The sequence below is a fragment of the Streptomyces sp. NPDC029169 genome, assembly GCF_055563935.1.
The window spans coordinates 172,664-230,194 of sequence record NZ_JBVHXA010000006.1 but is presented as its reverse complement, the minus strand read 5'-3'; the positions used below and the strand labels follow the sequence as shown (position 1 = coordinate 230,194).

Annotated in this window: 43 protein-coding genes (2 of these 43 only partly in view); 23 read left to right on the top strand and 20 right to left on the bottom strand. The window is 72.4% G+C overall.

Going from position 1 to position 57,531, the window contains the following annotated elements; all coding sequences use genetic code 11:
• The 3 genes from ACZ4VI_RS14260 to ACZ4VI_RS14250 all read left to right on the top strand — a co-directional run.
• Window positions 1-35, top strand: the end of a protein-coding gene (locus tag ACZ4VI_RS14260) for a PucR family transcriptional regulator (RefSeq protein WP_467999493.1). The gene continues 1,219 nt to the left of window position 1, outside the view; only the last 35 of its 1,254 coding nucleotides appear in the window; its start codon lies off the left edge, out of view; the stop codon is at window positions 33-35.
• A gap of 180 nt (window positions 36-215) precedes the next feature.
• Window positions 216-503 carry a hypothetical protein gene (locus ACZ4VI_RS14255; protein ID WP_467999492.1) on the top strand — a complete coding sequence of 96 codons (288 nt, stop codon included), beginning with the start codon at window positions 216-218 and terminating at the stop codon, window positions 501-503.
• Entirely contained in the window at window positions 503-2,128 is a 1,626-nt protein-coding gene (locus ACZ4VI_RS14250) for a sodium/solute symporter (RefSeq protein WP_467999491.1), read from the top strand. The genes ACZ4VI_RS14255 and ACZ4VI_RS14250 overlap by 1 nt, the downstream gene beginning before the upstream one ends.
• 127 nt (window positions 2,129-2,255) lie before the next feature.
• Here the strand turns inward: ACZ4VI_RS14250 and ACZ4VI_RS14245 are convergent, their stop codons facing one another.
• Window positions 2,256-6,626 (bottom strand): LamG-like jellyroll fold domain-containing protein, encoded by a 4,371-nt coding sequence (locus tag ACZ4VI_RS14245; RefSeq protein ID WP_467999490.1) that lies wholly within the window; start codon window positions 6,624-6,626, stop codon window positions 2,256-2,258.
• An 18-nt stretch (window positions 6,627-6,644) separates the two neighbouring features.
• The gene (locus tag ACZ4VI_RS14240) at window positions 6,645-15,212 is read right to left on the bottom strand and encodes a LamG-like jellyroll fold domain-containing protein (protein WP_467999489.1); all 8,568 of its coding nucleotides are present in this window, start codon (window positions 15,210-15,212) and stop codon (window positions 6,645-6,647) included.
• Between the two features lie 485 nt (window positions 15,213-15,697).
• On the opposite strand from ACZ4VI_RS14240, the gene ACZ4VI_RS14235 reads away from it, so the two are divergent.
• Window positions 15,698-18,439, top strand: a complete 2,742-nt coding sequence (locus ACZ4VI_RS14235) for an AfsR/SARP family transcriptional regulator (protein WP_467999488.1) — start codon at window positions 15,698-15,700, stop codon at window positions 18,437-18,439.
• 64 nt (window positions 18,440-18,503) lie between these two features.
• Complete coding sequence (locus ACZ4VI_RS14230) at window positions 18,504-19,874, top strand: MFS transporter (protein ID WP_467999487.1); 1,371 nt, start codon at window positions 18,504-18,506, stop codon at window positions 19,872-19,874.
• Window positions 19,875-19,934: 60 nt separating this feature from the next.
• On the opposite strand, the gene ACZ4VI_RS14225 is transcribed toward ACZ4VI_RS14230, so the two are convergent.
• From ACZ4VI_RS14225 to lnt, 4 genes are all read right to left on the bottom strand, one after another.
• Window positions 19,935-21,824, bottom strand: a complete 1,890-nt coding sequence (locus ACZ4VI_RS14225; protein ID WP_467999486.1) for a helix-turn-helix domain-containing protein — start codon at window positions 21,822-21,824, stop codon at window positions 19,935-19,937.
• 53 nt (window positions 21,825-21,877) lie between these two features.
• Window positions 21,878-22,780, bottom strand: a complete 903-nt coding sequence (locus ACZ4VI_RS14220; protein ID WP_467999485.1) for a 3-hydroxybutyrate dehydrogenase — start codon at window positions 22,778-22,780, stop codon at window positions 21,878-21,880.
• A gap of 55 nt (window positions 22,781-22,835) precedes the next feature.
• The gene (locus ACZ4VI_RS14215; RefSeq protein ID WP_467999484.1) at window positions 22,836-23,318 is read right to left on the bottom strand and encodes an NUDIX hydrolase; all 483 of its coding nucleotides are present in this window, start codon (window positions 23,316-23,318) and stop codon (window positions 22,836-22,838) included.
• Window positions 23,319-23,386: 68 nt separating this feature from the next.
• Window positions 23,387-24,988 carry an apolipoprotein N-acyltransferase gene (lnt, locus tag ACZ4VI_RS14210; protein ID WP_467999483.1) on the bottom strand — a complete coding sequence of 534 codons (1,602 nt, stop codon included), beginning with the start codon at window positions 24,986-24,988 and terminating at the stop codon, window positions 23,387-23,389.
• 221 nt (window positions 24,989-25,209) lie between these two features.
• On the opposite strand from lnt, the gene ACZ4VI_RS14205 reads away from it, so the two are divergent.
• Window positions 25,210-26,211, top strand: coding sequence for an O-antigen ligase family protein (locus ACZ4VI_RS14205; protein ID WP_467999482.1), 1,002 nt, complete (start codon window positions 25,210-25,212; stop codon window positions 26,209-26,211).
• 25 nt (window positions 26,212-26,236) lie between these two features.
• Here ACZ4VI_RS14205 and ACZ4VI_RS14200 read toward each other — a convergent pair whose 3' ends face one another.
• Window positions 26,237-26,812: a hypothetical protein gene (locus ACZ4VI_RS14200; RefSeq protein ID WP_467999481.1), complete on the bottom strand. Its 576-nt coding sequence runs from the start codon at window positions 26,810-26,812 to the stop codon at window positions 26,237-26,239.
• Window positions 26,813-26,872: 60 nt separating this feature from the next.
• Window positions 26,873-27,658, bottom strand: coding sequence for a glutamate racemase (locus ACZ4VI_RS14195; protein ID WP_467999480.1), 786 nt, complete (start codon window positions 27,656-27,658; stop codon window positions 26,873-26,875).
• A gap of 58 nt (window positions 27,659-27,716) precedes the next feature.
• Here ACZ4VI_RS14195 and ACZ4VI_RS14190 point away from each other — a divergent pair, with 58 nt between their 5' ends.
• A complete protein-coding gene (locus ACZ4VI_RS14190; protein WP_467999479.1) occupies window positions 27,717-28,916 on the top strand; it encodes a glycosyltransferase in 1,200 nt (399 codons plus the stop codon).
• A gap of 1 nt (window position 28,917) precedes the next feature.
• Here the strand turns inward: ACZ4VI_RS14190 and ACZ4VI_RS14185 are convergent, their stop codons facing one another.
• Window positions 28,918-30,183, bottom strand: a complete 1,266-nt coding sequence (locus ACZ4VI_RS14185; RefSeq protein WP_467999646.1) for a TerD family protein — start codon at window positions 30,181-30,183, stop codon at window positions 28,918-28,920.
• Window positions 30,184-30,447: 264 nt separating this feature from the next.
• On the opposite strand from ACZ4VI_RS14185, the gene ACZ4VI_RS14180 reads away from it, so the two are divergent.
• The 4 genes from ACZ4VI_RS14180 (at window position 30,448) to ACZ4VI_RS14165 (ending at window position 35,042) form a co-directional block, all read left to right on the top strand.
• On the top strand, window positions 30,448-30,918 hold the full coding sequence (locus tag ACZ4VI_RS14180) for a DUF6643 family protein (protein ID WP_467999478.1): 471 nt from the start codon (window positions 30,448-30,450) through the stop codon (window positions 30,916-30,918).
• 37 nt (window positions 30,919-30,955) lie between these two features.
• Complete coding sequence (locus ACZ4VI_RS14175) at window positions 30,956-31,780, top strand: MOSC domain-containing protein (protein WP_467999477.1); 825 nt, start codon at window positions 30,956-30,958, stop codon at window positions 31,778-31,780.
• Window positions 31,781-31,895: 115 nt separating this feature from the next.
• Complete coding sequence (locus ACZ4VI_RS14170) at window positions 31,896-32,504, top strand: Rv1733c family protein (protein WP_467999476.1); 609 nt, start codon at window positions 31,896-31,898, stop codon at window positions 32,502-32,504.
• A 120-nt stretch (window positions 32,505-32,624) separates the two neighbouring features.
• Window positions 32,625-35,042, top strand: coding sequence for a right-handed parallel beta-helix repeat-containing protein (locus tag ACZ4VI_RS14165; RefSeq protein WP_467999475.1), 2,418 nt, complete (start codon window positions 32,625-32,627; stop codon window positions 35,040-35,042).
• Here the strand turns inward: ACZ4VI_RS14165 and ACZ4VI_RS14160 are convergent.
• A complete protein-coding gene (locus ACZ4VI_RS14160) occupies window positions 35,012-37,495 on the bottom strand; it encodes a hypothetical protein (RefSeq protein WP_467999474.1) in 2,484 nt (827 codons plus the stop codon). The genes ACZ4VI_RS14165 and ACZ4VI_RS14160 overlap by 31 nt on opposite strands.
• A gap of 135 nt (window positions 37,496-37,630) precedes the next feature.
• Between ACZ4VI_RS14160 and ACZ4VI_RS14155 the strand changes: the two genes are divergently transcribed.
• From ACZ4VI_RS14155 to ACZ4VI_RS14145, 3 genes are read left to right on the top strand one after another with little or no spacing between them, the layout of a single operon-like run.
• On the top strand, window positions 37,631-38,506 hold the full coding sequence (locus ACZ4VI_RS14155) for a DeoR/GlpR family DNA-binding transcription regulator (RefSeq protein WP_467999473.1): 876 nt from the start codon (window positions 37,631-37,633) through the stop codon (window positions 38,504-38,506).
• Window positions 38,503-38,940, top strand: coding sequence for an SRPBCC family protein (locus ACZ4VI_RS14150; RefSeq protein WP_467999472.1), 438 nt, complete (start codon window positions 38,503-38,505; stop codon window positions 38,938-38,940). The genes ACZ4VI_RS14155 and ACZ4VI_RS14150 overlap by 4 nt, the downstream gene beginning before the upstream one ends.
• Window positions 38,941-38,996: 56 nt before the next feature.
• Window positions 38,997-39,497, top strand: a complete 501-nt coding sequence (locus ACZ4VI_RS14145) for an SRPBCC family protein (RefSeq protein ID WP_467999471.1) — start codon at window positions 38,997-38,999, stop codon at window positions 39,495-39,497.
• Here the strand turns inward: ACZ4VI_RS14145 and cds1 are convergent.
• Window positions 39,457-40,587, bottom strand: coding sequence for an L-cysteine desulfhydrase Cds1 (cds1, locus tag ACZ4VI_RS14140; RefSeq protein WP_467999470.1), 1,131 nt, complete (start codon window positions 40,585-40,587; stop codon window positions 39,457-39,459). The genes ACZ4VI_RS14145 and cds1 overlap by 41 nt on opposite strands.
• Before the next feature lie 196 nt (window positions 40,588-40,783).
• On the opposite strand from cds1, the gene ACZ4VI_RS14135 reads away from it, so the two are divergent.
• Together ACZ4VI_RS14135 and ACZ4VI_RS14130 are read left to right on the top strand one after the other, a co-directional pair.
• The gene (locus ACZ4VI_RS14135) at window positions 40,784-41,089 is read left to right on the top strand and encodes a hypothetical protein (RefSeq protein ID WP_467999469.1); all 306 of its coding nucleotides are present in this window, start codon (window positions 40,784-40,786) and stop codon (window positions 41,087-41,089) included.
• Window positions 41,090-41,284: 195 nt separating this feature from the next.
• Window positions 41,285-41,884 carry an ATP-binding protein gene (locus tag ACZ4VI_RS14130; protein ID WP_467999468.1) on the top strand — a complete coding sequence of 200 codons (600 nt, stop codon included), beginning with the start codon at window positions 41,285-41,287 and terminating at the stop codon, window positions 41,882-41,884.
• A 21-nt stretch (window positions 41,885-41,905) separates the two neighbouring features.
• On the opposite strand, the gene ACZ4VI_RS14125 is transcribed toward ACZ4VI_RS14130, so the two are convergent.
• From ACZ4VI_RS14125 to ACZ4VI_RS14115, 3 genes are read right to left on the bottom strand one after another with little or no spacing between them, the layout of a single operon-like run.
• A complete protein-coding gene (locus ACZ4VI_RS14125; RefSeq protein ID WP_467999467.1) occupies window positions 41,906-44,458 on the bottom strand; it encodes an ABC transporter permease in 2,553 nt (850 codons plus the stop codon).
• Window positions 44,455-45,243 carry an ABC transporter ATP-binding protein gene (locus ACZ4VI_RS14120; RefSeq protein WP_467999466.1) on the bottom strand — a complete coding sequence of 263 codons (789 nt, stop codon included), beginning with the start codon at window positions 45,241-45,243 and terminating at the stop codon, window positions 44,455-44,457. The genes ACZ4VI_RS14125 and ACZ4VI_RS14120 overlap by 4 nt, the downstream gene beginning before the upstream one ends.
• The gene (locus tag ACZ4VI_RS14115; RefSeq protein WP_467999465.1) at window positions 45,240-45,500 is read right to left on the bottom strand and encodes an SHOCT domain-containing protein; all 261 of its coding nucleotides are present in this window, start codon (window positions 45,498-45,500) and stop codon (window positions 45,240-45,242) included. The genes ACZ4VI_RS14120 and ACZ4VI_RS14115 overlap by 4 nt, the downstream gene beginning before the upstream one ends.
• Window positions 45,501-45,650: 150 nt before the next feature.
• Between ACZ4VI_RS14115 and ACZ4VI_RS14110 the strand changes: the two genes are divergently transcribed.
• Window positions 45,651-46,229, top strand: a complete 579-nt coding sequence (locus ACZ4VI_RS14110) for a TetR/AcrR family transcriptional regulator (RefSeq protein WP_467999464.1) — start codon at window positions 45,651-45,653, stop codon at window positions 46,227-46,229.
• Between the two features lie 29 nt (window positions 46,230-46,258).
• Complete coding sequence (locus tag ACZ4VI_RS14105) at window positions 46,259-46,855, top strand: DUF4865 family protein (RefSeq protein ID WP_467999463.1); 597 nt, start codon at window positions 46,259-46,261, stop codon at window positions 46,853-46,855.
• 41 nt (window positions 46,856-46,896) lie between these two features.
• On the opposite strand, the gene ACZ4VI_RS14100 is transcribed toward ACZ4VI_RS14105, so the two are convergent.
• Window positions 46,897-48,123: an ROK family protein gene (locus tag ACZ4VI_RS14100; protein WP_467999462.1), complete on the bottom strand. Its 1,227-nt coding sequence runs from the start codon at window positions 48,121-48,123 to the stop codon at window positions 46,897-46,899.
• Between the two features lie 121 nt (window positions 48,124-48,244).
• Complete coding sequence (locus tag ACZ4VI_RS14095) at window positions 48,245-48,388, bottom strand: hypothetical protein (protein ID WP_467999461.1); 144 nt, start codon at window positions 48,386-48,388, stop codon at window positions 48,245-48,247.
• Between the two features lie 72 nt (window positions 48,389-48,460).
• Between ACZ4VI_RS14095 and ACZ4VI_RS14090 the strand changes: the two genes are divergently transcribed.
• Both ACZ4VI_RS14090 and ACZ4VI_RS14085 read left to right on the top strand, forming a co-directional pair.
• Window positions 48,461-49,678: an MFS transporter gene (locus ACZ4VI_RS14090; RefSeq protein ID WP_467999460.1), complete on the top strand. Its 1,218-nt coding sequence runs from the start codon at window positions 48,461-48,463 to the stop codon at window positions 49,676-49,678.
• Between the two features lie 119 nt (window positions 49,679-49,797).
• A complete protein-coding gene (locus ACZ4VI_RS14085; RefSeq protein WP_467999645.1) occupies window positions 49,798-50,553 on the top strand; it encodes a maleylpyruvate isomerase family mycothiol-dependent enzyme in 756 nt (251 codons plus the stop codon).
• A 43-nt stretch (window positions 50,554-50,596) separates the two neighbouring features.
• On the opposite strand, the gene ACZ4VI_RS14080 is transcribed toward ACZ4VI_RS14085, so the two are convergent.
• From ACZ4VI_RS14080 to ACZ4VI_RS14070, 3 genes are all read right to left on the bottom strand, one after another.
• On the bottom strand, window positions 50,597-51,262 hold the full coding sequence (locus ACZ4VI_RS14080; RefSeq protein ID WP_467999459.1) for a response regulator: 666 nt from the start codon (window positions 51,260-51,262) through the stop codon (window positions 50,597-50,599).
• Complete coding sequence (locus ACZ4VI_RS14075) at window positions 51,259-52,497, bottom strand: sensor histidine kinase (RefSeq protein ID WP_467999458.1); 1,239 nt, start codon at window positions 52,495-52,497, stop codon at window positions 51,259-51,261. Before ACZ4VI_RS14075 ends, ACZ4VI_RS14080 begins: the two co-directional genes overlap by 4 nt.
• Before the next feature lie 137 nt (window positions 52,498-52,634).
• A complete protein-coding gene (locus tag ACZ4VI_RS14070; protein WP_467999457.1) occupies window positions 52,635-53,336 on the bottom strand; it encodes a TetR/AcrR family transcriptional regulator in 702 nt (233 codons plus the stop codon).
• Window positions 53,337-53,463: 127 nt separating this feature from the next.
• On the opposite strand from ACZ4VI_RS14070, the gene ACZ4VI_RS14065 reads away from it, so the two are divergent.
• A complete protein-coding gene (locus ACZ4VI_RS14065; RefSeq protein ID WP_467999456.1) occupies window positions 53,464-53,925 on the top strand; it encodes a nitroreductase family deazaflavin-dependent oxidoreductase in 462 nt (153 codons plus the stop codon).
• A 46-nt stretch (window positions 53,926-53,971) separates the two neighbouring features.
• On the opposite strand, the gene ACZ4VI_RS14060 is transcribed toward ACZ4VI_RS14065, so the two are convergent.
• Entirely contained in the window at window positions 53,972-55,348 is a 1,377-nt protein-coding gene (locus ACZ4VI_RS14060) for a geranylgeranyl reductase family protein (protein WP_467999455.1), read from the bottom strand.
• Window positions 55,349-55,522: 174 nt separating this feature from the next.
• On the opposite strand from ACZ4VI_RS14060, the gene ACZ4VI_RS14055 reads away from it, so the two are divergent.
• Together ACZ4VI_RS14055 and ACZ4VI_RS14050 are read left to right on the top strand one after the other, a co-directional pair.
• Window positions 55,523-56,890: a M20/M25/M40 family metallo-hydrolase gene (locus ACZ4VI_RS14055; RefSeq protein WP_467999454.1), complete on the top strand. Its 1,368-nt coding sequence runs from the start codon at window positions 55,523-55,525 to the stop codon at window positions 56,888-56,890.
• An 80-nt stretch (window positions 56,891-56,970) separates the two neighbouring features.
• Window positions 56,971-57,531, top strand: partial view of an MBL fold metallo-hydrolase gene (locus ACZ4VI_RS14050; RefSeq protein WP_467999453.1) — the 5' portion only. Its footprint extends 120 nt past the window's final position; only the first 561 of its 681 coding nucleotides appear in the window; its start codon is at window positions 56,971-56,973; its stop codon lies beyond the right edge, outside the window.

Sequence of the window (57,531 nt, the reverse complement as noted above, 5' to 3'; positions counted from 1 at the left end):
CCGACGATGAACCGCGGCGTCGCCCACCGGCCTGACCCTCCTCTGCCCTCCTCTCCCCTCTTCTCCCCTGGGCCGCGGCACAGTCACACCTGTCGGGCATTGGGAACGGGCACCGGTGCGGGCGTAGCGCATGGACGAGCCGAGGGGCCGGGTGCTCTGGTGACCCTCGTTCAGGGGCGATCAACCCGCACCCAGGCCCGCCAGGAGAGACCGCTATGACCTACCCGCACGTCCCTCGCTCCCCTCACCAACACTCCCGGCCTCGTCGTCCGGGCCTGTCCTTCGCCGTGGTCAACGGAGCGGCCTTCGCCGTGCATCTGCTGCTCGTCTGCTCCGCCGCCGACTTCCTGGCCGCCCCTGTCCCGGGCGAGATCGGCATCGGCGTGCCGGCACTCCTCCTCCAGGCCGTGCTGCTGGTGTGGACGGCGGCGCGCTACGACCGCCGTGCGGACGTGTCCCGGACGGGTGGCCACCTCACCGCGCACGAGCACGGGGAGTACTGATGAGACCCGAGATCCCGCTCGCCGCGCCCGGCACCCTGGACATGGACACCCAGGCACTGATCCTCGGCTGCTTCGTGGCGTTCATCGTCCCCATCCTGTTCCTGTGCGTCCTGAGCGGCCCCCCGAGGGACCGCGTCAACGACTTCTACACGGCGGGCCGCACACTGCGCCCCCTGCGAGGGGCCCTCGTCCTCTCCGGCGTCTACCTCTCCTCGGCCACGGTGCTCGGCACCACGGCAAGCGTCGCCGTCTTCGGGTATGACGGCCTGTTCATCGCACTCTGCACCGTGCTCTCCCTCGGTGTACTGCTTCTGCTCGCCGTGCCCCTGCGCGAGCGCGCCGGCTACACCCTGGGCGACACGTTCGGCCTGCGGACCCCGGGGCGTGCGGTGAGGATCGCGGTCGCCGTCGTGACCCTCTGCACCTGCGTCCCCTATCTGGTGGTGCAGCTCTCCGGTGCGGGAGTGACTACCGCGGCGCTGTTGGGGCTGTCAGGTCCGGGCATCGAGAAGACAGCCGTGGTCATGATCGGTGCTCTCGTCGTCTGCACCACGGCGTTCGGCGGTATGCGCGGTACGGTCGTGATCCAGGTCATCAAGACGGTGGTGCTGCTCTGCGTGGCCCTGGGCGTGTCCGCTGTACTGCTGCACCGTTTCGACTGGAGCACCGACTCCCTGATCGCTGCGGCCGGACAGGGAAGCGGTCGTCCCGCCGACTACCTGCGACCTGGCCTCCGCTTCGTCGGCAGCGGCGAGCCCGTGGCCACCCTGGACTTCATCGGTCTCATGATCACCATCGTCCTTGGCGTGGCCTGCCTGCCCCACGTCGCCCTGCAACTCGGCACGGCTCCCGACGCCGCCACCGCCCGCCGCACCGTACGCCACACCCTCACGATCGTCGGCGCGTTCTGCTTCACCACGGCTCTCATGGGCTTCGCTGCCTCCGCGTTGATCGGGGCACCGGCGATCCTGGCCGCCGATCCGGGCGGGAACAGTGCGCTGGTGATGCTCGCCTCCGAACTGGCGGGGGGTTCGGACGCGGATGCCGGCGGGGCGCTGCTCGTCGTCCTGGTCGCCTCCGGCGTCTTTCTCACCACGCTGGCCGTCGTCGCGAGCGTGACCCTGGCGGCAGCGGGGACGATCGCCCACGACCTGTACACCCACGTACTACGCCGTGGCCGCACCACCGAGGGCCGGGAGGTGGCCGCCGCACGCCTGGCGTCGGCCGGTGTCGGCGTATCGAGCATCGCCCTGGCGGTCTGGGTCCAGGGGTGGAACGTCCAGTTCCTGACGGCTCTCTCCCTGGCGGTGGCCGCCTCCTCCCTGCTGCCGGCACTGGTGTACTCCCTCTTCTGGAAGGGCTACACCAGGACCGGCCTGCTCTGGACGTTGTACGGAGGTCTGGGCTGCGCCGTCGGGCTGCAGTTGTCCGGCCCGGTCTTCTCCGGCAATCCCTTGGCGCTCTTCCCCGACTGGCACGTCGACTGGTTCCCCCTCCAGACGGTCGTCCTCGTGTCGATACCCGCCGCCTTCCTCCTGGGCCGGCTGGGCAGCACCGGCGCATGGCGACGCGCCACGCCCCCAAGTCAGCGCCCGGGTGAACGGACGCAGGCGGATGCGTTCTAGCGGATATCGGCTGCGCTCCGCGGCGTCGCCCGCCGAGGGCGGGTGTCGGCACGCGTTGCCGCGTGAGCAGGTCGATGCGGACCGCCGTTCAGGGAAGCGGAACGGCGGTCACCCGGTCTCCGGAGGTTCAGGCGATCAGCCTGGGTTGCGGCACCTCCTCGTTCGGAGCGAAGTACTCGTGCCACTTCCATCCCGACTGAGCGAAGCTGCCGCGTCCATCGGACAGCGAGACGTACACGTCGGCGACGGTTCCGCCGGTGAACGTGATGATGTCGTCGATGCCGTCGCCGTTGAAGTCGCCCACACCCGGCGTCTCACCCGCAGGCGCGAAGAACTCGTGCCACTTCGAACCGGCACCGAACCTCGCACCGTCCGACAGCGACACAATGGCGTCACTGGTATCCCCACGGGTGAACGTGACGACGTCGTCCCTCCCGTCACCGTTGAAGTCGCCCACACCCGGCGTCTCACCCGCAGGCGCAAAGAACTCATGCCACTTCGAACCGGCACCGAACCTCGCACCGTCCGACAGCGACACAATGGCGTCACTGGTATCCCCACGGGTGAACGTGACGATGTCGTCCCTCCCGTCACCGTCGAAATCACCCACACCCGGCGTCTCACCCGCAGGCGCGAAGAACTCGTGCCACTTCGAGCTGGGGCCGAACCGGGTGCCGGTCGACAGGGCCACCCACACGTCAGCGGTCGTGCCCTGCGTGAACACGGCGATGTCGTCCTTGCCGTCCCCGTTGAAGTCGCCGATCATCGGGGTCTCCTCGCCGACGGCGAAGAAGTCGTGCCACAGCTGTCCCGCGGTGAACTTCGTGCCGTCCGACAGGGCGACATGGACGTCGGCCTCGGAACCCCGGGTGAACGTGACGGCGTCCGCTTCGCCGTCGCCGTTGACGTCTCCCGAGAGCGGATATTCGCTTCCGGGCGCGAACCAGTCGTGCCAGAGCCGGTTGTCGGCGATCAGGGACCGCCCCGACGAGCGGGCCACGAAGACGTCGGCGGTGCTGCCGCGGACGAAGGTCGCGGCATCCGCCTTGCCGTCGCCGTCGAAGTCCGTGCGTCTGTTCACTTCCGGGGCGGGCGGCTGAGCACTGTAGGACTGGTAGAGGGCGCGAACCTGGTGTGCTGTCAGAGCGTGCGAGTGGATGCGCACATCGTCGATCGTGCCCGGGAAGAAGTCCGTCGGTTCGCCGTGCCACTGCCCCCGGCCGATCGTGATCGCCCCGGTCGACGCGGTGACCGACGAGTCCGGGCGTACGCCTGCGAGCGCGCCGTCGACATAGACCCGGAACTCCCGGGCGGGCGCGTTGTAGACAGCGGTCAGGTGCGTCCATCGTCCGGTCTGCACCGGTACCTCCGCGCCGACTGCATGGAAGTCGGCGTCGTCGGTGTCCGCCGTGGGGACGACGAACCTCCACTGGTCCGTGTCCGGAGAGTAGTCCAGCGCGAAGGCGCTGGACCTGGTCGCGTCCTGCGCGATCACGGAGGCGTACAACGCCTTGTGATCCAGGCGGGCCCACGCCGAGACGGTGAAACCGCCACTGGGCGCCTGGTAGTTCGGACTCGTCGCCGCGAACGCGTCGGTGCCGTTCAACGACAACGCCTTGGCGGCGCGGCCGTCGGTCCAGCCCGCGCCACCGGAGAGGGACGCGGGGACGGAACCAGCCGAGTCCGCGGCCGTCGTGCCGCTGCCCTCGTCGAAGGTCCAGTGGGCGGAGGCCGGGCCGGCTGTGGGCGCGGAGGTGAGGGAACCGCCAACGAAGTACCCGCTGAGGGCCGCCACCACGTCGGCGTCGCCGTACCGGTTACGGATTTTCACGGCGTCCGAGGTCAGCGGGACCACCGTGGTGTTGGTCGACGGTGAGCGCAGCGCGTCCGCGGTGCCGACGACGTCCGAGCTCAGTCCCGGTGTGTCGGTCCAGGAACCGTCGCCGGGTGAGACGTCCAGGTCGGTCGGCCGGCTCGCGGTCGGTGCGGTCATCGCCAGCACGGCGGTCGTCGCCTGGAAGGGCACCCGGTGGGTGCCCCGGACGGCGACGGGCCGGGTCTGGCCGGCGTGCACCGGGTCCACCCAGGAACCGGTGCCGGTCGTGGTGTCCAGCATCGGGTCGGCGTCGCGCATCGGGACGTAGGCCGCTCCTGCGCCCGTACCGAAGTAGCCTACGAGATCCACCGTCACCGCCGCCGAGCCGAGTTCCGCCTCGAGACGGATCGCTCCGTCGTCGCCGATCGGTACCAGAGAGGTGTAGGTGGTGCGCTCGCCCGGCCGGGGGTTGAGCGTCCATGCCCCCGGGCTGTCCTTCGGATAGGCGAGGAGGTGCATCGGGGCCGACGCCTCCTCGGCCGTGATCGTCAACAACGCCGCCGTGGCTGTGGTGGGTACGTTCGCGACTCCGCGGATCGGCAGTGTCCACCGCGCCGCCGGGGCAAGCGTGCGACCGGGTGCGTCGAGCCGGACGGGTCGGTTGAACGGGAAGTACGTCGACGCGCTCGTCGACGGGCTGAAGTAGCCCACCATGTCGATGATCAGGTGGGTCTTCGCGCTGGAGTTACGGATCCTGAGCTGCTTGTTGACCGGGTCGAGCGTGGCGAAGGTCAGCACCGAGTCCCACCGGCCCGGTCGCACTGCCAGGGTGGACACGCGATGCGGCCGGTCGGCGGCGATGTCGACGTGCGTCAGTCCCTCGGCGTCCAGGCCGGTCACGTTCAGGACGACGGCCGTGGTGTCCTCGGGCACGTCGGGGATGCTCAGCGTGACCTGCTCGCCCGCCTGCAGGGGTCCGGCGTGCGGCGCGTCGTACGTGTTGTAGACGCGGCGCAGTGGGAGCGGGGTGTATCCGCTGCCGGCCTGGGCCTGCGGCACCCGCGAGGCGCCGACGTTCAGTACGCCGTAGCCCAGGTCGTTGGAGCGGCCGAGCCTACGGGACGAGTCGAGCAGCAGGGCTTCCAGCTGTCCGGGGTCGAGGGCCGGGTTGGCCCCCTTGTAGAGCGCGGCGGCGCCCGCGACGTGCGCGGCGGCCGTCGAGGTGCCGACGATGCCCGGGGTGACCGAGGTGGTCACCTTGGTGAAGCCGACGAGGTCGGGCTTGATCCGGCCGTCGATGGTCGGCCCACGGCTGCTGTAGCTCTCCACGGAGCCGTCCACTGCGGCGCTCTGCGGGGTGATCGCCCCGGCGGCCAGCACGTAGGGAGAGGTCGCGGGCTCGGCGATGCTGCCCGGGCTGCTTCTGGCGAAGCCGGAGGCGTTGCCGTGGACGGTGAGGTCGTAACGCAGGTTCTGTCGTGCGCCGTTGCTCTTGAGGTAGACCCAGTACGAGCCGATGCCGCCGGACTGCTTGATCGTCACCGTCTCGACCGGTGTGAGCCCGCCGGGGGTGTCCTTCTGCTGGCGGTTGGATATCCGGCCCACGACGGCGGGGTCGTTGGGGCCGGTGGGCTTGGCCGGGCTGGTGGAGACGTAGAGGTCGAGGTCGTCGTTGGTCCTGGGCCAGGCGTCCCACCGGAGTTCGACGGTGACCTCACTGCCGTTGGGGAGCGAGAACCCGTGGTTCTCGGTGGTTCCCTGGATCTCCACCCAGGAGTTGCCGTTCTGGTCGGTGGTGGTGCCCGACCAGTGCTTCTCCGCCTCGTTGCCCGCGCCGGCGACGACCAGCGCGCCGCTCGCGCGCAGGTCCTGGACGACGAACTGCGGGTCGTCGGGGCTGTCGGTGGCGGGCACGCCCGAGCCGCGGCCGGTGCCCGGGAAGGACAGCGACAGGTTCACGACCTTGACGCCCTGCTGCTTGAGCCAGTTCGCGGCGTCGTCGAAACCCATCACGTCCTTGACGCAGGCCAGGTAGAGCTCGGCCTGCGGGGCCATGTCGTGCACGATCTCCGCCATCGCGGTGCCGTGTGAGCTGACGTGGTCGGGGCCGCACTGGCCGTCGAAGGTCTGGGCGCCGGGCAGTTCGCCCGCCGCCTGTGCCTCGTCGAGCCTGGCGAAGCCGACATCGATGACCCCGACCTTGACGCCGGCGCCTTTGCGGGCGTCGGCGTGCCAGGTCAGGGCGCCGGAGGGTTGCAGACCCTCGGTGGTGACGGCCAGGGGCACGGGCTCGTCGGGGCGGCGGACTTCCGTGACGGCGGACGACTTGGCCAGATCGTCCAGGGCGCCGACGGGCACGAGGGCGCGCACTCGGGTGGCCGACGTGTCGTTGACCTCCCCGCCTGCGGCGCGGACGGCTGCGGCGAGTGCGGAGCGGTTGCGGCCTTCGACGTAGACGGTGACGCGGTCTTTCGTGTCGCGGTCGAGCGGGTCGATTCTGCCAAGGCCTTTGCCGGGTACGGCGTTGGCTGCCGGCTCCAGGCCTGCGGCCTGGCGCACCGAGGCGTCCATCCTGGACTGCGGGGCGGGCCCCTTGCCCTGCGCGGTCGCCGCTGGCGCCACCAGCAGCCCCGCCCCCGCGATACCTGCCGCCAGGGCGGCAACGAGTCTGTGCCTTTTCATCGGTTCCTCCGCTGATTCCTAAGAGCACTTCTTGTCGTCGGTGTATGTGTGCTTGACGCCGACCTGGTTCGGAATGAATCGCCCGCGGTGGTATCCCTGGTTTCCCACCGCCGTCATGGCGACGCCCAGAACCTGGTTGTCCGCGCCGTAGACCGGTACGGACAGATACGCGATCCGCTCTTGCTGGTTGTCCTTCATCTCCCGGGAGACGCAGTACTCGAAGTCCCAGTACATGCCCCGGCGGTTGGCCGACGGTGTGGTCGGCACCAGGTTCGCTACGATGGTCCCGTCTCCGCCGAACGAACACGCGATGAGGTGTGCTCGGTCGAGGCCGCAGCCCTTCGACCAGTCCTTCGGAATCGCACGGGCGTGGCTTCCCTCCAGGTCGTCGGCGTGGTTGAGGCAGGCGTTCGCACCAGTGGCCCGGTCGTCCCTGACCGGCCAGTAGTTGTGCGGGATGTCGCTCTTGCCGAATCCGCTCAGACACTTCTTGGAATCGCGTGTGCGCGTCTCCAACGCGGCACGCAGCTTGGCGAGTTCTTCCTCGCTCAGACCTATGCGCTTCCTCGTGTCCTTGATCACCTCGTTGTTCGCACTGGCGATCTCCTCGGAGTAGTCGAGGAACGGGGTGTTACCGTCCACGGCGTCCTGCTGCTCAGGACGGGGAACGGTCGTCCGCCCCGCGGGATCCCGGGCGACTGCCTTGATCAGGTTCTCCGCCCACCGCGGCAGCCGTGGTGGCGTGGGCCGCGGGTCGTCCGGCTTACCCGGCTTCGGCGGCTGAGGGCACGCAGTCGGTGGGCAGTTCGGGCGGCACTCGGTCGGCGGGCAGGAGGACGTCCCACCGCCGCCCGGCTTGGTGCGCCCCTCCCACTTCCACCGGGCCAGCTCGTCCATCTCGGACACGGCGTCCCAGCCGACCGTCACCGTCGTGACGGCTATCGCCGTCCCCTGCACGGTCCTTGTGGTGAGGCGATCCCACATCTCGCCCAGCATCCGGCCACAGTTGTGAGCGCAGTGGTCCAGCGCCGCGCCCACACCGGCGGCGGCCGCCCCGGCCCCGGCGATCGCCCCCGGTACCAGCAGCACGAGTGGAATCGCGAAGTGCCCTGACGGGTCCGTGCTGCCCAGTGGATCGGCCGCCCCATAGCCGTACCGGTTCGCCGCCCCCGACGGCGACGGGGCGACATCCCACGAGTCGCGAGCCGAGAAACCCCCCGTGCCCGGCGTGTACCAGCGGGCCGCCATGTTGACCGAGCCCGTCGACGAGTCCGTCCACTCCCCCTGGTAGCCCAGGTTCGACAGGTCGCTCCCCGAGGTCGACGTGACGTTGCCGAACGGGTCGAACGTGCGCTTGCCGTAGGTGCTCAGGCCGCGGTAGCGGCCGACGACGTCCCCGTGCTGGTCCGCGTACAGCAGCTTCGCCGTGGTCGTGCCGCCGGTCGGCTTGTCCGAGAAGGGTTCGCCGTTCGGGCCGCGGCCCACGACGCGCGTGCCGTCGGAGACGACGTCGTTCTCCAGGCTGCCGTAGGTGAACGGCGTGCCGTTGCGGCTGCCGACGCGGTCGAGGCTGTCGTAGGCGTAGGTGACCGGGCCGTCGGCGACCATGCGGTCGAAGGCGTCGAACGCGAGGGTCTTCGCCTCGGTGCCGGTGACCGACGACAGCGTGCCGCGGGCGGTGTACGCGTAGCCGCGGGTGCCGTCCGAGAGCAGGCGGTGGCGTTCGTCGTAGGTGTACTCCGCCGTGCCGGCCTTCGTTCGGTTGCCCGCGTCGTCCCAGCCGTACCCGGTGACAGCGCCGCCGGGGGCCGTCCAGGACGTCAGTCGGCCCGCGCCGTCGTACCCGTAGGAGTTGTCCTTGCGTGCGTTGTTCTCGATCGTCGTCTTGCGGACGATCTTGTCGTCACCGTCGTAGCCGTACTCGGTGCCCAGCAGGACGTTGGCCTCGGCGACGCCGGTGGGGTCGGCCTCGGTCAGGGTGTCGGTGGTCACCCGGCCCAGCGGGTCATAGGCGTAGAGGCGCTTGACGTATTGCTGGTAGCCCGCGTCGGCGGTGGAGGCCAGCCGCCCGGCGCCGTCGTAGGTGTGAGTCACGGTCCGGCCGGACAGTCCGTCCACGGTCGACAGCAGGCGGCCGGCTCCGTCGTAGGCGAAGGTCGTGCTTCCGGACGCGTCGGTGCGGCTGGTGATGCGGCCGTTCGCGTCGTATCCGAAGGTCGCGTCTCCGCTGGCGCCCCGCAGTTCGAGCAGGTTGCCGCGGTCGTCGTACCTCAGCGTCGTCCGGCCCCCGGGGGCGTCGAAGGACGTGACGCGGCCGGTGGGGTCGTACTCGAACGCCCGGTCTGTGGTGGGCGCTTCGGCTCCGGTGCCGGTCTGGCGTACGGGTCGGCCCTGCTCGTTGTAGGACGTGGTGGTCGTCACCCCGCCCGGTGCGATCTGCCGCACCGGCCGGCCCGCGGCGTCGTACACCGTGGTGTACGTGCGGTCGGCGGCCGCGGAGGTCGTGGCCGTCGCGGGCTCGACGGTCGACTCCGGCAGCCCCCACGGCGTGAACGTGTACGTGGTGGCGTTGCCCTTGCCGTCCACGAACCGCGTGCGGTTGCCCGCCGCGTCGTAGCCGAGCGAGGTGCGGACGGCCTTCGTGGGCGATATCTGCTCGGTCTGGCTGACCACGCGGTTCGCGCCGTCGTAGCCGAAGGACCGGACCCGGCCCTCGGCGGACGTCAGGGTGGCGACGTTGCCGGTCGGGTCGAACGTCTGACGGATGGTCCGTTGCGCGGTGCCGCCGGCGAGTTGGGCGGTCGCGGTGGGTCGGCCCAGGGTGTCGTACTCGGTGCGGGTCTCGAGGCCTGCGGGGTCGGTGACCGACAGCGGCCGTCCCGCCCGGTCGTAGGTCATCCGGGTGACCCGGCCGGTGGGGTCGGTGACCGATGTCGGCTCGCCCGCGGCGTTGTACGCGGTCGCCGTCACGTCACCGACCGGCGAGGTCACCGAGGTCGCGTTGCCCGCGTCGTCGTAGCCGTATCGGGTGACGAACCAGGCTTCGGAGGGCACCCGTTCACGGGCCGCTTCGGTGATCTTGCGGCCGAGCTCGTCGTAGGTCGAGGCGACGACGGCTCCCGTCGGGTCGGTCACCGAGGCGACCTCGCCCGCGCGGTTGTGCCGGATCGTCGTGGTGTTCGGCTGGGTGCCGACCTTGGGCGCGGTCGTGGTCGAGAGGCTGCCGTACGGGTCGTAGGTCATGGTGGTGACCCGCCCCAGCCCGTCGGTGACCTTGACCGGGTTGCCCGCGGGGTCGTACTCCACGGCTGTGGTGGCACGGATGGCCGTGCCACCGGGTGGGGTGTAGTCCGGCAGGTGCGTGATCGTGGTGCGACCCATCGGGTCGACGTCGAGCGTGGTGACGTTGCCGTTGGGGTCCCGCCGCCGGGTCACGTCACCGAACGCGTTGCGGCCGAACGTCGTCGTCGGCCGGACGCCCTCCTGGGCCTCGCCGCCGGCCCAGGTCGTCGTCTCCGGACCCGCTTCCGACACCAGCGCACCCGTCGCGTCATAGGTGTAGGTGGTGGGCAGCCGGCGCCGGTCCGCGCGCTCGGTGACGAGGCCCCGTGCGTCGCGCACATAGGTGACGCTGAGGGTGTCGCCCGGCGTCGGCTCGACGTCCTCGCGGATCAGCAGACCCGCCGCGTCGTAGGCGTAGGAGGTGTGCTCGACGGGCTCCGTGTCGCCGGTGCCGCTGAGGCCGGCTCGCCGGATCAGACCGTCGGCGTCACGGAGGTACGAGGTCGAGCGCCGCAGTCCTTCCGGGTCGAAGGTGACGGTCGCCGGGAATCCGGCCGGGTCGTACGACGTCTCCGTGACCCTGCCGCCGGCCTGGGTCCGGCGGACGACATGGCCGGCCGCGTCGTACTCGATCCGGTCGAGGACGATGTCGGTCCTGGAGCCGTCGGGACGCAGCACGCCGGCCCGGGTCGACGTGGCGAGCCGGTCGTCGTCGAAGTAGGTGTTCCTGGTCTCGCGGCCGATCGCGTCCCGGCTGACCGCCAGCCTGCCCGCCGGGTCGTAGGAGTGGGTGCGCAGGGTCAGGATCGTCGACTCCGGGTCGTCGGGGTCGACGCCCGGCCCGCTGACGGTCTCCCTCAGCACGCGGTCGTGCGAGTCGGTGAACGTCGTCCAGGCGAAGCCGCGGCTGTCGGTCCGCGTACGCTCCTGGCCCGCGTTGCGGTAGGTCCACGACTCCCGGCTGCCGTCCGGGAAGGTGGTCTCGACGAGTGCGTCGTGTGCGTCGTACCGGTAGGAGGTGGTCCGTTCGGCATCGCCGCCGGTCGCGTCGGACTCGCTCACCTTCGTGGTGTTGTCGTTGCCGTCGTAGTCGTAGCGGACCACCCGTGTGTGCCGCACGCCGGTGAGGGGGTCCGTCACCGCCGGGGCGGTGACCGTCGCCAGTCGTGAGCGCTCGTCGTAGGTGTGGGTCGTGGTGGCGAACACACCGCCGTCCGGCGCCTGCGTGGTCGTGGTGAGCAGCCGCCCGATCGCGTCGTAGGTGAATCGGTTGTGCAGTCCCGACGGGTCGGTCCGGACGGCGAGGTCACCGTTGGCCCGGTAGGCGTAGGCGGTGGTCTGGCCGGCCCGTTTGCCGGTCGTCTGCAGCAGCAGGCCCGCGGGCACCGTGCCGCCGCCCTCGGCGGGCTCGCTTCCGGTGCTGTAGGTCCAGGTCTCGACGGGCGCTGTCGGCGAGCCGTTGGGTTTCGGGTACGTGGCCGATATCAGCCTGCCGCGGGTGTCGTAGGCGTAGCCGGTGCGGAACGCCGGGTCGTCGGGGCCGCTCGACCGGGCGTCGCTGTCACTGACCTTGCGGTCGGTGCGAGGATCGAGCGGGTTCGATCCGACGGGGTGGTACGCGGCGTACGAGGTCTGGCACGAGGTCGCCGTCCGGCACGTGGTGCTGGACAGGACGTTGCCCCTGGCATCGGTCGTGAACGTCGCCTTGTGGCCGTTCTCGTCCGTCTCCGAGGCCACGAAGCCGGCCGCGTTGTACTCCGTCGTGCGGGTGCCGTCCTCGGTGGTGACCGAGACGGGCCGCCCGCCGTGGTCGGCGTCGTACCTGTAGGTCCGGTCCGGGTAGGGGCCGTGCAGCGACACCGTGCGGACGGCCTCGTCGCGCAGCGGCGTGTCCAGCCGCCACGCGCGACCGTCGTGGTCGGTGAGGGTGGACACCCGGTCGTTGACGTCGTCGTACCCGATGACGGCGTGCACCCGGTCGTCCTGCGGCAGCGTCACCTTGGTGAGCTGGTCGATCGGGCTGCCCGCCGCGAAGTGCTCGCCCACGGCGGTGGCGCCCAGAGCGTGCCGGTACACGGCGAGTTCGTCGATGCCGCCGCCGAAGTGGAAGTCGGCGTCGTTGCCCGACGGCCAGTTCTTCGAGTCGCCCGCGCCCACCGTCAGGTACGGCGTCGTGTCGTGGTGGATCGGTCCGGCCACCGTTCCGGGCTGGGCCAGACCGTCGACGTACAGCGTCTGCCGGTCGACGAGGCCGGAGAGTACGACGTGGTGCCATGCGCCGTCGTCCACTGCCCGCTCGGAGGTGATCTGCTTCGCCGCAGTGGTCGTCGCGGCGAAACCGCCGCGCAGGTGGCCGTCCTGTCCGACGTAGAGGATCGGCAGATGCGTGCCGGCGGCCACGCCCCATGGCGTGTCGGCGGCGCTGACCAGTACACCGCCCGATGTCGTACGGAACCACAGCTCGACCGATGCCGACATCGACTGGCTGATCAGCTTCTCGGGCAGGGCCACGAAGCTGCCGCTCCCGTCGAAGGCGGCCGACGTGTCGGCCGTGCCCGCCACCGCGCCCTGGGCTCCGAGCACCACGCCGTGGTACGTACCGCGGTCGGCGACGGGCTTGCGGGCGGTCGCGCTGGTCGCACCGCCGGCCTGTGTCGCCTCGCCGAACCGCCAGTACCCGTGCGGGTCGTCGTCGATCACCACGGAGCGGTAGCGGGAGCCGGTCTGGTAGTCGTACCTGGTGCAGTTGGGGGCCGCCCCGGGCGCGCAGGCGGACACGAGCTTCGCGCCGTCGTAGGTGTACCGCCACGTCGGTGCGGCCGCCCCTGCCGTGGGCTCGTCCGTGCGGACCTCGGTGACCCGCGGGCCGGTCCACGTCAGGTGGAGCCTGCGCCTGGAGACCGTGTTGTAGAGGCTCTTGGGTTTGCCGGTCGGCCCCGCGGTGTCGTACTCGAGCTGCTCGGTGAGACCGTCCGGGTCGGTGATCGACTGCAGTCGGCCATGGATGTTGAACACCCACATCGCGCTCGACGCGTCGCGCAAGGTGAAGCGGCCCTCGGCGACGTCGTACAGCAGCGTCAGGTTCTGGCCCTGCGGCGGCGCATAGGAACCGTCAGGATTCCGCCCGAAGCGGACCTGCCGCCCGTTCGGCAGGGTCACCACCACACTGCCCGCGAGTTCCGGGTCGGTGGTCCGGTCGTCGGACTTGAGCGCTGTGTCCAGGCGCGACGCCCAGCCCGAGCCGAAGGCGGTGTCACGGCGCGGGTCGAGGCTGTTGTAGGTGCGTGCGACGGTGAGGTCGGGGCCGACCGTGGCGACCGCGGCGTCGGTGGTGGCCATCGTGAAGTTGCCGACCTGCGGGTCCAGGCCCGGCGCGTCGGTGCCCTCGGCCACACCGCCGAGGTGGCTGGTGATCTGCGGCTGCGGCACCGTCGGCGTCAGCGCCAACGGTCCTGCCCACGGCCCGGCAGCGACGTTGTCGTGGGCCTGCGCCCACCACCAGTACGTCGTGCTCCAGCGCAGTGTTCCCGCGGGCGGCGTCCAGGTCGGTCCCGTCCAGCCGGACTCCACGCAGCCGGTCGGCGCCTCCGGTGTTCCCTCGCACAGCTTGAAGTTGTACTTCAGGCCGGTATTGGGCCAGTTGTCGCTGTCCTTGCCTTCCACGTACAGCGCCGGTGACAGCGAACCGACCGCGGCGCCGCTGCCCGGCTGCTCGTACACCACGCTCGGCGGGACGTTCCTGACCGTGAGCGGGAACATTCCGTAAGGGACGCCGAACGCGGTGTGGAACTGCGTGCCGTCCTCGTACATGGTCAGGTAGACCTGGTAGTCCCCCGGCGTGAGCGGCTGCATGGGGATGTCGAACTGCCGTGAGGCGCCCGGCCCGACATCGCCCGACGGCGCGTGCGTCGGCGAGGTCTGGATGACAGTGTCGCCCTGCTTCACGACGTAGCCGAGCCTGTACCTCCCGCTCGGCGTCCATACGGCGGAGCCGAGGTTGCGCACCGTGGCCTTCAGCCGGCCGTCCTGGTTCGCGGTCGGCAGTACGACCTCGTCCACCCGGTACGACGCTCCTTGCGGCGCGTAGGTGACGTCCAGGTACGGCTTGTTGGCCGACTCCGTCGCGCCGAACCGCTTGAACGCCGAGGTGTCGGACTCGTTGGCCGCGCGCACCGAGAGGCCGTGGAACGGGGTCCCGTGGGTCCACTCGGTGGCCAGGGCCGGGTCGAGCGGGAACGCCTCCCATGCGGCCGCGGGGCAGGCAGTGCCGCCGTGCGCGAAGCTCCGCTGCGACAGGTGCTTCCCCAGCGCGGGGCCGGGCCAGCGGACCGACGCCGCCGACCACGGGGCACCGACCGCGAACACGTCCACCGGTCGAGGCTGGCAGGTGGCGCTGCCCGCGTTGTTCAGGACCAGCGACAGGCCCCTGATGTACTGATTCGACAGTTGGGCGGTGTAGGCGCCGAAGTGAAGGAACGACGCCGAGGGCCTGCCCGCGGTCTCGCTGCCGGCCTTCAGCTGGATCTCGCCGGGATGGCTGACCGACTCGCCTTTGGTGACGTACACGTCGTCGGTGTCGGCGTTGATCTGTACGGACGGGTCGACCCTGACCGGCCATGCACGCTTCTCGTCGGCCAGCCACGCCTTGTCGACGGCGACCCGCAACCGCCAGTCGCGACCGGCGGGGCGCAGTTCGTACCGGACACCGTCCGACACCGCACCGTGCGCGTCCCTCATCCAGCCCGCGGGAATCGTCGCGCGCACCCGGCCGGACTCACCGGCCAGTGTCACGTCGCCGGTCGCCGGGTCGATCCGCGGTGTGAGGCCGCGCAGTGCGAGCCGGAAATCGTAGGTGGCAGCGGCGCGGGCCGAGCGCAGGACGATGTCCTCCTTGACACCGGAACTCGTCACGTTGAGCACCAGGTCGGCGTCCGGCCCGATCTCACGGTAGGTGACCTGCGCGTCCGTGGCCTCACCCTTGGCCGACGGCTCCGCCTTGGCCGCGGCCGGCGCGAACCGCACGTCGTGCTCGGCGTCCAGCCGTACCACCGCGTCGGCCGAGTCCCGCCCGAAGCTGACGTCGAACGGCGCGGCGCGCGGCACCAGCCTGGATCCCTCCGCGCGCAGAGCGAGATCGACCGGGGCCCACGTCCCGTCAGCCCGGCGGACGTTCGTCACTCCCGAGTACAGACGCAGCGTCCGGCTGCCGTCGGCATTGCGGAACACCACCGTCGACGCCCCACGCCCGATCTCCCGGCTCGTCAGCCGGTCGTACCCATGGCTGTCGGCAGCGACCGACGTCATCGGAGGCTTGGTCAACACACCGGGCCCGACCTCGCCGGGCCGCACCGGCGGAACGTCGACCCGGTCGGGCACGGCACCCCGCGGCCGCACGGGCCGCCGTGCGACATCTGGCCCCGCACCGGTCTTCGTGTCCACGGAAGAAGAGCGCGGATCGAGCCCCTCGGCCGATCCCCCACGCTGCCGAGGGAGCTCCGCCGACGCGGAGGTGCCCGGCGTCGACGGCACTCCCCGCCAGTCGATGGTCTGCGGTAACAACGCGAGACCCACCACGAGCACGGCCGCACGCCACCTGGCCCTCATCCGACCTCCCCGAAACCATGGCCGCAGTGCCGACGGCCGACCCCGACAGCGGATTATGCAGAGGAGGCCTTACAGACGGCTTACAAGAAGGCCGCTCCGGGAGAGAGCCTGTCGTGGACACGCCAGCGTCAGCCATGCCGCGTCCGGGCAGGCACGCGGATATGCTCCCGGCGGGGGAGGTCAGGGTGCTGGAGATCCGCTTACTGGGGCCGCTGGAGATACGCCGAGCGGGGAGCGCCGTGGCGCTGCCGGGTCGGCTGCTGCCCGCGCTGCTGTCGATCCTCGCCCTGTCTGCCGGCCGTCCCGTCTCCTTCGAGCTGCTGATCGAGCGGCTGTGGGCGGACAAGCGCCCCCGTGAGCCGCGCCAGGCTCTTCACACGTACGTCTCGCGGTTGCGCGCGACGTTGGGGACCGATCTGATCGGCACCGCGCCGGGCGGTTACGTCCTGCGGCTGCCCACGGCTCGGGTCGACGCACTGCTCCTGAGGGACCTGGTGGAGCGGGCGGACACGCCCGACGCGCTCACGGAGGCCCTTGCTCTCTGGCGCGACACGCCGTTCACCGATTCGGTGTCCGACTGGCTGCGTGAGGTGGAAGCCGAGCGGCTCGTCGGCCTCTACCTCAGAGCCGTGGAACGCCGAGTCGAACGGGACCTCGCGCACGGCGGCCGCCCTGGTCTGGCCGAGGAACTGCACGCCCTCACCGACCGCTTTCCGCTCCGTGAATCGCTGTGGGCGCTGCGGATGCGGACTCTGCACCATGTCGGCCGCACCGCTGAGGCCATCGAACTGTACGGCGCGGTCAGGGCGTTGATCGCCGACAGGCTCGGGGTCGAGCCGGGTGCGGCCGTGCAGCAGGTGTTCACCGACCTGCTCGCCCAGGACGAAGCCGCCGCGGACGGGACCGCCGTGGTCCCCCGGCAGCTGCCGTTGCCGCGTCGTGGCCATGTGGTCCGGCCGCAGTTGCTGACGGCATTGGACGGCGGCGATCTCGTCGCCGTCCATGGGCCCGGCGGTGTGGGTAAGACCAGTCTGGTGGTGCAGTGGGCGTACCGGGCCCGGGAGCGGTTCCCGGACGGCCAGCTGTTCATCGATCTGCGGGGGCACGGGGACGCGGAGCCGGTGCCGGCCCGCGCGGCCCTCGGGGAGATGCTTCGTGCCCTGGCGATTCCGCCGCGGCAGGTGCCCGAGGGGCTCTCCGAACGCGGCGCTCTGCTGCGCAGCGTGACGGCGGGCCGTCGGTTGCTCATCGTGCTCGACAACGCGCGTGACAGTGCGCACGTGCGGCCCCTGCTGCCTGGCGCCGGACCCACGGTGATCGTGACGAGCCGCACCAGCCTCGGTGGACTGGCCGCCAGGGAAGGTGCGCACCGGGTCGCGCTCAACCGGCTGAGCATCGCCGAGTCCGCCGAACTCCTCGCGATCGAGCTCGACTACCAGGGCGTCGCCCACGACCGCGACACGCTCAGCGAGATCGCCAGGCTGTGCGACGGCCTGCCGCTCGCTCTGACCCTTACCGCCGAACGTGCTGCCGGGACGGGGCATCGTCGTCTGACGCAGGTGGCCGCCGACCTGCGTGCCGAGCAGACCCGCCTGGACCTGCTGCACAGCGAGGAGGACCCGCTGACCAGCGTGCGCGCCGCGCTGTCCACGTCGTACGAGGTACTCGATTCCGGTTCGGCACGGTTGTTCCGCACCCTCGGGCTGTACCCCGGCGCGGACATCTCCGTCGCCGCGGCCACCGCACTGTCCGGGGCAGAGGCACCGCTGGCCGCGTTGTGCGAGGCGAACCTGGTCGAGGAGCACCAGCGAGGCCGGTTCCGCCTGCACGACCTGGTCCGCCTCTACGCCGCCGAGCTGTCGACGCAGGCGGGCCCCCCGCCGGACCACGAGGCCGCGCTCGACCGATTGTTCTCCTGGTACCTGCACTCCACCGCCTCCGCCCGGCGCGCCATCGGCCACCAGGAGAGCCACGTCCCCTACGACGACGCCGCTGACGCACTCGCCTTCGCCGACAGCCGTTCGGCGCTGGCGTGGTTCACCGGCGAGCGCCACAACCTCGCGGCGGTCGTCCGCGACGCCGCACGGCGCGGTCGGCACGGTGTCGCGTACACGATCACCCTGGATCTGTGGCCGTTCCTCGACCATCAGCACTACGTCGACGACGCCTTCGCCCTCCTGCCCGTCGCCTTGCGCTCGGCCGAGGCCGCAGGCGAACGGGTCGTGGTGGCGGCGTTGAAGGGACTGCTCGCCACCACCTACTGCAAGGTCGGAGCCCACGATCGCGCGATCGAAGAACTGGAGCGGGCCGCCGGGCAGTGGGCACTTGTCGGTGACGACAACGGCCTCGCCTCCACGCTCTGCTCGATCGGCCGCGAGTATCTGTTCCTGATGCGGTACGCCGACGCGCTGGTCCCGCTGCGCAGGGGGCTGGACCTGGTCCGCGGAACCGGCTCTCACGACCTGCGAGCGCGGCTGATGAACAACATCGCCATGTCTCATGTCCTCTTGGGACAGTTCGACGAAGCCGTCGACATGGCGGGCCGGGCACTCGCCCTGAGCGCCTCACTGTGGCTCGAGCCGTATCTGCTCGACACTCTCGGCCAGGCCCACACCGGTCTGGGCGCGTACGACGAGGCCGTCAAGGCCCATCGCGCAGCGCTCGACCTGATCCACGAGCACGGTGACCGATGGGTGGAGCCGTACGTGCTGCACCACCTCGGCCTCGCCGAACGTGGACGAGGCAATGCGGCCGAGGCGAACGTGGCCTGGCAGACCGCGCTGCGCATCATGGACGAGTTCCGCGACACGGACTGGCCCAACCGCCCCGAACTGCTCGGGCTCATCGCCGAACTCGGCACCGCCCCCATGGTGGACGCGCGCACTCCCACACCTGGAACTATGGTGTCCCACCACATACGCTCCTGACCTGCATGTTTCTACGGTGTGGCGACACGAAACGTCCCCGTCGAAACGCCAGGAAGTGGTGCCGATGTCCTCCCCCGCGACCGCTCCACCCGCCCCGTCCAACCTCCGTCGCATCGTCGCCGCCAGCCTCATCGGCACCACCATCGAGTGGTACGACTTCTTTCTCTACGGATCGGCCGCCGCGCTGGTCTTCAACAAGCTCTTCTTCCCCGAGTCCGACCCGCTCGTCGGCACGCTCCTCTCCTTCCTCACCTACGCGGTCGGGTTCGCCGCCCGGCCGCTCGGTGCGCTGGTGTTCGGGCATTACGGTGACCGGCTCGGGCGCAAGAAGCTGCTGGTGCTGAGTCTGCTGCTGATGGGCGGGGCCACCTTCGCGATCGGGCTGCTGCCGACCCACGCGGCCGTCGGGTCCCTCGCTCCGGTGCTGCTCACCGCGCTGCGGCTGGTGCAGGGCTTCGCGCTCGGTGGTGAGTGGGGTGGGGCCGTGCTCCTCGTCTCGGAGCACGGGGACGCCAAGCGGCGCGGGTTCTGGGCCTCGTGGCCGCAGACCGGGGCGCCGGCCGGGCAGTTGCTCGCGACCGGGGTGCTGTCCGCGCTGACCGCGCTGCTCTCCGACTCCGCCTTCCTGTCATGGGGTTGGCGCATACCGTTCCTGCTCTCCGGTGTGCTGGTGATCGTGGGCCTGTGGATCCGGCTCTCCGTCGACGAGTCGCCCGTGTTCAAGGCCGCGCTCGCCGCCGCCGAGGAGCGCAAGGCCGCGGCCGAGCAGGTCGAGAAGATGCCGCTGGTCGCCGTACTGAAGCACCACTGGCGGGACGTGCTGATCGCGATGGGCGCCCGCATGGCGGAGAACATCTCGTACTACGTGATCACGGCGTTCATCCTCGTCTACGCGACGACCCAGGTGGGCCTCTCCAAGCAGACCGCGCTCAACGCCGTCCTCATCGCCTCCGCCGTCCACTTCGCCGTCATCCCGGCCTGGGGCGCGCTGTCGGACCGGATCGGCCGCCGGCCGGTCTATCTGATCGGCGCGATCGGCGTCGGCGCCTGGATGTTCCCGTTCTTCCTGCTGATCGACGCGGGAACCTTCGGTTCGCTGCTGCTCGCCGTCACCGTCGGCCTGATCCTGCACGGAGCGATGTACGCGCCGCAGGCCGCGTTCTTCTCCGAGATGTTCGCGACCCGGATGCGCTACTCGGGCGCCTCCATCGGCGCGCAGTTCTCCTCGGTCGCCGCCGGCGCCCCCGCGCCGCTGATCGCGACCGCGCTGCTCCAGGACTACGGTTCCTCGACGCCGATCGCCCTGTACGTGATCGCCGCCGCGCTGCTCACGATCGTCGCCATCGCCTGCGCCCGGGAGACCCGCGACCGCGACCTGTCGGAGGTCGCCGAGGACGCCCCGCAGGCCAAGGCCGCTGTCCGCGCGGACGCCTGAGTACACGTGAGTACACGCTGAAGGCGCCGGTCCCGAAAGGGGCCGGCGCCTTCGGCGTGTTCAGCGGGCAACCGCCGCGGACATCGCGTGCAGCCGCAGGGCCAGCTGGATCTCCAACGCGCGGGACGGCGACTGCCAGTCGGGACCGAGGAGGCGTCCGATGCGCTCGATGCGCTGGGCCACGGTGTTCACATGGACATGGAGGTCGTCCTTCGTACGGGCGGGGCTCATCCCGCTCGCGAAGTACGCGTCCATCGTGCGCACCAGGTCCGTGCCGCGACGCCGGTCGTACGCGACGACCTGACCGATCGTGCGGTCGACGAAGCCTTCGATGTCCCGGGTGTCGGCGAGCAGCAGCCCGAGGAAACCCAGGTCCTCGGCTGCCGCGCCCTCGCCGGAGCGGTGCAGCAGACGCAGGGCGTCCAGGCAGCGGCGGGCCTCCTCGTACGCGGTGGCCACCTGGCCGGGCGCGGCGAGCGGTGAGGAGACGGGCGCGGAGGCGCCCACCGTGACGGGTTCGCGGAGTGCGCCGCCGAGGTGCTTGGCGGTCTGCCGGGCCAGCTCGGCGGCGTCCTCGTCGGGGCCGAGCGGGAGCAGCAGTACCGTCCCGCCGTCGCGTGCGGAGGCCAGGCCCCGCCGGGTGGCGGCCAGGTGAGAGGCCGCCGACCAGAGGCGCTGCCGGTCCGCGCTCTCCCGGCCGCCGGTGTCCGCCTCTCCCCCGTCGCCGGCGCGGTCGATCCGGGCGGCAAGGACCACGTGCGGTGCGTCGACGTCGGTACGGAGCCGGGCGGCGCGCTCGCGCAGCAGGCGGCGGTCGCGGTCGGGGGCGTCGAGGAGGTCGTCGAGCAGTTCGCCCCGTACCCGCTGTTCCGCCTCACCGGCCGAACGGCGGGCGAGCAGCAGGAGCGAGGTCACCAGACCGGCGCGCTCCAGGGTGCGCTGGTCGACGGGGTCGAGGTCCGGCTGGCCGTGCAGGACGAGGGCGCCGAAGGACTCGCCGCCGGCCGAGACGGCGGCCACCCAGCGGTCGCCCTCGCGCAGTGCGTGGCCGTCGGCGGGCCGGGTGGAGGCGTGGCCGTCCTCGATGAACTCGACTCTTCCGCCGAGGACTTCGGAGACGGCCTCGGCCACGTCGTGCACGCCACCGCCGTGCAGCACCAGTTCGGTGAGGCGGTCGTGGACCTCGGAGGCCCGTTCGATGACGCCGCTGTGCTCGCGGATAATGTCGTTGGCCCGCTCCAGCTCGGCCAGGGCCGAGCGGGTCTCGGCGAGCAGGTTGGCGGTGTCGATGGCCACGGCGGCGTGCGCGGCGAAGGAGCCGAGCAGCGCGACCTGCTCCCGCTCGAAGACCCGGGCGCGCCGGTCCGCGGCGAAGAGCACGCCGATGACCTGGCTGCCGAGGGTCAGCGGGACGCCGAGGATGGCGACGAGGCCCTCGTCGCCGACGGCCGAGTCGATGGTGCGGGTGTGCTGGAAGCGGGCGTCGTCGAAGTAGTTCTCGGTGACGTACGGGCGGGCCGTCTGGGCGACGAGTCCGCCGAGGCCCTCCCCCATGCCGAGTCTGAGCTGCTGGAAGCGCGCCGAGACCGAGCCCTCGGTGACGCGCATGTACGTGTCTCCGGCGGCGGGGTCGTTGAGGCTGAGGTAGGCCACCTCGGTACCGAGCAGGGAGCGGGCGCGCTGGACGATGGCGCGGAGCACCGCGTCGAGGTCGCGCAGTCCCGCGAGGTCGTGGGCGGTCTCGAAGAGGGCGGAGAGCTCCGCCTCGCGGCGCCTTCTCCCCTCCAGCTCGGCCCGGACGCGCAGGGCGAGCTGCTTGGCCTCTTCGAGTGCGGCCAACGCCTCGGGGCCCGCGCCGCTCGCACGGGCGAGCAGCGCGGGCCGGTCGTACGCCTCCGCCGCGGCGCCTCGTGCGAGGAGCTCCAGGTAGGAGACCTGTTCTTGGGACATGGACACAGGGATACCTGCCGTACGGGTGGGAGCACCACCCCTGTGGAAAACCGTCAGTGCGCGGTCCAGCCGCCGTCAAGGGTCAGGGAGGTGCCGGTGATGAAGGACGCCTGCGGGGTGCACAGGTAGAGGACGGCCTCGGCGACCTCCTCCGGCTCGATGAGCCGCTTGAGCGCCGAGTCCTTGAGCAGCACGTCGGTCAGGACCCGCTCCGCGGGGATGCCGTGTGCCGTGGCCTGGTCGGCGATCTGCCGCTCGACCAGGGGCGTCCGCACATAGCCGGGGTTGACGCAGTTGGAGGTGACTCCGTGCGGAGCGCCTTCGAGGGCGGCGGTCTTGGAGAGCCCCTCAAGGCCGTGTTTGGCTGCCACATAGGCGGATTTGAAGGCCGAGGCCCGCAGTCCATGGACGGAGGAGAGGTTGACGATCCGGCCCCAGCCCTGGGCGTACATGTGCGGCAGGGCGCCCCTGATCAGCCGGAAGGGTGCCTCCAGCATCACGGTGAGGACCGTGTGGAAGACGTCCGGCGGGAACTCCTCGATGGGGCGGACGAGCTGCAGTCCGGCGTTGTTGACGAGGATGTCGGCGCCGGCTGCCGCGCGCTCGGCGGCGTCGAGGTCGGTGAGGTCCAGGGTCTGCGGTTCCACCGCGCCCGGCAGGCCGTCGGCCTCTTCGGCGAGCGCCGCCAGTCCCTCGGCGGCCCGGTCGACGGCTCTGACCCGGGCCCCCGCCGCGGCGAGCCGGAGCGCGCACGCCCGGCCGATGCCTCCGGCCGCACCGGTGACGAGCGCGGTACGGCCGGCAAGGTCGAGCAGGACGGCACCGGGCGCGGGGACCGCTGCGGGGCGCTGGGTCGGAGCCTGGGCGGGAGCCTGTCCGGGATCCTGGACAGGAGCCTGGAGGGGTGGTGCCGGTACCTGCGCCGGTACGGGACCTGATGTGGTGGGGGCGCTCATGCTCCGCACTGTATGAAGCGCCCCACCCTCAACCGATGTGTTCCCAACCCACAGTTCAGCTCATAGTCATGGGGTCGAACCATGTGGGTTCGTCGGCGAGCGCCTGTTCGATCCGGAAGTGCGAGAACCGTTTCATCTCCGGCAGGTCGTCCACGTCGAACCAGCCGACGTCCGTCGACTCCTCGTCGTTGACCCGGGCCTCGCCGCCGACGGCGCGGCAGCGGAAGGAGACGTCCATGAACTGGCACTGGTCGCCGTTGGGGTAGACGACGGGCTTGCGCAGGGTCTGGACGAGCACGACGCGCTCGACCTCGCAGCGCACGGCGGTCTCCTCGTACACCTCGCGGACGGCGCAGGCGGCCGGCTGCTCGCCGGGTTCGACGATGCCGCCGATGATCGACCAGAGGCCGTTGTCGGCGCGCCGGCCGAGCAGGACCCGGCCCCGGTCGTCGAAGACGACGGCGCTCACGCCCGGCAGGAAGAGCAGCTGGTGACCGGCGCTGGCCCGGAGCTCGCGGATGAAGTCAGGAGTACCCATGCCTCGACCCTATGCCCCGGTGGATCAAGCCCCTCGAGCCCCTCGAGCTGTGGGGCCTGCGCACGTGATCAGGCCTCGCGGCTCCGGCGGGCGCGGACGGACCGCAGCACCGACCAGCCGAGCCCGGCCCCCGCCACCGCCACCAGAAGCGCCTCGGGCAGGGTGCCCATGCGCGTCGCGGGGGTCAGCGAGGAGCGCAGCGGCACCTTCTCGACCAGGACGTCCGGGGTGAACATCTGCGACCGCTCCACGATCCGGCCGTCCGGCGCGATGATCGCGCTGACCCCGCTGGTGACCGGTACGACGACGGCGCGGCTGTGCTCGACCGCCCGCACCCGCGACATGGCGAGCTGCTGGTAGGTCATCTCGCTGCGGCCGAAGGTGGCGTTGTTGCTCGGTACGGAGATCAGCTGGGCGCCGTGGGTGATGGTGTCGCGCACGGCCCAGTCGAACGCCGCCTCGTAGCAGGTCGCGAGGCCGACCTTGGTGCCGGCGAGGTCGAAGACGCCGATCTTGTTCCCCGGGCCGAAGTCGCGGCTGACGCGGTCCACGTTGCTGTTGAAGATCCGTACGAAGGACCGCATCGGGATGTACTCGCCGAAGGGCTGGACGTGCCGCTTGTCGTAGTCGGCGACGGGCCCCTTGACCGGGTCCCACTCGATGAGGGTGTTGCGCAGCTTGCCCGTCTCCGGGGCGACGACGGCGCCGATCACGGTCGGCACGCCGATCTTCTTCACGGCCCGGTCGATGGCGTCCGCCGCGTCGGGGTTGGCGTACGGGTCGATGTCGGAGGAGTTCTCCGGCCAGAGGACGAAGTCCGGCTGAGGCTCCTTCTTCTGCTCGACGGCCTCGGCCAGCTCCTCGGTGCGCGCGACGTGGTTGTCGAGGACGGCCCGCCGCTGGGCGTTGAAGTCGAGCCCGAGGCGCGGAACGTTTCCCTGGACGGCGGCGACGGTCGCCGTGCCGTCCTCGGCGGTGTTGTCGACGAGCGGCAGCGCGGCGAGGGCGCCGGTGACCGGGACGAGGACGGTGAGGGCGGCCGCGGCGAGCGGGCCGCGCGGGACGGTGCCCGTCGCGCGGTACGCCCGGACCTGGCGGATCACCTCGTACAGACCGAAGCCGCAGAGGGCGACGGCGAAGCCGAGCACCGGGGTGCCGCCGACCGCCGCCAGGGGCAGGAAGACGCCGTCGGACTGGCCGAAGGCGATCTTGCCCCAGGGGAAGCCGCCGAACGGGACACGCGCGCGTGCCGCCTCGGCGAGGATCCACACCCCCGCGGCGAACACCGGCCAGCCGGAGAGCCGGGACACGGCCGCGATCCCGAGTCCGGCGGCGGCGATGAACAGCGCCTCGACGGCCGACAGCGCGATCCACGGGAAGCGGCCGACCTCTTCTCCGGTCCAGATCAGCAGCGGCAGCAGGAAGCCGAGCCCGGCGAGATAGCCGAGGCCGAACCCGGCGCGCAGCCGTCGGCCGCGCAGGGTCCAGCCGAGCAGCGCGAAGCCCGGCAGCGCGAGCCACCACAGGGGTCGGGGCGGGAAGCTCAGGAAGAGCAGGGCCCCGGACAGCACGGCCGCGCCGGGCCGCACCAGGCGTCGCAGGCCGGTCGGGCCGGGCTCGGGGGCCGCGGCGGGGCCGGGGGCGTCGACGGGGGTGATGGTGGCGCTCACGTTGCGGAGTCTACGGCGCCGGCCTACGGCCTGAGCAGCCCGGCCCTGGCGCGCCCGGACAACTCCCGCACCGGAGATCCCGGCGACCGTCACCCTTCCTTCACTCCTGCTGCAACGTTCCTGCGCATGTGCTCCCCAAATCCCGGCCGCGCCGTTACGGTGGCGGCCGGACGGAGCGGGGGTCGAGGGGGATGGCTGCATCTGCCGCTGAAGATGCCGTCGTGCGCGAGCGCGGCCGGGCCACGGACGGTGCGGGGGTGCTGGTCCTCGGCGCCTGTGTGCTCTGGTCGCTCGTCAGCGCCGCCGGGCGGGAGGCGCGCCCCGAGGGGGTGCTCCTCGCCGTCCTCGCGCTCACCGCCGGGTACGCCTGCGGCCGTATCGCCGGCACCCTGCTTCCGGTGGCCGCCGCCGTCGTGGCCTCCCTCGCCGCCCTGGGCCTGGCGCTGGCCTCCGGACCGGGTGTTCCGGGCGCCACTCCCGCCGGCTCCGTACCGCCCGGTCATACGGGAGCGGCCGCGGCGCTGCTCGTGCTCGCCGTCGGGGCGGCCTGCTGTGCGGCCTCGGCGGCCGGGTCGGGGTCCCGCCGGATTCTGCTGCGACTGCTCGCCCTGGCCATGGCGGGGGCGGCACTGGCGCTGGGCTCGGTCGCGGGTTTCATCGCCTCGACCGGCGTTCTTCTCTGTTCCCTGGCGGCGGTACGGATGCGCCGCCGGCTCCTCGGGCTGCTCGGGCTCGCCCTGGCGACGGGGCTGGTCGTGGGGGCCTCGTGGGCCGTGGCGGAGGAGCGGCTGCCCGAGGGGCTCGCGGTCTCCCTGGAGGGGCAGCTGACCCGGCACCGCGTGCTGCTGTGGCAGGACGCGGTCGCCCTCGCGAAGGAGAACCCGGTGCTCGGGGTGGGTCCGGACCGGTTCGGCGCACTGAGCCCGACGGCCCGGGAGACCTTCTCCGCGGACGGCAAGCCCCATTCGGCCGTGCTCCAGCAGGCGGCGGAGCAAGGGGTGCCGGGGGTGGTCCTGCTGGGTGCGGCCTACGGCTGGCTGCTGTGCGGCCTGTGGTCCTCGCCCCGCACGACGGCGGTCGTTCTCACGACGGGGGCCACGCTCACGGCGCTGGCCGGCCTGGCGACGGTCGGCAACGCGCTGAGCTTCACTCCCGTGACGGCGGGCGCCGGCCTGCTCGCCGGTCTGGCGACGGCCCGCGCCGCCCCGAGACCGGCGGACTGATCCACGCCGGGCCGGACCGGAAACCTCAGGCGCCCGTCGGCTCGGTCGGCTTCGCGGGACGGAGCCGCTCGCGGATGACCCGTACACCGAACTCGGCGTCGTCGACGGTGACCGTGAACGTCCCGCCGTCGTCAAGGCGCAGGGCCATGGCCTCGCCCCGGCGGACGATGACGCCCTTGCCCTTCTCGGGGCGCCAGCGGTATCCCCAGCCACCCCACTCGTGCGGAGTGACCCTCGGGATGTAGTCGGCGCCGACCACCTCGGAGAGCAGGATGCGGCAGCGCGGCACGCCGATGTGGCCGCAGCGGACCTCCATCGCCCGCTCGTCCACCTTCACCTCGACACGGACGAAGGCGAGCGTGCCGAACAGCACCAGCAGACCCGCCGCCACACAGCCGATCGCGGCCATCAGGAGCGCCGCGAGGCCGGAGGTCCACGGGGAGTCGACCGCAAGCGTGATGCCGAGGGCCATGCAGCCCGCACCGGCGGCCGCCGCAACCCACTGCATACGGTTGGTGGCACGCCCCCGCCAGACCCTGGGCACCGGTGCATCCGTGTCCAGGGGGCGGGGATGCCGGGGATGTCGGGGATGGTCCCTCATGCCAGGCAGCCTACTCACGTTCGGCTCCTACGGCGCCTGATCGACGCCACCCGCCGTCCGTCAGCGGGCGACGGCCGCGGACCCGAGGAGCCGGCCCTCGGCGTACCCCAGGGCTGCGGGCGGAAGCTCTCCGGTCCGGCCGCTGAGCAGGACCGTCAGTCCGCCGGACGGGGATGCGTCGAGCGCGGGCTCGGCACCGATACGGCGAAGCGCCTGTGCTGCGACTGCCCCGGCGGAGCCGTGGAAAACCACGGGCGGCAGGTCGGCGGACTCCACGGCCGCACGGATCTGCTCGGCGACCAGTTCGTAGTGTGTGCAGCCGAGGACCAGGGCCCGCACGTCACGCGGGGTGAGTTCCGCGGCGGCGGCGACGGCCCGCTTCACCGCGTCGGCGTCCGCGTGCTCCACCGCGTCGGCGAGGCCGGGGCAAGGCACCTCGGTGACCTCGGCGCCGTCGGCGAAGTCGCGGATGAGTCCGCGCTGGTACGGGCTTCCGGTGGTGGCCGGGGTCGCCCAGATGGCGACCTTGCCGCCGTCCGAGGCGGCGGGCTTGATCGCCGGGACGGTGCCGATGACCGGGATACGGGGTTCCAGCGCGGCGCGCAGCGCGGGCAGGGCGTGCACGGTGGCGGTGTTGCAGCCGACGATCAGCGCGTCGGGCTCCAGGGCGGCGGCGGCCCGGGCGACGGCCAGGGCCCGCTCGGTGAGGTCCTCGGGCGTACGCGGGCCCCACGGCATGCCGTCGGGGTCGCTGGAGAGGACCAGATCCGCGTCCGGCCGCAGTCGGCGTACCGCGGCCGCCGCCGGGAGCAGGCCGATTCCGGAGTCCATGAGCGCGATCTTCACCCGGTCACCCTAGCCGACCGCCCTTGCGTCGCCGCCGATCTGGGGCAGACTGCGGCGAATGAGCGCCATTGCCTGGATCGCTGTGGGTTCGCTGGCCGCCTGGGGGTGGCTGCTGCTGGGTCAGGGGTTCTTCTGGCGTACCGATCAGCGCCTGCCGGCCGGCCACGCGCGCGTGGAGCCGGAGGTCTGGCCGCGGGTCGCCGTCGTCGTACCGGCGCGGGACGAGGCGGAGGTCCTGCCGCTGAGTCTGCCGTCGCTCCTCACGCAGGACTATCCGGGCGAGGCGGAGATCGTGCTCGTCGACGACGGCAGTGCGGACGGCACGGGGAAGCTGGCCGGTGAGCTGGCCCTGCGGTACGGCGGGCTTCCGCTGACGGTCACGTCGCCGGGCGAGCCCGAGCCGGGCTGGACGGGCAAACTGTGGGCGCTGCGCCACGGAATCGCCCTGGCACGCGCGCGTGGCCCCGAGACCCGCGCCCCCGAGTACCTGCTCCTCACGGACGCCGACATCGCACACGAGCCGGACAGCCTGCGTCGGCTCGTCGCCGCCGCACGGGCGGACGATCTGGATCTGGTGTCCCAGATGGCCCGGCTGCGGGTCGCGAGTGTCTGGGAGCGCCTGGTCGTGCCGGCTTTCGTCTACTTCTTCGCCCAGCTGTATCCCTTCCGCTGGATCAACCGCCGCTCTCGTCCGCGGGCGACGGCGGCGGCCGGGGGCTGTGTGCTGCTGCGGACGGAGACGGCGGTGCGGGCGCGGGTGCCGGAGTCGATCCGGCAGGCCGTGATCGACGACGTGGCGCTGGCCCGGGCGGTGCGGCGGGCCGGCGGGCGGATCTGGCTGGGGCTCGCCGAGCGGGTGGACTCCGTCCGCCCCTATCCGCACCTCTCGGACCTGTGGCGGATGGTCTCGCGCAGCGCGTACGCCCAGCTCCGGCACAATCCGCTCGTGCTCGCCGGGACGGTCGCCGGGCTCGCCGTCGTCTATCTGGCTCCCCCGGCGGCCCTGGCGGCCGGCCTGTTCGGCGGGGACGCGGTCGCCGGCTGGGCGGGCGGGCTCGCGTGGGCGGTGATGGCGGGGACGTACCTCCCGATGCTCCGTTACTACGGGCAGCCCCTATGGCTCGCGCCCACGCTCCCTTTCACCGCGCTGCTCTACCTCCTCATGACGGTGGATTCGGCGGTGCAGCACTACCGGGGCCGGGGCGCCGCCTGGAAGGGGCGGACCTACGCCCGTCCCGAGGCGGCGCCCGACCGGTGACTCACTTGACGGCGGGGGTCCAGGTGAGGCCCCAGCCGTAGGCCTCGTCGGCGGTCTGCTGCATGGAGATCCCCGGCTGGTGCACCAGGAACCGGGCCTCGCGCCGCACGACCAGGTCGCCGTCCTCCTGGGTGAGGAGCGCGAGTGCGCACGTCCGGGCGGGCACGGTGCACTCGTCGAGGGAGAACTCGACGGGGGCGCCGTCCTGCGGCTGGAGGGTCACGGTCGCGTGCAGGCCGGCGAAGTCGCTCGCGCCCTCGTAGATGACGACGAAGACGAGGATCCGGCGGAACTCGTCCTTGTGGTCGAGGTTGATGGTGAGGTTCTCCCCCTCGGCCCGGGCGCCGGTGCGGTCGTCCGCGTCGAGCTGGATGTACGGGGGCTCGTCCATCGAGCCGAAGCCCTGGAGCGCCTGGACCACGCCCTTCGAGCCGTCGGCGAGTTCGTAGAGGACGCACAGGTCGAGATCGAGGCCGGCGGAGGCGGGCGGCCCGGCGGCGCGGCGGCGGCCGAGGCCCCAGAGTCTGGTGCGGGTTTCGCGGGATTCGCCCGTCTTCTCCGTACGCGTGGCCCAGTTGAGGTTCACCCGCATCACGCCGCCGGTCGTTCCGATGTCCTTGGTAAGGGAGACCGTCGGGGATTCCTTCGTGAGGGTGACCTTGGTGAGCCGTACGGGCCGTGCGGCGGTGACGGGTGCGGGCGCCGCCACCGGTTCCTCCGGCTCCACGGCCTCCGGTACCTCGGCCTCCGCCTCCTCGACCGAGATGCCGTAGTCCGTCGCGAGGCCCGCGAGGCCGGAGTCGTACCCCTGCCCCACCGCCCGGAACTTCCAGGCACCGTCCCGCCGGTAGAGGTCTCCGAGGACGAACGCCGTCTCGACGGTCGCGTCCGCGCTGTCGTAGCGGGCCAGCTCCGCGCCGCCGTCCGCGTCCGTCACCCGTACGAACAGGCCCGGCACGCGCCCGAAGTCGCCGCCGTCCGCCGAGGCCGCGAGGACGATCCGCTCGACCTCCGGCTCCACGCCGTCCAGGTCCACGACGAGGACATCGGTGACGAGGCCGTCGGAGCCGGACTTCCCCTCGTGCCGTACCGCGCCCGAGGCGTGCGTGGGCTGGTTGTAGAAAACGAAGTCCGCGTCGGAGCGCACTTTTCCGGATACGAGGAGTAGCGCCGAGGCGTCCACGTCCGGCACGCCACTGCCTGAACGCCAGCCCAATTCCACGCGCACACTGCGCGCCGCCACCGGAACATTGGCCCCTTTAAGCATGGACATGCTCGCCCCCCACCCTGGCTTCCGCGTATCAAGATTTCTTTACGTCAAGCTAATGCCGGACACGCACACGCGCCGGGCGGACCCGTGGGTAACCCCTCCTCAGCTCGCCTTTTCAAGATCGACGGCACTTCGGGGGTTCTGAGCGCGACCGTTTTTGTCACGTTCGCTCGCATTGTGGATCGACGGTCACTCAGAACCCGTCAAACAACCCTCTTATCGGGCTCCCCAACCAGCACATCGTGGGCTTAACTTATGGCCATGACCTCCCCCCGCTCCACCTACGGAGGCGGTTACTACACCGCGCCGTCGTTCCCCGACACCCCGATCTACGACTCCCTGGTCGCGGAGCGGGGCACGCCTCAGATCGCCCCGATCCGAGTGCCAGCCATGTACGACACCGGCAGCAGCTACCTGCCGGCGTTGCCCTCGGCGCTGCCCGCCCTCCCGGCGGCACCCAGCCCCGCCCCCTCCTACGGCGGTGGGGGTTCGTACGGCTACCCGCAGCCCACGCAGCAGATGGCCCCCGTGCCGCTGCAGCACGCGCCGGCGCCGTACATCCCGCAGCAGCCCGCGGGACCGCGCGGCTACCCGGGTGTCCAGCACCCGCAGCAGCCGCGTCCGGCGGCCACGGGGTACGAGGCGATGCGCCCGGCGGCCGCACGGCCCGTCCCGGCGCCCGCTCCGTACCAGGACCCCTACAACCGCCCGTACCAGGGCCAGGGGTACTGACCGACTCCGTGAGCGGAGCGGCTGGCAGGATGTCGGTATGCCGAATCCTCGTCTGCGCTCCGTCCATGTCCACCCGGTCAAGGCACTGCGCGGGTACGCGCCCGCCGAGGCGGAGGTCCAGCCATGGGGACTGGCTGGTGACCGCCGCTGGACCGTCGTGGACGCGTCGGGCAAGGTCGTGACCCAACGCCGCCATCCACGGATGGCGTTGGCCTCGGCCGAACCGCTGCCGGGCGGTGGCATCAGCGTGTCCGCCGCCGGCCTGCCCGCGCTTGCAGTCGACGTGCCGCGGCCGGCGGCCACGATCCGGGTGGAGGTCTTCGAGACTCCGGTGGAGGCGGTCCCGGCCGGCCCGGACGCCGACGCGTGGTTCAGCGCGTATCTGGAGACGGAGGTCCGGCTCGTCCACATGGACGACCCGGCGCGCCGGCGTCCGATCGATCCGGAGTACGCACGGCCGGGGGAGACCGTGAGCTTCGCGGACGGCTATCCGCTCCTGGTCACCACTGCCTCCTCCCTCGACGCCCTCAATTCGCTGATCGCCCAGGGGGATCACGCCGACGAGGGCCCGCTGCCCATGAACCGTTTCCGGCCGAACGTGGTCCTCGACGGGACCGCGCCCTGGGCCGAGGACGGCTGGACCCGGCTCGCCATCGGCGAGGTCACGTTCCGGGTCGCCAAGTCCTGCGGCCGCTGCGTCGTGACCACGACCGACCAGCACACGGCCGAGCGCGGCAAGGAGCCGCTGCGGACTCTCGCCCGGCACCGCAAGGAGGGCAACCGGCTGATCTTCGGCCAGAACCTGGTCCCGGAGCACCCGGGCACCATCCGGGTCGGCGACGAGGTCAAGATCCTCGGCTGACAACACACAGCACACCCGTACACGCGATCGCGTCACACTTCGCGTCCCGACGGGCGGGGAACCCGCCCCCGGGGCAGACTCGTTGGGAGAACCAGGACGACGAGGGGGTGTGGGCGTGCGCACAGCCACCGGAGTCTGGCGCTGGCGGCACAATCCCCTGCGCCGGACCACGGACCTGATCGAGGCGTGGGTCGCGCTCACGGCGTTCGTGCTGCTCGCGCTCGCCGTCCCCACCGCCGGCTGGATCTCAGGCACCCGGACCGATGCCTCCCTCCAGCGCGCCGTCCAGCTCCAGAGCCGGCAGCGGCTGGCCACGACGGCCGAGGTGATCCGGCTCGCCGACACGCCTGCTCCGGGCCTGCAGAGCCCCGAGGCCGTGGGCGAGCAGCCGGCCCGCCGCGCCGTCGTGGCGCGCTGGACGGCCCCGGACGGCACGTCCCGTACGGGCACGGTGGCCACTCGCAGGGAGCTCTCCGATCCGGGCGACACCTTCCGGCTGTGGACCGACCGTGCCGGGCGCCCGGTGTCCCCGCCGATGAGGCCCGAGACCGCCCACGCGCACGCGCTCGTCGTCGGGCTGCTCGCGGCGGCTCTGGCGGGGGTCTTCGTGGAGGCGGTGAGGAGACTGGTCGTACGTCGGCTCGTACACCGGCGGTACGAGCAGCTCGACCGCGCGTGGGCCAAGGCCGGTCCGGACTGGGGCCGTACGGGCGCGGGCAGCTAGGGGCGCTCCACGGCTCAGGGCCGCCGGACAGCTCCGAACCCGTCAACCGGGCGCCCCCGCGCGCGCTACGGTGGGGCATCGGATCACCGGCGACGCATGAGGCGGGGGCAGAGCACACCCATGGCACAGGGCACGGTCCAGGTGACGCACACCGGCACATCGCGGTGGCGGCGCCGCACGGGTGAGTACGCCTCCCTCGCCGCAGCCCTGGAGGCGGCCGGGGACGGCGACGTCCTCACCGTCGCGCCCGGCACGTACCGGGAGAACCTCGTCATCCAACGGGCCGTCACCCTGCGCGGCCCCGAAGGCGGGACGGGCTCGGTCCGGATCGCCCCGGTGGACGGCGTACCGCTGACCGTACGGGCGTCGGCGACCGTCCAGGATCTGCATGTGGAGGGTCAGGACTCCGCCGCGCCGGCGCTGCTCGTCGAGGACGGCACCCCCGAGCTGCTCGATCTGCGGATCGTGACCCGTTCGGCCGCCGGTCTCGAGGTGCGCGGCGCGGCCCGTCCCACGGTCCGTCGCATCACCGTCGACAATCCGGCGGGCGTCGGTATCGCCGTACTCGACGGCGCGGGCGGGGTGTTCGAGGAGTGCGAGATCGTCGCGGCAGGGCAGTCCGGGGTCTCGGTGCGCGGCGGCGCCCATCCGCGGCTCGAGCGCTGCCGGGTCCACCACGCCTCCGGCGCCGGGATCACCGTCACCGGCGAGGGCAGCGGCCTGGAGGGCATCGGCTGCGAGGTGTACGAGATCAAGGGCGCCGGTCTTCAGATCGCGGCGCGCGCCACCGCGCATCTGACCGACTCCTCGGTGCACCGCACGTCGGCCGACGGCATCACGCTCGACACGGACGCGGTCCTGACCCTCTCCGACTGCGACATCCACGACATCCCCGAGAACGCGGTCGACCTGCGGTCCCGCTCGGTGCTGACGCTGACCCGCTCGACCGTGCGCCGCTTCGGCCGCAACGGGCTCTCGGTGTGGGACCCGGGCACGCGGGTGGACGCCAACCAGTGCGAGATCCACGACAGTACGGGCGACTATCCGGCGGTGTGGGTCAGCGACGGCGCGACCGCCGTCCTCGACGCGTGCCGGGTGCACGATGTGCCGGACGCGCTCTTCGTGCTCGACCGGGGCTCGCGCGTGGACGTCGTCGACAGCGATCTGTCGCAGGTGCGGAACACGGCGGTGTCGGTGAGCGACGGGGCGACCGCGCAGCTCGACGACTGCCGGATCCGGGAGGCGTCCACCGGCGCCTGGTTCCGGGACCACGGCAGCGGGGGCACGCTCGGCGGGTGCACGATCGACGCCGTGCAGACGGGGGTGATCGTCACCAAGGGCGCGGACCCGACGATCGAGCGGTGCACGGTCACCTCGCCCGCCGAGGCCGGGTTCTACGTGTCGGCGGAGGGGCGGGGCTCCTTCCACGGCTGCCGGGTGACGGGGAGCGGCGGCTACGGCTTCCATGTGATGGACGGCTGCCGCACGAGCCTGCGCAAGTGCCGTACGGAGCGGTGCGCGCGAGGCGGGTACGAGTTCCCGGAGGAGGGCGCGGTCGCCGAGGACTGCACGAGCGACGAGAGCGGGGTGCGCGGCGCACCGGCCTCCGATCCGGGGACCGTCCTGACGGCGACGGCACAGTCGGCGGGTCTGCTCGGTACGGTTCCCTCGCCGCGCTCCCCCGTCGTTCCCCCGCCCGCGCCGGCCCCCGAACCCGTGTCCGCCGCCCGGTCCTCGCAGGACGTGCTCGGCGAACTGGACGCGCTGGTGGGCCTGGAGAGCGTGAAGCACGAGGTGCGGACGCTCACCAACATGATCGAGGTCGGCCGCCGGCGGCAGGAGGCGGGCCTCAAGGCGGCCTCGGTCCGCCGCCATCTGGTCTTCACCGGCAACCCGGGCACCGGCAAGACGACGGTGGCCCGGCTGTACGGCGAGATCCTCGCCTCGCTCGGCGTCCTGGAACGCGGCCATCTGGTCGAGGTCTCCCGGGTCGACCTGGTCGGCGAGCACATCGGCTCGACCGCGATCCGCACGCAGGAGGCCTTCGACCGGGCGCGCGGCGGGGTGCTGTTCGTCGACGAGGCGTACGCGCTGTCGCCGGAGGACTCCGGGCGCGACTTCGGGCGTGAGGCGATCGACACGCTGGTGAAGCTGATGGAGGACCACCGGGACGCGGTGGTGGTGATCGTCGCCGGGTACACGGCCGAGATGGAACGCTTCCTGACCGTCAACCCCGGTGTGGCCTCACGTTTCTCACGGACCATCACCTTCAGCGACTACATGCCGGACGAGCTGCTGCGGATCGTGGAGCAGCAGGCGGACGACCACGAGTACCGGCTCGCCCCGGGTACGGACGAGGCGCTGCGGAAGTACTTCACCGAGCTGCCGAAGGGCCCGGCGTTCGGCAACGGCCGTACGGCCCGGCAGACGTTCGAGTCGATGGTGGAGCGGCACGCCGGCCGGGTCGCCGTGCTCGCCGACGCGAGCACGGACGACCTGACACTGCTCTATCCGGAGGACCTGCCCGAACTTCCCTGATCCGCCTGTTCGTTGGCGTCTCCGGCGCGCTGGCGCGGCAGGGCGGGCGGCAACCGGTCCAGGAGTACGGACCGTTGGGCGGCGAACGCCGGGTCGGCCTGGTAGTCGGAGTGGCCCAGGATCGGCTCGGGCAGCGGGTGTTCGGGGGTGCGGCCGTACACGACCGGGTCGAGCAGGGCCGGACTGTCGACGGCCGGCCTGTCCCCGGCGGCGGGCACCCGCACGGGCCCGCCTATCGGGTCGGTGGCCCGGTAGAGGTTGCTCCAGCAGTGGATCGTCCCGTAGAGGGCACGCAGCGGTCCGGGGCCGAAGTAGGCCGGGAACCAGCGCCCGTAGAGCCGCTCCAGGGGGGATCCGTACGTCAGCAGCGCGACGCGGCTGCGGGTGAGCGGGGGCAGCTGCCAGACGGCGGCCGCGGCGAGCACACTGCCCTGGGAGTGGCCGGAGATGACGAGCCGGCCGCCGGTGTGCCGGGTCCAGGAGCTCATGCGCCAGGTGAGGTCGGGGACGGCCCGTTCGGCGTAGCAGGGCGGGGCGAAGGGGTGTGCGGCGCGCGGCCAGAAGGTGCCGACGTCCCAGAGGATGCCGATCGTACGGCGGGCGGACGCGTCCTTGTAGGCGCGGCGGCCCCAGGTGACGAAGAGCAGGAAGCCGAAGCCGATCATCCAGGAGCCGAGTGCCTGGGCGGTGGAGGCCGCCGACGCGAGGGCGGGGTGGGCGCCGTCGAAGGCGCGGCCGGGGACGTTGCCGCTGGCCCAGGCGCCGGCCACGGAACCGGCGCCGAGCAGCAGGGTGGCGCCGGAGATGGTGCCGACGAGGGCGGGGGCGGCGTCGGTGAGGGAGGCGGTGGCACGGGTGGCGGCGATCCGTCCGGTACGGACCGGGTCCGGGTCGTCCGTACCGTAGTCGGCCTCGACGACGGGTCCGAGGCGGCGGGCGGCGCGGGCGGTCCGCACGGCGAGGAGGACGGCCGGTGCGAGCAGCAGCAGGAGCAGGACCGGGATGACGGACGCCTGCCAGCTGAGCAGCACGGGCGGGGCGATGGCCGAGACCGCGCCCATGCCGGGCGTGCCCGGCCCGTCCAGCCAGTCGGCGACGCGCTGGGCCACCCCGCCGGACATCACTCCGCCGAGCGCGCAGGCGAGCATCGCGACGGCGGGGCCGCCGAGGCCGTGGAGGGCGGTGCGCGGGTCGCGGCGCGGGCGGTGGAGGAGGAGGGCGACCGCGCCGAGGGCCACGACGAGGGCGCCCTGGGCCAGGGTCAGGACACCGAAGGTGGCGTCGCCGGGCAGCGTGCCGGTGGAGCGCCACTCGGGGCGGGACCAGCCGGCGTGCAGGACGGCGAGGGCGAGCAGGAGCAGCGAGGTGCCGGGGAGCCAGGAGACCAGGGCCCGTTCGAGGCGCAGGTCGAGGCGCTTCTCGCTGCGGCCGCGGCGGCAGACGACCCAGACGACGACGGCGGCGAGGACCACGTAGGCCGCCTGGAGGGACCGGGCGAGCGCGTCGAGGAGGAGGTCGGGTGCCGCCCGGTCGTGGCGGGCGGCGGCTCCGGTGACCGCGGCGGCCACGGTCAGGAACCCGGCGGCCGTGTGGGCGGCGCGCAGCCGTGCGACGAGACGGCGGCCGTACCAGAAGCCGGGCCGGCCGAGGGCGGGGCGGACTTCGACGGCGGGCTCGGCGTCGGCGCTCTCGGCGTCCGCGCTCTCGGTGTCGGGGGTCGCGGCGTCGGCGCTCTCAGTGTCGGGGGTGGCGGTGTCGGGGGTGGCGGTGTCTGGGGTGGTGTCGGCCGGTTCCCTGGGGCCGGCGAGGTCCTCGTCGTAGCCGGTGGGTGGGCGCTGGGCCTCGTACGCGCTCCACGTCCGGTTGGAGAGGTACCAGAGCAGCCCCACCAGCGCGGCCGGGACCGCGGCGGCGAGCGCGAGCCTGCGGCCCGGCTGGGACCACCAGCCGCTGCGCTCGGCGGAGAGGAAGCCGAGCCAGGAGCGGTCGTCCGAGCAGGCGGCCGATCCCGCGCACTGCCAGGCCGTCAGATCGAGCGCGACCTCGCACGCGGCGGCGGTGAGCAGCACCGTGAGGGTGAGGGCGACGAGCCGTACCAGCGTCCCGTACAGCCGGACCAGTCGCGGGTGTCCCTTGGCCGGCGGGCGCATCCAGTGGGCGAGGTTGGCGACCATGAAGGGCAGGAGCAGCAGCCACAGGGCCCGGGCGCCGTTGCCGGAGGTGAGGTTGGCCCAGCAGTACGCCTCCGGGACCGGCCGTTCGGCGTAGCGCTCGGGGTGGTCCTCCGCGTCGGCGTCGTCGGTGCGACGGTGCATGGCGGCGGTCGTGTCGCCGGTGACCCGTACCGTGCGCGGATCGCCCAGCATGTCCTGGGGGGTGGCTCCGCCGACGCCGTGGACGAGGAGCTCGAGCGCCGCTCCGCCGCTCTTCGGCGGGGGTGTGGCAGGGGGCACTTCGGTGTCTCGCTCTCTGGGTGGGAGGATTCGACGGCAGACAATCAGGATCGTGGAAACCCGGGCGCCGGTGCACGGCTCTCACGGAATCCGCCCTCCATCCCCCAGTTCCCTTCGGAAGGATCGGCCCCGGTGGTGAGCGACCATCAGAATCTCCTCGCGGAGCAGCGGCGCGCCCTCATTCTGGACGAGGTGCGGCGACGTGGCGGTGTACGGGTCAATGAGCTGACGCGGCGGCTCAACGTCTCGGACATGACCATCCGCCGGGACCTGGACGCGCTGGCGCGCCAGGGTGTCGTCGAGAAGGTGCACGGCGGCGCCGTGCCGGTGGTCGAGACGAGTTCGCACGAGCCGGGCTTCGAGGCCAAGTCCGCGCTCGAACTGGGCGCGAAGGAGGAGATCGCCCGGGCGGCGGCGCGGATGGTGGCGCCGGGTTCGGCGATCGCGCTGTCGGGCGGTACGACGACGTTCGCTCTGGCCGGTCATCTCCTCGACGTGCCGGATCTGACGGTGGTGACCAACTCGGTCCGGGTCGCCGACGTCTTCCACACGGCTCAGCAGACCGGCGCGGGCGGCGAGGCACGGCCAGGCGCGGCGACGGTGGTCCTCACGGGCGGGGTGCGGACCCCGTCGGACGCACTGGTGGGGCCGGTGGCCGACCAGGCGATCCGCTCGCTCCACTTCGACGTGCTGTTCCTGGGGGTGCACGGGATCTCGGTGGAAGCGGGTCTCTCGACGCCGAATCTCGCGGAGGCGGAGACGAACCGGCGTCTGATGCGCTCGGCCCGCCGGGTGGTGGTGGTCGCGGACCACACCAAGTGGGGGACGGTGGGCCTGAGTTCGTTCGCGCGGCTGGACGAGGTAGACATCCTGGTGACGGACCCGGGCGTGTCCCCGCAGACCCGGGCGGAGATGTCGGAGCATCTGCCGGGCCTGCTGGTGGCGGGCGAGGACGGGGACAGCGACGGGGGCAGGGAAGGGGACGGGTTCGCGGCGGGCGACGAGGGGTGAGTCTCATCCGCCTCGAGCGTCGCTCGGGGCTGCCGGTGGAGGAGGTGTGGCGTCGGCTCACCGACTTCACCGCCCACGGCCGCCTGGTTCCGCTCACCCGGACGCGGATGCTCTCCCCCGGTCCCACGGGCGTGGGCACCCGGTTCGTGGCGCGTACCGGGATCGGGAGGCTCGCCTTCGACGACCCCATGGAGGTCGTGGTCTGGGAACCTCCCGCGCCCGGGCGGCCGGGGAGGTGCGGCCTTGAGAAGCGGGGGCGTGTGGTGCTCGGCCGGGTGGTGATCGAGGTGCACGCGGCCACGGGTGGCGGCGCCCGTGCGGTGTGGGTGGAGGAGCTGCGCGTACGCGGGGTGCCCGGCGCGCTCGATCCCGTACTGGCCCTGGCCGGACGGAGGCTGTTCGGCCGGGCGATGGACGGACTGCTGGGCAATTGACGGTACGTCAACTAGGGTTACGGGGCCTCAGATCCGCGCCTCGGGAGGGACGGTCCATGGCTCGCCGACTCAAGCTTGTGGAGCTCGACTTCGCCGCTTCCGCGCCCGTACGGCTGGTGTTCACGGCCGAGGTCGCGGCGCCGCCGCCCGCCGTGTTCCGTTCGATCGCGGTGGAACTGGGCTCCATGCCCTCCTGGTTCACCGCCGTCGCCTCCGCGATCCCGACCGCCGACGGCGCGGGGCGCACGGTCCGACTGCGCGGCGGGATCGTGTTCCAGGAGACGATCCTCGCCCACGACCCGGACACCCGCTACGCGTACCGCATCGACGAGACCAACGCCCCGGGCGTCGGCGCCATGGTGGAGGACTGGGCCCTCTCCCCCGCCGGCTCGGGCACCCGGGTCCGGTGGACGATGGCGGTCGACGGCAGCAGGCCCTGTCTGCTCGCGATGCGGCTGGCGCGCCCCGGCGTGGGCAAGTCCTTCCGCGACGCGATGCGCAAGCTGGACCGGCGGCTCACTCCGGCCAGACACCCGTCGCCAGGAACCGGTCGATAGCGGCCGCGTAGGGCGCGATGTCCAGGCCCTGCTCGGCCAGCCAGGCGTCGGAATAGTACTTGTCGAGGTAGCGGTCGCCCGGGTCGCAGAGCAGCGTCACGACGCTGCCGGTACGGCCCTGTTCGACCATCTCGGCGACGATCTTCAGCGCGCTCCACAGGCCCGTGCCGGTGGAGCCGCCCGCCTTGCGGCCGATCGCGGTCTCCAGGGCGCGGACGGCGGCGACGCTCGCGGCGTCCGGGACCTTCATCATCCGGTCGATGGCGCCGGGTACGAAGCTGGGCTCCATCCGAGGCCGGCCGATGCCCTCGATGCGCGAGCCGCAGTCGGAGGTGGCGCCCGGGTCGTTGTTGGTCCAGCCGTCGAAGAAGCAGGAGTTCTCCGGGTCGGCGACGCAGATCCGGGTGTCGTGCTGCATGTAGTGCACGTAGCGGGCGATGGTCGCCGACGTGCCGCCGGTGCCGGCGGTGGCGACGATCCACGCGGGCTCGGGATAGCGCTCCAACTTCAGCTGCTGGTACATCGATTCGGCGATGTTGTTGTTGCCCCGCCAGTCCGTGGCCCGCTCGGCGTAGGTGAACTGGTCCATGTAGTGCCCGCCGGTGCGCTCGGCGAGGGCCGCAGACTCCTGGTACATGGTGCGGGAGTCGTCGACGAAGTGGCACTGGCCGCCGTGGAACTCGATCAGCCGACACTTCTCGGCGCTCGTGGTGCGGGGCATCACGGCGATGAACGGCACACCGATCAGCTTGGCGAAGTACGCCTCGGAGACGGCCGTCGAGCCGCTGGAGGCCTCTATGACGGGCTTGCCGGGCCGGATCCAGCCGTTGCAGAGACCGTAGAGGAAGAGGGAACGGGCGAGGCGGTGCTTGAGGCTGCCGGTGGGGTGGGTCGACTCGTCCTTGAGGTAGAGGTCGATCCCCCACGACTCCGGGAGCGGGAAGCGCAGCAGGTGGGTGTCGGCGGAGCGGTTGGCGTCGGCCTGCACCTTGCGGACCGCCTCCTTCAGCCAGGCCCTGTACGCCGGGTCGCTGTGGTCGACGTCGACCGTCGCGACCGCGGCCCGCGCCGTGTTCTCCGTGGTGCTCATGCGTGCTTCTCCTCGTCTGCCCAGCAGGTCCCCCACTGCCGACGATAACTCCCTCACCTGCACAAACGTTCACTTTGGGGGTCCATAGGAGTCCCTTGGGAGTCCCTCGGGAGTCCCGTGCGCGAGGGCCTCTGGTGCGGTCGCGGCCCGCCCGGCACACTGGACGGAGCAACCGGTGCGAAGGGGGCGGAGCGACATGGCGGAGCCCGAGTTCACTGCCAAGGGCGTACGGATCGAGCGCTGGCCGCGCTCGCTGACGCGGGCGGGCGAGGTCCGGATCGAGGACGGACGGCTGTCGCTGCTGACGAGTTACGGCAGCGAGATCGACAGCGCCCCCGTGGGCTCCGTACGGGCGGGGCGGCCCTGGTTCGCCAAGTCGGACGAGACGGTGGCGAAGGTGAACGGGACGCGCTACCGGCTGACCATGGACGGGGCGGGCACGCGCCCGTCGGGGCCCGGGCGCTTTCTCGAAGCGCTGAAGAGGGCCGCCAAGGAGCGATGAAACGCCAGGTCACCTGCGGAAGGTCGCCGCGAGTTGCGGGGCGGTCACTACTGGTTCACCCTGGAACCACCTCACCGAGGGTTAACCGGCGGTGACGCTGTGATCCAGGCTGTGATCCAGCCGCCGCCCTGCTGTACGCATGACAGATCCGAATCTTCGTCTTCTTCCGGACCTCAACTTCGGGGAGTCGCAGCCGTGATCAGCGAGCCAAGCAGGCACTGCACGGTGGAGCTCCAGGCCCTGCCGTCGCGGATCGGTCAGGTCCGCAGGATCGTATCGGCGCATCTGCGCTACTGGCATCTCGACGCGTTGATCGACCATGCGGCGCTCGGTGTCACCGAGCTGCTGACCAATGTTCACCGGCACGCACAGCCGGACAAGATGTGCACCGTCGAGATCGAGCTGCTGCTCGATCGTCTCACCGTCTCGGTCCACGACCACGACCCGCGGATACCGGAGGTCGACGCCCGGTCGGGGCGCATGAACCCCGACGGCATCGACGAGTTCGCCACCTCGGGCCGCGGTCTGGCCATCATCGAAGCCGTCAGCGAGAGCTGGGGCATCCGTCCGCACGACACCGGGAAGGTCGTCTGGTTCACGCTGCCGGCGCCCACGCCCGCGGTTGCCCTCCCGCCCCGCTCGCACGCGGTGTACGGCGCGACCACCGACGGCCCCTTCGTCGGCCACACCCGCTTCCGCGGCGCACACGGCACAAGCCTGGACGGCGTCCCCTTCGGCACCCCGCAGGAGCCGGCCCACGCCCCGGCGGTCGCCCGCTCGGCCCTGGCGGGCTGACCGGACGACGGTGGGGCGGCGTCACTCCGTGGCGATCGCGCGGAGCACGTCCAGGCGCGCCGCCCTGCGCGCCGGACGCCAGGCCGCCACGGCGCCCGCCGCCAGGCCGACCAGGGCGACGACCGCGAGTTGCAGAGGCGGTACGGCGAAGGCGAACGCGCTGTCGCTCGCTCCGTCGGACGCCTTGACCAGGACCCAGCCGAGGAAGCCGCCGAGCGCGAGACCGCCCACCGTGCCGAAGGCCGCGACCAGGACGGACTCCCACCGGACCATGGCCTTCAGCTGGGCCCGGGTCTGTCCGACGGCGCGCAGCAGGCCGAGTTCGCGGGTGCGCTCGTGGACCGCGAGGGTCAGCGTGTTGGCGATGCCGAGCAGCGCGATCAGGACGGCCAGCGCGAGCAGCGCGTAGACCAGCGTGAGCATCATGTCGATGCCGCCCGCTGAGGACTCGGCGTACTCGTCCCGCGTCTGCACCTCCGGGTTGCCGTACTGCGCGGCGACCTCCTCGACGGCCGCCGTGCCCGCCTCCGCCGAGACGCCGTCCTTGAAGCTCACGGAGACGAGCGTGTCGGAGTCCTGGGTGCGGTGCGGGGCCCAGGCCTCGCGGGTGACGACGTAGTCCCCGGCCAGCTCCGGCTGCTCGTAGACGGCCTTGACGGTGAAGGTGCGCCGGCTGCCGTCGGTGAAGGCCAGTTCGGTGGTGCTGCCGGGCTTCAGGCCGGACTTGTCCGCCTCCGCGTCGGCGACGGCGATACCGTCCGTACCGAGACCCTCCAGCGATCCCTGAACCTGGCCGAGGTCGAAGGAGCGGGCGAGGGCGGCCGGATCGGTGACGGTCAGGGCCCGGCCCTCGCCGTCGATCTCCGCGACGCCCTGTCCGAGGCCGACGGCCGTCTCCACCTCGGGCAGCGCCGCGAGCGCCGGGGCGAGCCGCGGGCTGAGCCCGCTGCCCCCGGCGCCGAACGAGGGCGTGCTGACGGCGACGTCTCCGGCGAAGGAGCGCGAGACCGTCTGGTCCATCGTCGCCTTCAGCGAGGCGCCGAAGACCGTGAAGAGCGAGACGACTGCGACGCCGATCATCAGTGCGGTGGCGGTCGCGGCGGTCCGCTTGGGGCTGCGCAGGGCGTTGCGCCGGGCGAGCCCCCGGTTGGCGCCGCTCAGCGGCCCGCCGAGGATCCGTACGGCGTACGAGGAGGCCACGGGGCCGAGGACGACGAACGCGGCGAGCGCGAGCACAGCCCCGGCGGAGGCCAGCCATAGCGACGGGGTCGCCAGGACGCCGGTGAGCACCACGGCGACAGCGGCGAGCAGCAGCCCGCTGCCGAGGAGGGCGCGGACGCGCGAGGCGCCCGAATCGTCCAGGGCGGTCTCGCGCAGAGCGGCGAGGGGCGCGGTCCGCCCGGCCTTCACGGCGGGCAGCAGGGCCGAGCCGACGCAGACCGCGAGGCCGACGGCGAAGGGCAGCGCCATCGACAGGCCGCTGATGACCAGGTCCCCTTCGGGGAAGGGGAAGCCGATCGCCGGGAAGAGCGCCTGGAGACCGGCTGCCACGCCGATGCCGCCGAGGAGTCCCGCCGCGGAGGCGACCAGGCCGACGGCGACGGCCTCGACGAGCGTCGAGCCGAGGATCTGACGGCGGGAGGCGCCGAGCGCGCGCAGGAGCGCGTTCTCGCGGGTCCGCTGGGCGACCACGATCGCGAAGGTGTTGTGGATGGAGAAGACGGACACCAGCAGTGCGACCCCGCTGAACACCAGCAGGAACGTGGTGAAGAGGGTGAGGAACTGCCCCGAGATCATGTCGGTGTTCTCCTGGGCCGACTGCTCCCCGGTGATCGCCTCGACGCCTTCGGGGAGTACGGGCGCGAGCGCGTCGACGAGCTCCTGCTGCGAGGTGCCGGGCCCGGCCCGTACGAGGATGCCCGCCGCGTCCCCGGGCTTCGGCGTCAGGTACTTCTCGGCGTCGGCGCGGGTCATGCCGGTGTACGTGACCTGGCCCATGCCGTCCTCGCCGCCGAAGGTGGCCAGGCCGACGACGGTGACCTTCACCGGGTCGGGGGTGCGCAGCACCGTGGTGTCGCCGACGGACAGGTCGCCCGTCTTCGCGGCGCCGCGGTTCACGACGACCTCGCCGGACCGTTCCGGTGCGCGGCCCTCGGCCAGGGCGTAGGGGTTGAGCGCGGCGTCGTCGATCCAGTTGCCGGCGAGGGTGGGCGGGCCCTGGCCGCCGATGGGCCTGCCGTCGGCGCCGACGAGCTGGCCAGCGCCCTCGATCCGGGGAACGGCCGCGGCGACGCCGGGCACCTGGGCGATCCGGTCGGCGAGGGAGGCCTCGACGGAACTGCGGGTGCCCCGGCTCTCGCCCTCGACGGTGACCACGCTCGTACTGCGGACGACGGCGTCCGTGCCGCTGGTGGCGTTGCCGAAGAGCGAGTCGAAGCTCGCGCGCAGGGTGTCGCCCATGACGAGGGTGCCGGTCAGGAACGCGACGCCGAGCAGGATCGCGGTGAAGGTGCCGGCGAAGCGCCGCTTGTGGGCGCGCAGGGCGGAGACGCTGAGCTTCAGGGAGGCGTTCATGACGGCACCACTGGTCCGGGAGCGGGCGTCCTGCCGTCGAAGGCCTTCATGCGGTCGAGGACGCGTTCGGCGGTCGGCTCCGCCATGCGGTCGACGAGCCGTCCGTCGGCGAGGAAGAGCACCTCGTCGGCGTGGGCGGCGGCGACCGGGTCGTGGGTGACCATGACGACCGTACGGCCGGTCTGCCGGACCGTGCGGCCGAGCAGCCGCAACACCTCCTCGCCGGAGCGGGAGTCGAGGTTGCCGGTCGGCTCGTCGGCGAAGACGACGTCGGGGGTGCCGGCGAAGGCGCGGGCGACGGCGACGCGTTGCTGCTGGCCGCCGGAGAGCTGGCTCGGCCGGTGGTGGAGCCGGTCGCGCAGGCCGACGGTGTCGATGAGGGCGTCAAGCCAGGAACGGTCCGGGACGGTTCCGGCGAGGTCGAGGGGCAGGGTGATGTTCTCGGCGACGGTGAGGGTGGGCAGCAGGCTGTACGCCTGGAACACGAACCCGATCCGCTCGCGGCGCAGCAGCGTCAGCCGCCGGTCGTCGAGGGTGGAGAGGTCGGTGTCGCCGATGAACGCGGAACCGGAGGTCAGGGTGTCGAGGCCGGCGGCGCAGTGCATCAGTGTGGACTTGCCGGACCCCGAGGGGCCCATGATCGCGGTGAAGCGGCCGGCCGGGAAGTCGACGTTCACCCCGTCCAGGGCCCTGACCTCGGCGTCGCCGACGCCGTAGATCTTGACGGCGTCGGCGACCCGGGCGGCGATGCCGGTGGCGGGCACGGTGGCGGCTGTGGCGGTCATCGCTTGCGCCCCCGCGTCGCGTCGCGGCCGAACTGCTCGTCCAGGACGCTCAGCCGGCGCCAGTACTCGTCCTCGTCGATCTCACCGGCGGCGAACCGGTGGCCGAGCAGGGAGAGCGGCGACTGCTCGTCGGGGCCGCGGTGGCGTTGCCACCCGATGCGGCGCCTGACGGCAAAGACGGCGAAGATGACGGCCGCCCAGAAGATCGGGATGAACAGGAACCAGGGGCCCCCGCCCTCGTGAGCCAGGGTGTTCATGACGGTCAGCTCCTCAGGGAGTCAGGTGATGTTGGTTCGAGAGTCGCGCGAGGAGGGGGTCCGCGTCGTCGTACGGCCAGCGGCTTCGCGCGTACGACGTGGGGAGTACGGACGGCGCTCCGGGCTGCTCCGAGGTCTGTACCTACTGGTATGTACACTGCTGCCATGACGACGTCCGAGCGACTGATCGAGGCCACCCGGGAGCTGCTCTGGGAGCGCGGCTACGTGGGGACGAGCCCGAAGGCGATCCAGCAGGCCGCCGGGGCCGGGCAGGGCAGCATGTACCACCACTTCGCCGGGAAGCCGGATCTGGCGCTGGCCGCGATCCGTCGCACGGCGGAGGAGATGCGGGCGACGGCCGAGGCGGTCCTGAGCGGCGGAGGATCGGCGTACGCGCGCGTGGAGGCGTATCTGCTGCGCGAGCGCGAGGTGTTGCGCGGCTGCCCGGTGGGCCGGCTGACGATGGATCCGGACGTCATGGCGAGCGAGGAACTGCGCGCACCGGTCGACGAGACGCTCGACTGGCTGCGCGGGCTGCTCGCCGGAATTCTCCAGGAGGGCCTGGACAGCGGCGAGTTGACAGGTCCGCTGGATCCGGCCGAGCTGGCGGCCACGATCGTGGCGACCGTACAGGGCGGCTATGTCCTGGCCCGCGCCTCCGGCTCTCCCGCGGCTTTCGACACCGCCGTCCGCGGTCTATTGGCCCTGCTGTCGTCCCGTACCTCCTGAATTCCCGTCAGAGAACCGGAGAACGCCCGATGCACGCCATGCAGTACGAGATCACCCTCCCCGCCGACTACGACATGGGGATCATCCGCAGACGGGTCGCGACCAGGGGGCACCTGCTCGACGACTTCCGCGGGCTCGGACTCAAGGCGTATCTGGTCCGCGAGCGGGAGGACGAGCGGGAGGACGGATCGCCGGTGAACCAGTACGCGCCGTTCTACCTCTGGAACACCCCGGAAGGCATGAACTCCTTCCTCTGGGGCGCGGGTTTCCAGGGGATCGTGAGCGACTTCGGGCGGCCGGTGGTGCAGCACTGGGCGGGCCTCGCGTACGAGGAGGGTCCGGCGGCCACGACGGCGCCGAGGACCGCGACGCGCCGCCGGGCCCGACTCGGAGACGCCGACGCGCCCGGCGAGGCCGTGGCGGACGCGCTCGCCGCGCACGCGCGCGTGGCGCGTGCGGACGGCGTGGTGGCGGCCGCGCTCGCGATCGATCCCCGGCACTGGGAGCTGCTGTTCTTCACCCTCTGGGCGGAGGGCGCCGAGCCGCCGGCGGACGCGGGCGAGCTCTTCCAGGTGCTGCATGTGTCGGCACCGGAACGGTCGTCGCTGGTCAGCCGGCGGGGATGAGGGTCGGACCACCGGCTCTCCGAGCGAGGCCCGACCGGGTGTCAGGCCGTCGGCTGGCCCAGGGCGGAAAGTGGGTCGTCCAGGACCGGCTGCCAGGCCAGCTCCGCCGCGCCCACCAGGCTGTTGTGGTCGAGGGTGCAGGCGAGGATCGGGACGCCGCCGCTGCGTCCCCACAGGCTGCGGTCGGCGACGACGGCGCGCAGCCGGTCGGGGTCGGCGTCGAGCAGTTCGCGGTGCAGTCCGCCGAGGATGATCCGGTCGGGGTTGAGGATGTTCACCAGGCCCGCGAGGCCGAGCCCCAGACGGTCGATCAGCTCCTCCGTGGCGGCCCGTACCCCCGGGTCGTCGGGGCTCGTGCGGAGCAGGTCGCGGGCCTGCTGAAGCAGCGACACCTCCGGCCCCGGGTCACGGCCCGCCACGGTGAGGAAGGCGAGCGGGTCGGTCTCGACGTCGAGGCAGCCACGGCTGCCGCAGTGGCACGGGCGGCCCTCGGGGTTGACCGTGAGGTGACCGACCTCCAGGGCGAGACCCGAACTGCCGGTGTGCAGGCGCCCGTCGAGGACGAGGGCGCCGCCGACGCCGCGGTGCCCGGTGGCCACGCAGAGCAGGTCCTTGGCACCGCGGCCCGCGCCGTGCCGGTGCTCGGCCAGGGCGGCCAGGTTGACGTCGTTGCCGGTGAAGGCGGGGCCCTCGATGCCTGCGGCCCGTACGCGTTCGGCGAAAATCTCCCGCACCGGGGCGCCGGCCGGCCAGGCGAGGTGGAGCGGATTGAGGGCGGTGCCCTCGGGTTCGGCGACCGCCGACGGGGCGGCGAGGCCGGCTCCCACGCAGCGGCGCCCGCTCTCGTGGAGCAGGGCGGCGCCGGCGTCGACGACGGCACCGAGGACCTGGGCGGGGTCCGCGGAGACGGTGACACAGCCGGGCGCGGTGGCGACGATCGTGCCGCCGAGGCCGACGAGCGCGGCGCGGAAGCCGTCGGCGTGGACCTGGGCGGCGAGGGCGACGGGGCCCTTCTCGTCGACGGCGAGCCGGTGCGAGGGGCGGCCCTGCGAACCGGCGGCGGCGCCGGGGTTGGAGTCGACGCGGATCAGACCGAGCGCTTCCAGTTCGGCGGCGACGGCGCCGGCGGTAGCGCGGGTGACGCCCAGTTCGGCGGTGAGCACGGCGCGGGTCGGCGCTCGGCCCGTGTGCACCAGTTCCAGCGCGGGCCCGAGCGCTCCGCGCCCTCTGTCCAGCCGTGTCTTGGTCGTGGTCGCCTTGCCGTTCATGGGGGCGAGTCTCCCATGATCGGGAGGTCCGGTGGTTTGCGCGGTACGCGGGCGGAGAGCGGCGCGGCGGAAACGGGAGGTGTCATAGCACGCTCCGGAAAGACGGCCCGGGTACGGGATCTCAGGACACCCCGCAGCCGCCGTACCAGCTGCTGGTCCTCGCCCCTCTGCTGAGCGCCAGGATACGCGCGACGACGGCCGTCGCGGCGGCGGCGAACGCGTCCTGGAGGGCGCCCGCCGCATGGGCCTCCAACGATCCGGACACCCTCGCGCGCGGCTCGTACCCCCGAGGACCGGCCGGTTGAAATCCGTACCGCTCCGCCCCTATCCTGAGTTTGTGCCGCTACTAAACAAAGTACGGACGGCCGTTCCGGGGGGCCCTGGCGGAGACACCGCCCCCTCCCTGTCCCGCCTCCGCTCCGCCCTGACCCTCTTCTTCGCCCTCGACGGCTTCCTCTTCGCCGGCTGGGTGGTCCGGATCCCGGCCATCAAGCAGCAGACCGGCGCCTCCGCAAGCGATCTCGGGCTCGCGCTGCTCGGGGTGTCGGCAGGTGCCGTGGTCACCATGACCCTGACCGGGCGGCTCTGCCGGCGTTACGGCAGCCATGCCGTCACCGTCGCCACCGCCGTACTGCTCTCGCTCTCCATCGCCCTGCCCGCCCTGACCCACTCCCCGCTCGCCCTGGGCCTCGTCCTGCTCGTCTTCGGCGCGGCGTACGGCGGAATCAACGTGGCCATGAACAGCGCCGCCGTCGACCTGGTGACCGCGCTGCGCCGCCCGGTGATGCCCTCCCTCCACGCCGCGTTCAGCCTCGGCGGGATGCTCGGCGCGGGGATCGGCGGGCTCGTCGCCGGGAGCGTGTCCCCCGCGACGCATCTCCTGGGTCTGACGGCCGTCGGGCTTCTCCTGACGGCTCTCGCCGGTCCCGTACTGCTCCGGCAGCCGTCCCCCGCCCCGCCGGAGGCGGCCCCGGCCGCCGGCCGGCCCCGGGGAAGGGCCGGTTCGCGCGGGCTTGTCGTCGTCTTCGGGGTGATCGCGCTCTGCACCGCGTACGGCGAGGGCGCCCTGGCCGACTGGGGCGCGCTCCACCTGGAGCAGGACCTCCACGCCCACCCCGGCGTCGCCGCCGCCGGCTACTCGCTCTTCGCGCTGACCATGACTGCCGGGCGGCTGTCCGGCACCGCGCTGCTCGAACGGCTCGGCCAGACCCGCACCCTGGTCGCGGGCGGGGCGACCGCCGCCGCGGGCATGCTGCTCGGCGCGCTCGCCCCGAGCGTCTGGGCCGCCCTGCTCGGCTTCGCGGTGACCGGACTCGGCCTGGCCAACATCTTCCCGGTCGCGGTGGCCCGGGCGGGCGCGATCGCCGGCCCGAGTGGTGTCGCCGCCGCCTCCACCCTCGGCTACGGCGGCATGCTGCTGGGCCCGCCGTCCATCGGTTTCCTGGCCGACTGGTTCTCCCTGCCCGTGGCCCTGACCACCGTCGCCGTCCTCGCGGCGGGCGCCGCCGTGATCGGATACGCGGCCCGGAACGCGCAGGTCTCCGCAAGGGATTGAGTAGCCGTATTCAGGCAGCGCGCCCCGGCCCGCCGCAGCACGGGCCGCGGCCGGTCCCGCCGTCGTAAAATCCGCCTCGGCGCCCGGCCTCCCCTGGCAGAATCCGCAGCATGGGGATCATGACGATCGACGCGCACATCGGGGCCCTGGACGCGGCGGGCAAGGCGCTTGCGGACGCCGCGGCCGAGGCCGGCATGGACGCCGAGGTGGGGACCTGTCCGGGCTGGCGGGTACGGGATCTGCTGCGACACACGACGATGGTGCACCGCTGGGCGACAGGCTTCGTCGTCGAGGGGTACACCTCCTCCCAGCCGGAGGGCGGCGAGCCGGATCTCGACGGCGAGGCGCTCCTCGCGCACTACCGCGAGGGCCACACCCGCCTCGTCGACGCCCTGCGGGCGGCGCCCGCGTCCCTGGAGTGCTGGACGTTCCTCCCCGCCGCCTCCCCGTTGGCCTTCTGGGCGCGGCGGCAGGCGCACGAGACGACCGTCCATCGCGTGGACGCCGAGTCCGCCCTGCCGTCGGGACGTCCCGGCCCGGTGGACCCCGCGCTCGCGGCGGACGGGATCGACGAGCTGCTGCGCGCCTTCCACGCCCGCGAGCGCAGCCGGGTACGCACGCCGGAGCCGCGGATCCTGCGGGTCCGCGCCACGGACACGGGTGACGTGTGGACCGTACGGCTGTCGCCGGAGGCGCCCCGTACGGAACGCGGCGCGGCGGACCGGGAGGTCGCCACGGACTGCGAGATGAGCGGTCCTGCCGACCGTCTGTATCTGACGCTCTGGAACCGGCTTCCCGAGCACGAGGTGTCGGTGACAGTGGCGGGCGACGGGTCGCTCGCCCGGCTCTGGCGGGAGAAGTCGGCGATCATCTGATCGTGAGGGGTCGGGCCCGGGTTCGTATGGCCCGTACGCGTCGTCAGCCCAGCCAGCCGGGGCGCACCAGGCCCGACTCGTAGGCCAGGACGACCAGTTGGGCGCGGTCGCGGGCGCCGAGCTTCACCATCGTGCGGCTCACATGGGTCTTGGCGGTCAGCGGGCTGACGACCAGGCGCCGGGCGATCTCCTCGTTGGACAGGCCGATGCCGACCAGGGCCATCACCTCCCGTTCCCGCTCGGTGAGTTCGTCGAGGCCGGACACCTCGGCCGGGGGCTTCGAGCGCGCCGCGAACTCCTCGATGAGCCGCCGCGTCACGCCCGGCGAGAGCAGGGCGTCGCCGTGGACGACGGCACGCACGGCGCGCGGCAGCTCCTCCGGTTCGGTGTCCTTGACGAGGAAGCCCGAGGCGCCGGAGCGGATGGCCTCGAAGACGTACTCGTCGAGCTCGAACGTGGTCAGCATGACCACCTTCACCGCGCCGAGCCCGGGATCGCCGGTGATCCTGCGCGTGGCGGCGAGGCCGTCGAGCACCGGCATCCGGATGTCCATAAGGACGACGTCCGGGCGCAGTTCGCGGGCCTTGGCCGTCGCCGCCTCGCCGTCGGCGGCCTCGCCCGCCACCTCGATGTCCGGCTGGGCGTCCAGGAGGGCGCGGAAGCCTGCCCGTACCAGCGACTGGTCGTCGGCGAGCAGCACACGGATCACGGGGTCTCCTTCGGGCGGACGGGGAGGACGGCGCGCACCCGGAAGCCGCCGTCCGGGCGGGTGCCCGCCTCGATCGTGCCACCGAGCGCGGTGGCGCGCTCCCGCATTCCGGCGAGTCCGTTGCCGCTTCCGCCGGCGTCGCCGCCGGTCGCCGGCCCGTCGTCGTCGATTCGGAGTTCCACGGTGCCGGGCCCGTACGCGATCACGACCCGCGCGGTGCGGGACCCGGAGTGGCGGACCACGTTGGTCAGCGCCTCCTGGACGATCCGGAAGGCCGCGAGGTCGGCGCCCGGCGGCAGCGCCACGGGCTCCCCCTCGGCCGACGTCCGTACGGTCAGACCGGCGGAGGCCGCCTGTTCGACCAGCTCCGGGAGCCGGTCGAGTCCCGGCGCGGGTGTGCGCGGGGCCTCGCCGGGGGCGCGGAGGGTGTCGAGCACCTGGCGGACCTCTCCGAGCGCTTCCTTGCTCGCCGCCTTGATGGTGGTGAGAGCGGTGCGGGCCTGCTCGGGGTCGGTGTCGAGCAGCGCGAGGCCGACGCCCGCCTGGACGTTGATCACGGAGATCGAGTGGGCGAGGACGTCGTGCAGTTCGCGGGCGATCCGGAGCCGTTCCTCGTCGGCGCGGCGCCGCTCGGCCGCGGCGCGTTCGGCGCGCTGCTGTGCCCACTGCTCGCGGCGAACCCGGACCAGTTCGGAGGCGGCGAGGACGGCCACGACGAAGAAGGCGACGGGGATCTCCTGGCCCCAGGGCGCGCCCGGGTCGCCGTCCGGGGGCAGATAACGGTAGAGCCAGTGGGCGATCAGCAGATGTCCGGCCCACAGCAGGCCGAGCGCCCACCAGGCCGAGCGCCGGTGGCCGTGCACGATGGCCGCGAAGCAGGCGACGGCGACGGGGAGGAAGACCGGGCCGTAGGGGTAGCCGGCACCGAAGTAGACGAGGGTGACGGCGGCGGTGCCGAAGACCACGGGGACCGGATGGCGGTGGCGCAGCAGGAGAAGCGCGGAGCCGAGGAGCAACAACGCGCGCCCGAGCGCGTCCAGCGACGCGCGGTCCGGCTGGTTCTCGGCCGCGAAGCCGGAGCCCGCCATCACGAAGAGCGCGATCAGGAGGGTGGAGCGCCAGGGCAGCCCGCTGCCGGGCTCGCGGTCCGCCCACTGCCGCAGCCATGGGGGTCCGCCCTGCACGCCGGGCGCCCAGGGCGGGCCGCCGTGGCCGTGTCTGCGCTGATGGTCCATGTCCGCCACGCTAGACGCGACCGGGCCGGATCGGCGTCAGCCGGACGTGGTGATCACACGTACTCCCTCCGGAGTACGCCATCGACGCCCCCGCCCGCGGTTCCCACGCCGCGTACGTGGCGGGGGCACGCGCGCGGCTAGGGGCGGGGCAGGAGGCCGATGTCGCGGCCGAGGCGGGTGGCGGCGGCGGTGAAGAACGCCTCCCGGTCCTCGACGACCCGGTTGAACTGGCCGAACACCTCGAAGGAGACCAGCCCGAAGAGCTGCGACCAGGCGGCGACCAGGGCGACGGCGAGTGCGGGCGGCAGGTCGGGGGCGAAGTCGGCGGCCATCCGCTCGGCCTCGGCGCGCAGCTCCTCGGGGAGCGGGGGCGGGGCGACGCGGTCGGTGGTGAGGGCGTCGCGGGCGATGCCGATCAGGGCGAGGCCGACGCGGGAGGCGGGGCCGATGGTGTCCTGCGGGGCGGAGTAGCCGGGGACGGGGGAGCCGTAGATCAGCGCGTACTCGTGGGGGTGGGCGAGGGCCCAGGCGCGGACGGCCCGGCAGACGGCCGTCCAGCGGGCGAGGTGGTCCTCGCCCCGGGACCCGGATGCGGCGAGGGCCTCCTCGGCGGCGGCACCGACGGCGTCATACGCGTCGACGATGAGGGCGGTGAGGAGGTCGTCGCGGCTGGGGAAGTAGCGGTAGAGCGCAGACGACACCATGCCGACCTCGCGGGCGACGGCGCGCAGGGAGAGCTTGGCGGCGCCTTCGGCGGCGAGCTGGGCGCGGGCCTCGTCCTTGATGGCGGCGGTGATCTCGATACGAGCGCGGGCGCGGGCTCCTTGAACGCTGGTCATGGAGAGCAGTGTGCCATCTTTCGGAGCACCGCACTGAAACGAGAGCACTGCTCTTGCTTTGGGGCGCCGATCCGTGCACACTGATCTCAAGCGAGAGCAGTGCTCACAGTTTCCTTCGGAGGATGCCATGTCCGCTCAGCCCAGCGCCCACGTCATGAAGCCCGGCTGGTTCACGGTGAACGTCCTGAACCGGGCCGTCGCGTGGATGACCCGCCGGGGCATCAGCGTCTGGGGCTCCCGCGTCCTCGCCGTGCGCGGCCGCAAGAGCGGCGAGTGGCGCCGCACCCCCGTCAACCTGCTGACGCTGGACGGCGCCCAGTACCTGGTGGCGCCGCGCGGCCACGTCCAGTGGACCCACAACATGCGCGTGGCCGGCGGCGGCGAACTGCACCTGGGCAAGCACGTGCAGCCCTTCACCGCCGTCGAGCTGACCGACGACGAGAAGCCCGCGCTGCTCCGCGCCTACCTCAAGAGGTGGAAGGCGGAGGTCGGTGTCTTCTTCGACGGCGTCGGCCCGGCCTCCACGGACGCCGAACTGCGCGCGATCGCCCCCAAGCACCCGGTCTTCCGGATCAACCCCACCGCGTGAGCCCGGGCCGCGCGGAGTTCGCCGGACCGGACAGCACAGCCGGGCCCTAGGAGTCCGCCGGGCCCGAGGTGTCCGCCGGGCCCGACAGCCCAGCCTGACCCGAGGCGTTCGGCGCCGCCGACCCCTCCGCCGGCCCCTCCGGCTGGCCCGCCTCGGCCACACCCCGGAGCGTCGTGCCGCCCGTCGGCTCCATCCGGCGGTCCAGGACGTCCAGTGCCCGGCGCGCGATCCCGTTCGAGCGGACCAGGCCGGCCAGCGAGGTAGAGCCCCTGGTGATGTCCGTGAACGCCTTCCAGGCGGGACGCAGACCGGTGATCGCCGCGTGCAGAAGTCCCGGCCGGCGCTCGAACAGGGCGAGCATCCGCCGCCCGACCGCCATCTCCACGCCAAGACCCGCCTTGATGGCGAAGGCGTAGTTCAGCGCCTGGCGGCGCGCGTCCACGGCGTCGTTCGCCTCGGCGATCCGTACCGCCCACTCCCCCGCGAGGCGGCCCGAGCGCAGCGCGAAGGAGATGCCCTCCCGCGTCCACGGCTCCAGGAGGCCCGCCGCGTCTCCGCACACCAGCACCCGGCCCCGCGACAGCGGCGAGTCATCGCTCCGACAGCGCGTCAGGTGCCCGGAGGAGACGGCCGGTTCGAAGCCCGCGAGCCCGAGACGGGCGATGAAGTCCTCCAGATAGCGCTTGGTGGCCGCGCCCTCGCCGCGCGCCGAGATGACGCCGACCGTGAGCGTCTCGCCCTTCGGGAAGACCCAGCCGTAGCTGCCGGGCATCGGACCCCAGTCGATGAGAACCCGCCCCTTCCAGTCCTCGGCGACCGACGCCGGAACCGGGATCTCCGCCTCCAGGCCGAGGTCCACCTGGTCGAGCTTCACCCCGACATGGGCCCCTATCCGGCCCGCGCTGCCGTCCGCTCCGACCACGGCCCTGGCCAGGACCGTCTCGCCGTCCGCGAGGACGACGGCGACCGTGCGCCGGTCCGGCACGGCCGGGCCGTGCTGCTCGACCCGGGAGACCGTGACACCCGTACGGAGCTCCGCGCCCGCCTTCTGCGCCTGCTCGACGAGACCGGCGTCGAACTCGGGCCGGTTGATGAGCCCGAAGAGCATCCGGCGCGAGCGGCGCGTCCGCGCGAAGCGGCCGTTCAGGGAGAAGGTGACGGCGTGCACCCGGTCCTGGAAGGGCAGTTCGAAGCCGGGCGGCAGAGCGTCCCGCGAGGGGCCGATGATGCCGCCGCCGCAGGTCTTGTACCGGGGCAGCTCGGCCTTCTCCAGGAGCAGTACGCGGCGTCCGGCGACCGCGGCCGCGTACGCCGCCGACGCGCCCGCCGGGCCGGCCCCGACGACGACCACGTCCCAGACGGTCGCGGCGTGCTCCGACTCTTCCGCGCGTACCTCTTCGGCGTCTGCGTTCTCGCTGCTCACGATGTGCTTCTGCTCCTGATCCGACCGATGGTCCAAGCTCTTCGGGCATCCTACGGCGAGGCCCTCGGGGCCCCGCGCCGTAGGATCGGCCATACGTTCGCCGTACAGCGGTACAACCGACATACGGCGTCGTCCTGACAACGTCACAACGTCGCACCCACCAGGAGCGTGCCCATGACCGCGAATCCGATCGCCGCCACCGTCGCCGGCCTGATGCCCCGTGCCAAAGCGGAGCTCACGGAGCTCGTGGCCTTCGAGTCGGTGGCGGACGAGGCCGTGGCCCCGCGCAGCGAGTGCGAGGGCGCCGCGAACTGGGTGGCCGACGCGCTGCGCGCCGAGGGCTTCCAGGACGTGGCGCTGCTCGACACCCCGGACGGTTCGCAGTCGGTGTACGGCATGCTGCCCGGCCCGGCCGGCGCCCCGACCGTCCTCCTCTACGCGCACTACGACGTGCAGCCGAAGCTGGACGAGTCGGCGTGGGTCACGCCGCCGTTCGAGCTGACGGAGCGGGAGGACGGGCGCTGGTACGGGCGTGGCGCGGCCGACTGCAAGGGCGGGTTCATCATGCACCTGCTCGCGCTGCGCGCCCTGAAGGCGAACGGCGGAGTGCCCGTCACGGTCAAGATGATCGTGGAGGGTTCGGAGGAGCAGGGCACGGGCGGCCTGGAGCGGTACGCCGAGGCGCACCCCGAACTGCTCACCTCCGACGCCATCGTGATCGGCGACACCGGCAACTTCCGGCTCGGTCTGCCGACGGTCACCGCGACCCTGCGCGGCATGACGATGATCCGGGTCCGGATCGACACCCTCGAAGGCAACCTGCACTCCGGCATGTTCGGCGGCGCCGCGCCCGACGCGCTGGCCGCGCTGATCCGGGTCCTGGACACGCTGCGTGCCGAGGACGGCTCGACGGTCATCGACGGTCTGCCGGCCGACGCGGTGTGGGAGGGCCTGCAGTACCCGGAGGAGGACTTCCGCGCGGACGCGAAGGTCCTGGCGGGCGTCGGTCTGCCGGGCAACGGCACGGTCGCCGACCGCATCTGGGCCCGTCCGGCCGTCACCGTCATCGGCATCGACTGCCACCCGGTGGCGGGCGCGACGCCGTCGATCCCGTCGACGGCGCGCGCGCAGATCAGCCTGCGGGTGCCGCCGGGCCAGGACGCGACCGAGGCGACGAAGCTGCTGTACGCGCACATCGAGAAGCGCGTGCCGTGGAACGCCCGGGTCTCCTTCGAGCAGGTCGGCCAGGGCCAGGCGTTCCGGGCGGACGTGTCCAGCCCGGCGTACGTCTCGATGGCGGAGGCGATGCGGATCGCGTACCCCGGGCAGGAGATGCAGACCTCCGGCATGGGCGGCTCGATCCCGCTCTGCAACACGCTGGCCTCGCTCTACCCCGAGGCGGAGATCCTGCTCATCGGTCTGAGCGAGCCGGAGGCGCAGATCCACGCGGTGAACGAGTCGGTGTCGCCGGAGGAGTTGGAGCGCCTGGCGGTGGCGGAGGCGCACTTCCTGCTGAACTACGCTCGCTCCAAGCAGGGCTGACGGGGCGTTAAGCGTTCGGCGAAGCTCGCCGAGAGCGTAGAACCATACGGCGGACCTGGGCGGATGCGTAGGTTCGCCGTATGGAACTCACCCGGATCACACCGCGACTGCACATGCTGCACTTCTCCATCGGCCAGGCCTATCTGTGGCGGGACGAGGAGGAGTTGACCCTGATCGACGCCGGCTGGGTGGGCGCGGCGGACGAGATCGAGACGGCGCTACGGGGAGTGGGCCTGGACCCGGCCCGTATCCGCCGGATCGTGCTCACCCACTGCCACCGCGACCACGTGGGCTCCGCGCAGGAGCTGGCCGACCGGTTCGGCGCGCGGATCCTGGCCCACCGCCTGGACGCTCCCGTCATCCGCGGCGAGGCCCCGGTCCCCGAACCCGACCTGCTCGACTGGGAGATCCCGCTGTACGAGCACGGTCTGACCGTCCCCGAGGCGCCGCCCACCCGGGTCGACCGCGAGGTGGGGGACGGAGAGGAGCTGGGCTTCGGCGACGGGGCCGTGGCGGTGCACACCCCGGGGCACACGCCCGGCTCGATGGCGGTTCATCTGCCCGAGCACGGCGTCCTGTTCACCGGCGACACGGTGGCCGCAGTGCAGGGGGTGACGTTCGGGGTGTTCCATGTGGACCGC

Excerpts from the sequence above, each read along its gene's own strand:
- ACZ4VI_RS14255 (WP_467999492.1), top strand. The coding sequence starts at position 216 with ATGACCTACCCGCACGTCCCTCGCTCCCCTCACCAACACTCCCGGCCT.
- ACZ4VI_RS14250 (WP_467999491.1), top strand. The coding sequence starts at position 503 with ATGAGACCCGAGATCCCGCTCGCCGCGCCCGGCACCCTGGACATGGAC.
- ACZ4VI_RS14245 (WP_467999490.1), bottom strand. The coding sequence starts at position 6,626 with ATGAAAAGGCACAGACTCGTTGCCGCCCTGGCGGCAGGTATCGCGGGG.
- ACZ4VI_RS14240 (WP_467999489.1), bottom strand. The coding sequence starts at position 15,212 with ATGACGTCGGTCGCTGCCGACAGCCATGGGTACGACCGGCTGACGAGC.
- ACZ4VI_RS14230 (WP_467999487.1), top strand. The coding sequence starts at position 18,504 with ATGTCCTCCCCCGCGACCGCTCCACCCGCCCCGTCCAACCTCCGTCGC.
- ACZ4VI_RS14225 (WP_467999486.1), bottom strand. The coding sequence starts at position 21,824 with ATGTCCCAAGAACAGGTCTCCTACCTGGAGCTCCTCGCACGAGGCGCC.
- ACZ4VI_RS14220 (WP_467999485.1), bottom strand. The coding sequence starts at position 22,780 with ATGAGCGCCCCCACCACATCAGGTCCCGTACCGGCGCAGGTACCGGCA.
- ACZ4VI_RS14215 (WP_467999484.1), bottom strand. The coding sequence starts at position 23,318 with ATGGGTACTCCTGACTTCATCCGCGAGCTCCGGGCCAGCGCCGGTCAC.
- ACZ4VI_RS14200 (WP_467999481.1), bottom strand. The coding sequence starts at position 26,812 with ATGAGGGACCATCCCCGACATCCCCGGCATCCCCGCCCCCTGGACACG.
- ACZ4VI_RS14190 (WP_467999479.1), top strand. The coding sequence starts at position 27,717 with ATGAGCGCCATTGCCTGGATCGCTGTGGGTTCGCTGGCCGCCTGGGGG.
- ACZ4VI_RS14185 (WP_467999646.1), bottom strand. The coding sequence starts at position 30,183 with ATGCTTAAAGGGGCCAATGTTCCGGTGGCGGCGCGCAGTGTGCGCGTG.
- ACZ4VI_RS14180 (WP_467999478.1), top strand. The coding sequence starts at position 30,448 with ATGACCTCCCCCCGCTCCACCTACGGAGGCGGTTACTACACCGCGCCG.
- ACZ4VI_RS14175 (WP_467999477.1), top strand. The coding sequence starts at position 30,956 with ATGCCGAATCCTCGTCTGCGCTCCGTCCATGTCCACCCGGTCAAGGCA.
- ACZ4VI_RS14165 (WP_467999475.1), top strand. The coding sequence starts at position 32,625 with ATGGCACAGGGCACGGTCCAGGTGACGCACACCGGCACATCGCGGTGG.
- ACZ4VI_RS14145 (WP_467999471.1), top strand. The coding sequence starts at position 38,997 with ATGGCTCGCCGACTCAAGCTTGTGGAGCTCGACTTCGCCGCTTCCGCG.
- cds1 (WP_467999470.1), bottom strand. The coding sequence starts at position 40,587 with ATGAGCACCACGGAGAACACGGCGCGGGCCGCGGTCGCGACGGTCGAC.
- ACZ4VI_RS14135 (WP_467999469.1), top strand. The coding sequence starts at position 40,784 with ATGGCGGAGCCCGAGTTCACTGCCAAGGGCGTACGGATCGAGCGCTGG.
- ACZ4VI_RS14125 (WP_467999467.1), bottom strand. The coding sequence starts at position 44,458 with ATGAACGCCTCCCTGAAGCTCAGCGTCTCCGCCCTGCGCGCCCACAAG.
- ACZ4VI_RS14120 (WP_467999466.1), bottom strand. The coding sequence starts at position 45,243 with ATGACCGCCACAGCCGCCACCGTGCCCGCCACCGGCATCGCCGCCCGG.
- ACZ4VI_RS14115 (WP_467999465.1), bottom strand. The coding sequence starts at position 45,500 with ATGAACACCCTGGCTCACGAGGGCGGGGGCCCCTGGTTCCTGTTCATC.
- ACZ4VI_RS14110 (WP_467999464.1), top strand. The coding sequence starts at position 45,651 with ATGTACACTGCTGCCATGACGACGTCCGAGCGACTGATCGAGGCCACC.
- ACZ4VI_RS14105 (WP_467999463.1), top strand. The coding sequence starts at position 46,259 with ATGCACGCCATGCAGTACGAGATCACCCTCCCCGCCGACTACGACATG.
- ACZ4VI_RS14100 (WP_467999462.1), bottom strand. The coding sequence starts at position 48,123 with ATGAACGGCAAGGCGACCACGACCAAGACACGGCTGGACAGAGGGCGC.
- ACZ4VI_RS14085 (WP_467999645.1), top strand. The coding sequence starts at position 49,798 with ATGACGATCGACGCGCACATCGGGGCCCTGGACGCGGCGGGCAAGGCG.
- ACZ4VI_RS14075 (WP_467999458.1), bottom strand. The coding sequence starts at position 52,497 with ATGGACCATCAGCGCAGACACGGCCACGGCGGCCCGCCCTGGGCGCCC.
- ACZ4VI_RS14070 (WP_467999457.1), bottom strand. The coding sequence starts at position 53,336 with ATGACCAGCGTTCAAGGAGCCCGCGCCCGCGCTCGTATCGAGATCACC.
- ACZ4VI_RS14065 (WP_467999456.1), top strand. The coding sequence starts at position 53,464 with ATGTCCGCTCAGCCCAGCGCCCACGTCATGAAGCCCGGCTGGTTCACG.
- ACZ4VI_RS14055 (WP_467999454.1), top strand. The coding sequence starts at position 55,523 with ATGACCGCGAATCCGATCGCCGCCACCGTCGCCGGCCTGATGCCCCGT.